At 65.4% G+C, this 51,320-nt stretch carries 38 protein-coding genes, 1 pseudogene and 1 riboswitch; of the genes and pseudogenes, 12 read left to right on the top strand and 27 right to left on the bottom strand.

Annotation, left to right across the window (positions count from 1 at the left end; genetic code table 11):
* Positions 1 to 168 precede the first annotated feature (168 nt).
* Positions 169 to 903 (bottom strand): MerR family transcriptional regulator, encoded by a 735-nt coding sequence (locus AB0J29_RS26685; protein ID WP_364791818.1) that lies wholly within the window; start codon positions 901 to 903, stop codon positions 169 to 171.
* 167 nt (positions 904 to 1,070) lie between these two features.
* Between AB0J29_RS26685 and AB0J29_RS26680 the strand changes: the two genes are divergently transcribed.
* Positions 1,071 to 1,424, top strand: coding sequence for a DUF1707 domain-containing protein (locus tag AB0J29_RS26680; RefSeq protein WP_364791815.1), 354 nt, complete (start codon positions 1,071 to 1,073; stop codon positions 1,422 to 1,424).
* 133 nt (positions 1,425 to 1,557) lie between these two features.
* Here the strand turns inward: AB0J29_RS26680 and AB0J29_RS26675 are convergent, their stop codons facing one another.
* Complete coding sequence (locus tag AB0J29_RS26675) at positions 1,558 to 3,978, bottom strand: tetratricopeptide repeat protein (protein WP_364791812.1); 2,421 nt, start codon at positions 3,976 to 3,978, stop codon at positions 1,558 to 1,560.
* A 131-nt stretch (positions 3,979 to 4,109) separates the two neighbouring features.
* Complete coding sequence (locus AB0J29_RS26670; RefSeq protein ID WP_364791808.1) at positions 4,110 to 5,639, bottom strand: amino acid permease; 1,530 nt, start codon at positions 5,637 to 5,639, stop codon at positions 4,110 to 4,112.
* Between the two features lie 197 nt (positions 5,640 to 5,836).
* Between AB0J29_RS26670 and AB0J29_RS26665 the strand changes: the two genes are divergently transcribed.
* The gene (locus AB0J29_RS26665) at positions 5,837 to 6,907 is read left to right on the top strand and encodes an SPFH domain-containing protein (RefSeq protein WP_364791805.1); all 1,071 of its coding nucleotides are present in this window, start codon (positions 5,837 to 5,839) and stop codon (positions 6,905 to 6,907) included.
* A 42-nt stretch (positions 6,908 to 6,949) separates the two neighbouring features.
* Here AB0J29_RS26665 and AB0J29_RS26660 read toward each other — a convergent pair.
* Positions 6,950 to 7,201: pseudogene (locus AB0J29_RS26660) on the bottom strand (SPFH domain-containing protein); the annotation flags it as partial.
* 16 nt (positions 7,202 to 7,217) lie between these two features.
* Here AB0J29_RS26660 and AB0J29_RS26655 point away from each other — a divergent pair.
* Positions 7,218 to 7,823, top strand: coding sequence for a hypothetical protein (locus AB0J29_RS26655; protein ID WP_364791802.1), 606 nt, complete (start codon positions 7,218 to 7,220; stop codon positions 7,821 to 7,823).
* 291 nt (positions 7,824 to 8,114) lie between these two features.
* On the opposite strand, the gene AB0J29_RS26650 is transcribed toward AB0J29_RS26655, so the two are convergent.
* Both AB0J29_RS26650 and AB0J29_RS26645 read right to left on the bottom strand, forming a co-directional pair.
* Complete coding sequence (locus tag AB0J29_RS26650) at positions 8,115 to 8,324, bottom strand: DUF397 domain-containing protein (protein ID WP_364791799.1); 210 nt, start codon at positions 8,322 to 8,324, stop codon at positions 8,115 to 8,117.
* Positions 8,325 to 8,535: 211 nt separating this feature from the next.
* A complete protein-coding gene (locus AB0J29_RS26645; RefSeq protein WP_364791796.1) occupies positions 8,536 to 8,982 on the bottom strand; it encodes a 6,7-dimethyl-8-ribityllumazine synthase in 447 nt (148 codons plus the stop codon).
* A gap of 76 nt (positions 8,983 to 9,058) precedes the next feature.
* Positions 9,059 to 9,224: riboswitch (FMN riboswitch) on the bottom strand.
* 115 nt (positions 9,225 to 9,339) lie between these two features.
* On the opposite strand from AB0J29_RS26645, the gene AB0J29_RS26640 reads away from it, so the two are divergent.
* Positions 9,340 to 9,594, top strand: coding sequence for a type II toxin-antitoxin system prevent-host-death family antitoxin (locus AB0J29_RS26640; RefSeq protein WP_364791793.1), 255 nt, complete (start codon positions 9,340 to 9,342; stop codon positions 9,592 to 9,594).
* A gap of 64 nt (positions 9,595 to 9,658) precedes the next feature.
* Entirely contained in the window at positions 9,659 to 9,838 is a 180-nt protein-coding gene (locus tag AB0J29_RS26635; RefSeq protein ID WP_364791790.1) for an SDR family oxidoreductase, read from the top strand.
* 155 nt (positions 9,839 to 9,993) lie between these two features.
* On the opposite strand, the gene AB0J29_RS26630 is transcribed toward AB0J29_RS26635, so the two are convergent.
* The 17 genes from AB0J29_RS26630 to AB0J29_RS26550 form a co-directional block, all read right to left on the bottom strand.
* On the bottom strand, positions 9,994 to 14,940 hold the full coding sequence (locus AB0J29_RS26630) for an NAD-glutamate dehydrogenase (RefSeq protein ID WP_364791787.1): 4,947 nt from the start codon (positions 14,938 to 14,940) through the stop codon (positions 9,994 to 9,996).
* Positions 14,941 to 15,048: 108 nt separating this feature from the next.
* Positions 15,049 to 15,765, bottom strand: a complete 717-nt coding sequence (locus tag AB0J29_RS26625; protein WP_364791784.1) for a hypothetical protein — start codon at positions 15,763 to 15,765, stop codon at positions 15,049 to 15,051.
* A gap of 10 nt (positions 15,766 to 15,775) precedes the next feature.
* Positions 15,776 to 16,840: a discoidin domain-containing protein gene (locus AB0J29_RS26620; RefSeq protein WP_364791781.1), complete on the bottom strand. Its 1,065-nt coding sequence runs from the start codon at positions 16,838 to 16,840 to the stop codon at positions 15,776 to 15,778.
* 68 nt (positions 16,841 to 16,908) lie between these two features.
* Positions 16,909 to 17,262 (bottom strand): helix-turn-helix transcriptional regulator, encoded by a 354-nt coding sequence (locus AB0J29_RS26615; RefSeq protein WP_364791778.1) that lies wholly within the window; start codon positions 17,260 to 17,262, stop codon positions 16,909 to 16,911.
* 13 nt (positions 17,263 to 17,275) lie between these two features.
* On the bottom strand, positions 17,276 to 19,000 hold the full coding sequence (eccE, locus tag AB0J29_RS26610; RefSeq protein WP_364791775.1) for a type VII secretion protein EccE: 1,725 nt from the start codon (positions 18,998 to 19,000) through the stop codon (positions 17,276 to 17,278).
* Positions 18,997 to 20,346, bottom strand: coding sequence for a type VII secretion-associated serine protease mycosin (gene mycP, locus AB0J29_RS26605; protein ID WP_364791772.1), 1,350 nt, complete (start codon positions 20,344 to 20,346; stop codon positions 18,997 to 18,999). Before mycP ends, eccE begins: the two co-directional genes overlap by 4 nt.
* Entirely contained in the window at positions 20,346 to 21,878 is a 1,533-nt protein-coding gene (gene eccD, locus AB0J29_RS26600; RefSeq protein WP_364791769.1) for a type VII secretion integral membrane protein EccD, read from the bottom strand. The genes mycP and eccD overlap by 1 nt, the downstream gene beginning before the upstream one ends.
* Entirely contained in the window at positions 21,875 to 23,413 is a 1,539-nt protein-coding gene (locus tag AB0J29_RS26595) for a MinD/ParA family protein (protein WP_364791766.1), read from the bottom strand. The genes eccD and AB0J29_RS26595 overlap by 4 nt, the downstream gene beginning before the upstream one ends.
* Positions 23,414 to 23,446: 33 nt before the next feature.
* Positions 23,447 to 24,277 carry an ESX secretion-associated protein EspG gene (locus AB0J29_RS26590; RefSeq protein WP_364791763.1) on the bottom strand — a complete coding sequence of 277 codons (831 nt, stop codon included), beginning with the start codon at positions 24,275 to 24,277 and terminating at the stop codon, positions 23,447 to 23,449.
* A gap of 80 nt (positions 24,278 to 24,357) precedes the next feature.
* Positions 24,358 to 24,678, bottom strand: coding sequence for a hypothetical protein (locus tag AB0J29_RS26585; RefSeq protein ID WP_364791760.1), 321 nt, complete (start codon positions 24,676 to 24,678; stop codon positions 24,358 to 24,360).
* A gap of 55 nt (positions 24,679 to 24,733) precedes the next feature.
* Positions 24,734 to 25,078 (bottom strand): hypothetical protein, encoded by a 345-nt coding sequence (locus AB0J29_RS26580; RefSeq protein WP_364791757.1) that lies wholly within the window; start codon positions 25,076 to 25,078, stop codon positions 24,734 to 24,736.
* A gap of 44 nt (positions 25,079 to 25,122) precedes the next feature.
* A complete protein-coding gene (locus AB0J29_RS26575; RefSeq protein WP_364791754.1) occupies positions 25,123 to 26,505 on the bottom strand; it encodes a PPE domain-containing protein in 1,383 nt (460 codons plus the stop codon).
* Positions 26,506 to 27,001: 496 nt separating this feature from the next.
* On the bottom strand, positions 27,002 to 31,012 hold the full coding sequence (gene eccCa, locus AB0J29_RS26570; protein WP_364791751.1) for a type VII secretion protein EccCa: 4,011 nt from the start codon (positions 31,010 to 31,012) through the stop codon (positions 27,002 to 27,004).
* A complete protein-coding gene (eccB, locus tag AB0J29_RS26565; RefSeq protein ID WP_364791748.1) occupies positions 31,009 to 32,568 on the bottom strand; it encodes a type VII secretion protein EccB in 1,560 nt (519 codons plus the stop codon). The genes eccCa and eccB overlap by 4 nt, the downstream gene beginning before the upstream one ends.
* Positions 32,569 to 32,573: 5 nt before the next feature.
* Positions 32,574 to 34,334, bottom strand: a complete 1,761-nt coding sequence (gene eccA / locus AB0J29_RS26560; RefSeq protein WP_364791745.1) for a type VII secretion AAA-ATPase EccA — start codon at positions 34,332 to 34,334, stop codon at positions 32,574 to 32,576.
* Between the two features lie 360 nt (positions 34,335 to 34,694).
* Positions 34,695 to 35,738, bottom strand: a complete 1,044-nt coding sequence (locus AB0J29_RS26555; protein ID WP_364791742.1) for a hypothetical protein — start codon at positions 35,736 to 35,738, stop codon at positions 34,695 to 34,697.
* Entirely contained in the window at positions 35,738 to 36,694 is a 957-nt protein-coding gene (locus tag AB0J29_RS26550; RefSeq protein WP_364791739.1) for an NlpC/P60 family protein, read from the bottom strand. The genes AB0J29_RS26555 and AB0J29_RS26550 overlap by 1 nt, the downstream gene beginning before the upstream one ends.
* 542 nt (positions 36,695 to 37,236) lie before the next feature.
* On the opposite strand from AB0J29_RS26550, the gene AB0J29_RS26545 reads away from it, so the two are divergent.
* Entirely contained in the window at positions 37,237 to 38,226 is a 990-nt protein-coding gene (locus AB0J29_RS26545) for a hypothetical protein (protein WP_364791736.1), read from the top strand.
* Positions 38,227 to 38,476: 250 nt separating this feature from the next.
* Here AB0J29_RS26545 and AB0J29_RS26540 read toward each other — a convergent pair whose 3' ends face one another.
* From AB0J29_RS26540 to AB0J29_RS26530, 3 genes are read right to left on the bottom strand one after another with little or no spacing between them, the layout of a single operon-like run.
* Positions 38,477 to 40,579 (bottom strand): hypothetical protein, encoded by a 2,103-nt coding sequence (locus tag AB0J29_RS26540; RefSeq protein WP_364791733.1) that lies wholly within the window; start codon positions 40,577 to 40,579, stop codon positions 38,477 to 38,479.
* Positions 40,579 to 42,561, bottom strand: coding sequence for a type VII secretion target (locus tag AB0J29_RS26535; RefSeq protein WP_364791730.1), 1,983 nt, complete (start codon positions 42,559 to 42,561; stop codon positions 40,579 to 40,581). The genes AB0J29_RS26540 and AB0J29_RS26535 overlap by 1 nt, the downstream gene beginning before the upstream one ends.
* Positions 42,562 to 42,595: 34 nt before the next feature.
* Positions 42,596 to 42,979: a YbaB/EbfC family nucleoid-associated protein gene (locus AB0J29_RS26530; RefSeq protein WP_364791727.1), complete on the bottom strand. Its 384-nt coding sequence runs from the start codon at positions 42,977 to 42,979 to the stop codon at positions 42,596 to 42,598.
* Between the two features lie 222 nt (positions 42,980 to 43,201).
* On the opposite strand from AB0J29_RS26530, the gene AB0J29_RS26525 reads away from it, so the two are divergent.
* Positions 43,202 to 44,335 carry an FAD-binding protein gene (locus AB0J29_RS26525; RefSeq protein ID WP_364791724.1) on the top strand — a complete coding sequence of 378 codons (1,134 nt, stop codon included), beginning with the start codon at positions 43,202 to 43,204 and terminating at the stop codon, positions 44,333 to 44,335.
* A 99-nt stretch (positions 44,336 to 44,434) separates the two neighbouring features.
* Positions 44,435 to 45,451 carry a hypothetical protein gene (locus tag AB0J29_RS26520; protein ID WP_364791721.1) on the top strand — a complete coding sequence of 339 codons (1,017 nt, stop codon included), beginning with the start codon at positions 44,435 to 44,437 and terminating at the stop codon, positions 45,449 to 45,451.
* Between the two features lie 74 nt (positions 45,452 to 45,525).
* Here the strand turns inward: AB0J29_RS26520 and AB0J29_RS26515 are convergent, their stop codons facing one another.
* Positions 45,526 to 47,457, bottom strand: coding sequence for a type VII secretion target (locus tag AB0J29_RS26515; protein ID WP_364791718.1), 1,932 nt, complete (start codon positions 47,455 to 47,457; stop codon positions 45,526 to 45,528).
* A gap of 194 nt (positions 47,458 to 47,651) precedes the next feature.
* On the opposite strand from AB0J29_RS26515, the gene AB0J29_RS26510 reads away from it, so the two are divergent.
* The 4 genes from AB0J29_RS26510 to AB0J29_RS26495 all read left to right on the top strand — a co-directional run.
* Complete coding sequence (locus tag AB0J29_RS26510) at positions 47,652 to 48,083, top strand: YbaB/EbfC family nucleoid-associated protein (protein ID WP_364791715.1); 432 nt, start codon at positions 47,652 to 47,654, stop codon at positions 48,081 to 48,083.
* A gap of 69 nt (positions 48,084 to 48,152) precedes the next feature.
* The gene (locus tag AB0J29_RS26505) at positions 48,153 to 49,841 is read left to right on the top strand and encodes a hypothetical protein (RefSeq protein WP_364791712.1); all 1,689 of its coding nucleotides are present in this window, start codon (positions 48,153 to 48,155) and stop codon (positions 49,839 to 49,841) included.
* Positions 49,838 to 50,119, top strand: a complete 282-nt coding sequence (locus tag AB0J29_RS26500; RefSeq protein WP_364791709.1) for a hypothetical protein — start codon at positions 49,838 to 49,840, stop codon at positions 50,117 to 50,119. Before AB0J29_RS26505 ends, AB0J29_RS26500 begins: the two co-directional genes overlap by 4 nt.
* Positions 50,116 to 51,320 (top strand): hypothetical protein (locus tag AB0J29_RS26495; RefSeq protein ID WP_364791706.1); only part of this gene is annotated, 1,205 nt, incomplete at its 3' end. The genes AB0J29_RS26500 and AB0J29_RS26495, both read left to right, overlap by 4 nt.

Below are 51,320 nucleotides of genomic sequence, written 5' to 3'. Positions count from 1 at the left end.
GCGTCAGGCGTCGGGCAGCACGCAAGAAGAGTGCGGGTGTTGGCGCAAACCGGACGCGTCAGGCGTCGGGCAGCACGCAAGAAGAGTGCGGGTGTTGGCGCAAACCGGACGCGTCAGGCGTCGGGCAGCACGCAAGAAGAGTGCGGGTGTCGGCGCAAACCGGACACGTCAAGCGTCGGGCAGCGCCTCGGTGAGGTCGCTGTCCTGTTCGAGATACTTCGCGACAAAGCGGTTCACCAGCTCGGCGGTCGCCTGCCCCGGACGAATCCGAGTCTCGGCCACCCGGTCGGCGAGTACCGCCTTATCCGCGGGTGTGCGCTCGGAGTTCTGATACGGCTCCCACGCCGAACGATGGAACAGGTCAACGAAGCGGCGAGCGATCCGGTCGCAGTCCGAACGCAGCCGCTCCAATTCGCCGAGCAGCGCATCGACCGGGGCGCCGGCGCCCTGCAACTGATCGAAGATGCGGATCAACTGCGGATCGGCGATGCGGTAGGTCGCGGCGTCCACCGGTTCGTACAGACCGGCCGAGACCACGCGGGCCAAACCGTGGGGCACCTCGCGATAGCGCTGCTCTAGTTCGGTCGCCGCGATCGTGTCGCCAGGCGGCGGCGCGGTCGTCGGCGGCGCACCGGGCTCCACTACGCCGAGGATGTCGCCGAGATCGTCACCGCGATCCCATGCCTCCAGCAGTTCCCTGATTCCGTTGAGCTTGATCCCCCGGTCCAGCAGACGGCTGATCGTCTGCACCCGATTGAGATGATCCGGTCCGTAGAAACCGGTGCGGCCCTTGACCTGCGGCGGGGGCAGGATGCCGCGCTCGGCGTAAACTCGCAGGCTGCGCACGGTCGTACCAGCCTCGCGCGCCAGCTCATCGATCGTGTACTCCACGTCCCCTGCCATATGTCTAGGAAACCACAAAGAAACATTACTCGTAGGTAAGCATACGTCAGCGATGTTGGGCACCTATCGTTCGCGACCTGCGTCAACCCCCGATGACACCCGCAACTATTCCCGCCGTTGGCAATTCGTTCGGCCGAAACACAGACGACGGGGCTTATCCTTCCGATATGACCGAGGCGCAGGCTTCTCGAATTACCGTGACGGAACGGGAGCGCGCGCTGGAACAACTGTCGCACCATCTCGGTACCGGACGATTGAGCCTGACCGAGTTCGATGAACGCAGCGCCGTTGCGGCGGCGGCGACCACCAAAGGACAATTGGCGGAATTATTCGTCGACCTGCCCGGCACCACGCCCCCCGCACCGCCCGCACCCACCGGCAATGCGCTGCAGCGACTGCGGACGATCGCCGCGGTGATCTCGATCGTCGCGGTCGTGCTCGCGGTTGCCACCGGCAACTGGCTGTGGCTGCTGGCGGGCACCGGAACCATCGTCGCCTTCGTGGTGCAGCAGCTGCGCTGAGTTCACCCACCCCGTCGGCTTCGCCGACTGCCATCCCCCTGAGTTCACCCACCCCGTCGGCTTCGCCGACTGCCATCCCCCTGAGTTCACCCACCCCTGACTTCGCCGACTGCCGACCCCGACCGCCGCGGGTCTACCAACGGGTGCGTGGCCGAACGGAATTCGCCAGATCGACCAGCCGATAGCGGTGCCAGCGATCCGGCGCGGTTCTGGCCAGGGCGCGCAGGCTGGTTTCGAGTCCCTGTCGCAGTCCCGCCGAGGTGACCGGGAAGCCGAGGATCATCCGGTTCGGATTCCGCGGCCGCCCGCCGACCCGCAGCCACTCCAAGGCCGCCCCGACCACGATGACCTGCAATTGCAGCGTTCGCGCGTCGTCGGGCAGCGTCTCGAGGCGCTCGGCCGCGGTACAGATATCCGCCTCGGTGATATCGGCGATCGGCCGCGAGACCAGCAGCAGACAGCCCGTCGTATGCGCCACGCTGTGATGGCGGGAGGCGGCGGGTACCTGGTCGAGCACGGTGACGGCCTCGAGCAATTCGCCATCGGCGGCGAGCCGACGGGCCAGGCCGAAGGCCGCGCTCACCACGCCGTGGTTGGTCCGCCAGACCGCGCGGTAGTGATCGGCCGCGGACCGGTGCCAGCGATCCGACTCGGCCGGATCGTCCAGATGTTGCAGCACTAGTTCCGCGGTTGCGGCCAGGGCGAGTTCCGGTCCGATCTCTCCGGGCAGCATCCCGTGCACGGTCTCGAAATGCTGCCAGGCCCGGTCGTAATGGCCGTCGAGGAGCGCGGCGACGCCGACATACCATTCGATGCGCCAGTCCGCGCTGTAGTCGGAGCGCAGATCGGCGAGCAGCTGGCAGGCCGGCACGGTTTCCCCGAGGTCCAGGTAGGCACGGACCGCGGTCAGCGGCCCCTCCAGGTCGAAGGATTCCGGGGCGACGATCGTGCCGGCCCGGATGCGTTCGTGCGCCCGGCGCAGCGCGTCCAGCGCGTGCCGCGGTTCGCCGTGCAGCAGAGAGGACAGCAGTTCGGCACTGGGATCCTCGCTATCGATCAACGGTGTCGGCAGGGCCGCGACGACATCGCGTGCCTCGAGCACAGGCATCCTGGCCATACCGTCGACCATGCCGTCGGTCTGGCCGATGAGCGTATCGATGCCGAAATCGTCTCGCATGGAGCTCAATTCGACCGAAGGCTGCGGATGTTCTTGGCCGGTATCGATCGCGAGCACCATGCGCAGCGCACCGGCGAGCTGACAGTACATCGAATACGCGGACGGGAAGCGGCGCTCCGGCTCCGGATCGGTGGCGCGCAGCAGCAGGCGGTACAGGCACGGATAGCGAGCCAGCAGCGGATCCTCATCCGGTTCGGGTATGCCGCCGAGAAAGTGCCCGTCGCGGTCCCGCGGCAGATCCAGGGCCAGGACCGCGAGGGTCCGGCCGACGGTATAGATATCCGAAACCACGGTCGGCCCGGTTTCGGTGATCTCCGGCGCCTGATAGCCGGGCGTGCCGTAGATGCTGCCGTAGGAGTCCATGGCGGCGACCGCACCCAAATCGATCAGTTTGACCTCGTGCTCGCTGACCATGATGTTGTCGGGTTTCAGATCGTTGTATGCCAATCCGAAGGAATGCAGATAGTCCAGCGCCGGCAGGATTTCCATGATGTAGGCGATGGCCTCGACGACCGGTATGCGCTCCTTGCCCCGCAGATCGAGCATCTTCTTCAGCGATTGTCCGCCGACATATTCCATGACGATGAAGCCGTCCGGAGTATCGCGGGCAGACCGATGTTTGACGAAGTTGTAAATCTTGACCACGCCGGGGTGGGCCACCTCGGAGAGGAATTGCCGTTCGGCGAGCGCGACCACATGCGCCTCGAAGTCCAGCGGGTTCTGCAAACCCTTCAGCGCGACCCAGCGGTCGCTGACATTGCGGTCGATCGCGAGATAAATCCAACCGAGTCCGCCGGGCGCGAGCGAACCCTGCACCTCGTATTGATCGGCGACGAGGTCGCCGCGCTGCAGGGTGGGACGAAAGTTGAACGGCGAGCCACAGCGGCCGCATTCACCGGCCACCGCACCCGGCTCGGTGGCGGTGCGACGGCCGACCGGTTCCAGACATTTCCAGCAGAACCGTTTGAGCTCGGGCACTTCCGGATTGTCGAGAATGGCGGAGCGCGGGTCGACCGGCGCCACCCGCGGTATCGGCACCAGGCCCGCGCCGAGCCGCCGCACGCTCGGCCGGGAGCGACCGCTACGGCCGGAGTCCGGCTCGTCGAGTTCGAGAGTTTCCTCGGCGCCCGTCGCCGGATCGCTCACCGGCATGATGTCGCCGGGCACCGATGGCGGGGAGAACCGTTGCGCCGGAGGCCGTTCCACGGTGCTCGGCCCGGACCATGGATGCTGGCGGCGTTGCGACGGTTCGAGTTTCGACATGCCGCGGGTAGCCCAGGGATGCGGCGTCCGTCGCGGAACCTCGGTTCCGCGCATCCGCCGATTCGCCCACGGGTGCGGCAGCGGATTCTCGGAGGCGCTGGGTTGTTCCGGCATGGGAACCTTTCGAGCCCGGTGAATAGGGCACCTATTCTCATCCGCCCTCCGCCGCCGCGCGCATGCCTTATTCCCCCCTATGGGAATAGCTCCGCCCCGGACATGTTGTCCGGGGCGGAGATCGAATCGATCTAGTTCTCGTCGGGCTTGTCGAGAACGACGACCGCATCACTGTTGCGCTGCGGCCGCTCGGCCAGCACCGGGAACTGACCGGTGATGCCCTCGCGTTCCTGAGCGACCTGCAGCACCCGCTTGCGGGCCAGGAACCAGCCGCCGACGAATGCCGGAGCCACGACCACGAACATGGCGATCACAGCACCGCGCTGCTCGATTTCGTGGCTGGATGCCATCAGCACGATCACCGCGACCAGGAACACCAGCGTGGCGTAGCTGGTGTAGGGCGCACCGGGCAGCCGGAACGAAGGACGCTCCACCAGACCCTTGTTCGACCACCGGAACAGCTGCAGTTGGCAGACCACGATCGCGCCCCAGGCCGCAATGGTGCCCAGAGCCGACATGTTGAGCACGATCTCGAAGGCCTTGTCCGGCACCATCGCATTGAGCCCGACACCGACCAGCGCGATCGCACCGGTGGCGAGGATGCCGACATAAGGCACGCCACCGCTGGACATCCGCGAGGCGATCTTGGGAGCACTGCCGTTCATCGACATCGAGCGCAGAATGCGGCCGGTCGAGTAGAGACCCGCATTGAGGCTGGAGAAGGCCGCGGTCAGCACCACGAGGTTCATGACCGAGCCGGCACCGCCCACACCGAGCTCGGAGAAGAAGGTGACGAACGGGCTCTCACCGGCCTTGAAGGCGACGTAGGGCAGCAGCAGCCCGAGCAGCACCAGCGAACCGACGTAGAACAGCGCGATGCGGGCGATGACCGAATTGATGGCCCGCGGCATGATCTTTTCCGGGTTCTCCGCCTCGCCGGCCGCCGTGCCGATCAATTCCACTGCGGCGTAGGCGAATACGACACCGGTGGTGACGGTGACCAGTGGCAGCAGACCGGTCGGGAACAGGCCGCCGTTGTCGTGGATCACGCTGAAACCGGTTGTCTCACCGTCGATCTTGAACCGGCCGCCAAGGAAGATGGTGCCGATGATCAGGAAGGCGACGAGCGCGACAACCTTGATCAGCGCGGCCCAGAACTCGAGCTCACCAAACCATTTCACCGAGATCAGGTTGATGCTGACCACGATGGCCAGTGCCACCAGCGCGATCAACCACTGCGGTATCGCTTCGGTGGCTCCCCAGAAATGGACATAGGTAGCGATCGCGGTGATATCTACGATGCCGGTCATGCACCAGTGGAAGAAGTACATCCACCCGACCGCGAAAGCCAGTTTCTCGCCGTAGAACTCACGCGCATAGGAGACGAACGAGCCGGAGGACGGACGATGCAGCACCAGCTCGCCCAACGCCCGCAGGATGAAGAATACGAAGATTCCACAGACGGCGTACACCAGGAACAGTCCGGGCCCGGCAGTGTGCAACCGACCACCCGCACCAAGGAACAGTCCGGTACCGATCGCACCGCCGATCGCGATCATCTGCAGCTGGCGCGGGCGCAACGCCTTGTGATAGCCCGCATCCTCGGCGTGCAGCGCATTCGCGGGCGCCGACACCTCCGCGGGGGGTTGAACGGTTGTCATAGTGATGCCTTTCACGTGACGGCGATCATATCGCTGCTTGATGTAACGCTATTCAACGGCACGTTCAATGGTGAGTCAAGAGTTGATTGGCACGGAAACGTCGCGAAGTCGCGCTACCCGCCGTGACCTGGGCGTTAGTTGATCGTACCGCTGAACAGCGGTACGCTGGATACGTTTACTGCTGATGGAGCGCGCACATGGCATGGTTCGAACGGGAGTTCATCGCGGTCCCCGAGGACCGCAAGAATCAACTGATCTACAAGTGGCCGGATGTCAACATCCGTCGTTACAGCCGTGCCATCGTCAATGCCGACGAGATCGCCCTGTTCGTCAAGTCCGGGCAGGTCGTGGCCGCAATGGGGCCCGGTCGGCACCGGATCGATGCCGATGAGCTGCCGGTCCTCGGCGCGCTCGTGGATACGTTGACCGGCAACAACTTCTACCGCGCCGAACTGTATTTCGTCTCCACCCGCGAGTTCCCCGGGATCAAGTTCGGTGGCCGTCTGGCCGATATCGCCGATCCGGTCAGCGAACAGGTCGTAACACTGCGGGTGTTCGGGGAATTCGCGCTGTCGGTGCGGGATCCGGCCGAACTGGTCACCTCGCTGGCCGGCACCACCGACCTGAGTGTCCCGGCGATGGTGGAGTCCTGGAGTTCAGACCTGCTGCTCAAGTCCATGAAAGTCGCTGTCACACAGGGAATTTCCCGTGGCGACTGGCCGGTGCTCGGCCTGTCCGGACAGCTGGAGCCGATCGAGGCGGCCGTGGTGCGCCAGACCAATCTGACGCTCTACGAATACGGCCTGCGCATCGCACGCCTGGGCAACTTCGATATCACCCTGGCACCCGAGGATGCGGACCGCATCAAGCGACTCGCCAAGGATGTCACCTATATTCGACTGGCCGGCGACTTCCAGCGTTACGCGGCAGGCGAAATGGCGCTCGGCGCGGGCCAAGGCTTCGCCAACGGCCATGGCCACGGCGGCGACGGATTCCTCGGCGCCGCACTGGGTTTGAACGCAATCCAACAACAGGCCCCGAGCAATCCGTGGCAACGCCAGGCGATTTCGGCCGCCGCACACCCTGTTCCGGCCACGACACAGCCGGCGTGTGCCGGCTGCGGAACCGACAACCCCGCGAATGCGCGATTCTGCATGAACTGCGGTGATCCACTGGCACCCCGTCCGCGCCACTGCACCGAATGCGGCGCAGACCTGACCGCCACAGCCAAGTTCTGCGGCAACTGCGGCACCGCCGCCGTCAACTGATCAGCCCGCGTCGACTCCCGAAGGTTTCGCAGCCGCAAAGGGTTCGGCGGCCTCGACCGCGCCGTGGGAGTGGATGACGCGGGCGCGGCGTTCGCGTTCCGCCTCGGCCTGCCGGGCGATCGTGCGCTGCATGGCGTCTGAGATCTCGACATCCTTGATCTCGACCAGGGCGACCTGCACACCCCACGGTTCGGTCTGCTCGTCGATGATCTTCCGGAGGTTGTTATTGAGCTGGTCGCGCGCGGGAGGTCCACCGATTGCTTGTGCCGCCCCGCCGAGCAGTGTGGTCAGCATACGGTTAGATGGCACTGTGAACGACTTATTGCGCCGTCTTCCCGAAATCGCGGTCCTTCGCGACCGCTGCCGCACGATGGCGATGCTCGATGCGATCCTCAGTCCGGAGTGGGAATTTCGGTACTTTTCGTTCAACGCCCGCTGGGGTGACGCTGAGGAGATGGCCTCGATGCGTAACGGTTCCGGCGACGACTGGTTCATCGTCTTCACCGACGCCGGCGTCTACGGGCGAGGCTTCGATCACGAAGCCCCGAATGCGCCCCAGGTGCTGCAGGCTGTCCCTGGCGTCTTCGGGTCCTACGTCGCGGAGCCAGCATTCGCCGATCACGATGGCTCACCCCGTGCGACAGTGTGCTTCTGGCGTGAACCCGCGGACGCCGAATGGGGTATAGCGGCAGCTGACCAGGGCGGGCACGGCTTGTTCGAGCTCCTGGTCGAAGGGACACCGGAGGCGTATCAGAACTGGGCCGAAGACTACTACGAAACCGACGTCAGTCTCCCGGCAGTCGAGCACGTGTACGCGCTGCGACCGTTGACACCGGCCGTAGTGACCCAGCTCAACCCCGAAGTCGAACTCGTCGATCTCGACCTCGATATCGACGAAATCGGTTACCCACGTTGAGCAGTCGATACTGGCGACCTCCGTGCATACGCTGATACCGGCCACCGTATCCGGGTTACAAACCATGACCGCGCAGATATCGACAGGTATCGCACGGTAACGCCGAGCGACTCCGACCTCACCTACACCTGTGACGCTGTCGCACATCGACTCTCCGCGAATCACGCCGCTCCAAAAAACCAGAAGCTTTGCGCAAGCCTGGATTTGACAGAGATTGAGATAGCAGACGGCCCCATCGTGACTGTAGGTCGTCTGAACGGGGCCGCTGCGGTACTCGGTATTTGGCCAGGCTCAGGCGTCGCGGTCGAACTCTCCGTCCGTGATGGCCGCAGTGAAGGCATCCCACGCCTTGGGCGTGAAGACCAACGCCGGGCCGGTTGGGTTCTTGGAATCACGAACTCCGACCACGCCCCCGTCGAGATACGCAACCTCCACGCAATCCCCGCCGGTGCTGCTGCGGCTGCTCTTGAACCACCTCGCTGCGGACAGGTCGACACTCAAGCTTCGTACTCCTCTGCAATTGCCACTAACAGCGTCCTGGATTCATCCTCGCCGAGTGCTGCGGTCTCGATACTCGACATCGCCACGCGATACCGAGCGTGCGTTCGCCAACGGTGTGCCAGACTCGAATCAAGGCTCTGTGTCTCACCGTCGTGCCAATAGTCGAAAGAGCCCTGCCCCGGCATCCACGCCGCGGCAGAATTTCGCTGTATCAGGCAGGGATGGTGTCCAGATTCAGCGTTGCCGCAATGGCATTGGCCAGTTCCGCGCCCTTGACCTCGAAGTGACGGCTGAAGTACGTCAGATGCTCACTGTGCTCGTGGAAGTGATGCGGGGTGAGGACTGCCGAGAACACCGGCACATCGGTGTCGAGTTGCACTCGCATGAGCGCGTCCACCACGGTCGCTGCCACGAAGTCATGTCGGTAGATCCCACCGTCGACCACGAGCGCACAGCCAGCGAGGGCAGCGTATCGGCCGGTGGATGCCAAGCGTTTGATGCGCAGGGGGATTTCGAAGGCGCCAGGGACCTCGATCACATCGATGTCGGTGAATCCGCGCTCGGCGAGGCCGGCACGGCAGGCCGACACGGCCCGGTCGACGATATCGGAGTGCCAGCGCGCGGCGACGAGAGCGATGCGGTTCGGCGTGGGTGACATGGGTTCCTCCTGTTCGCTGTGTCACCCAGGGCATAGCAACGCGAACAGGAGTCACCCGCTCGCGAGCGCTCCGATGCCGCGTTCTCTTTCATCCGGACTGTGACCGTCGGCTCCGGGATCGCACCGGGATCTGCTGGACCCACGGCATCCGAGGACACCGTGGCGCTCGCGGGCTAGTGCACCCGGACTGGCCGGATGCCATTACCGCCGGTGGGGAATTCCACCCCGCCCTGAGAACGTGTACAGAGCGGACTGTAACAACGCCGCAGACGTCATCGCAACATCAGGTTCGAGTGATTCGCCGGTTCCGGCTGCGGGGCAAGCGTTTTGGTTCAGAAATCGGCTACTACTACATATATGACCGAGCATGTGACCGTCCGTGAACTTCGCGCCCGACTAGCCAAAGCCCTGGATGCGGCAGAGCACGGTGCGACCACCATCGTCACCCGCGACGGCCGTCCCGTCGCCGCGCTGGTCCCCGTGAGTACGCTCCAAGCCCTGGAAAACTGGGAAGACGAACAGCTCGCCGATATTGCCGAACACCGCTACCAGCGGTACAAGGGCGAGGGAGCGATCAACCTCACCGAGATGTTCGCTGAAATCCTTGGGTGATGCCGGCGGCAGGGCCAGATAGTCGCGTCGTTGCTGCTGAATCTGCAGTCCGAGCTGTTCTACCGTGCGCGTCCTCGCGGCAGCGAGGGAGAGGCCCGTGCGATCGCCTCGATTCCGATCGGTCGCCTCGGCACCCCCGGACGATGTCGCCACCGCCACGTGTTTCCTACTGTCCGACGAGGCTGGATTCATCACGGGCCAAGTGCTGAACGTCGACGGCGGCGGCAGCTTGGGAGGCCGTTGATCCGAACGCCCGTCATCCTGCGAACGTCGGGATCCACTGCGGAGGTATGGATCCCGACGTTCGCTGGGATGACGGGCGAGCTATTCACTGAATCCCTTTGCGAACCCTGCGTTCTCGGCAATGCACCGAGAACGCGGGGTTCGCAGTGGGGCGGTTCAGCTCGAAACAGGTGCTGCCGCGGCGGATTCCCCGCTGCTGACCATGCTGCGCACCTGGCGGGCGGCCACCGAGAGGGTTGCGAGGTCGTGGGTGCCTGCGGCGAAGATCTCGCCGAGTGAGGCGCCGGCACGGGCCAGGCGGGGGCGGTTGACCGACTCCCATTCGGCGATCTTGTCCGCGGTGGACTCATCCGGTTCGGATGCGGTCAGCACATCCAGGGTGAGCGAGCGCAGCGAATCGTAGAGATCGTCTCGGACCGCGAGCCGGGCCAGTGTGCGCCACCGGTCGTCGCGCGCGAGGTTGCTCACCGCGGTCAGCAGCCGCTCGATCTGGAAGTGATCGTCGAGCGCGTAGTAGAGCTCGGCGACCTCCTGCACATCCCGCTCGGCGATATCGGCCACGTCGACGATGTCCAACAGCGGGAACATGTGGATCAGGCGGAATACCTCCTGCGCCAATTCCGCCGGCGCACCCCGCTCGACGGCGGACCGCGCATGCGTGGCCAGATCCTCGGCGTGGGCCGCGGGGAGCCGCGCCGGCTGCATGTGCGCCGCGAGCTTGTGCACGCCGTCTCGGTAGCGGGCGATATCGGCGCCGATGGCAATCGGTTGCGGGCGACTGCTCAGCAACCAGCGGGACACCCGATCGAGGGTGCGCCTGGTCTCCCGCTCGAGTTCGTCACGAGCCGCCGTCGGCATCGGTGTGGTCCGAATGCGCTGCCAGAGCGTGTGCAGATCGAAGATCTCCACCGCGACGGTGTAGGCACGCACCGCATCGTCGGTACTCGCCCCCGCTTCCTCTGCCAGGCGGAACGCGTAGGTGATGCCACCATGGTCCACCATATCGTTGACCACCATGGTGGCCACGATCTGGCGGCGCAACGGATGCTTGCTGATCGCGTCGCTGAACCGTTCGCGCAGCGGCGTCGGGAAGTACGACAGCAGCGCCGACTCGAAGACCGGATTGTCCGGCAGATCTCCGGACAGCAGGTCGTCCTTGAGCGAAAGCTTCACGTGCGCAAGCAGATTAGCCAGTTCCGGCGAGGTCAGCCCGCGTCCGGCCGCGGCCCGCCTGGTCAGCTCGGCATCCGAGGGCAGTGCCTCGAGCCGCCGATCGACCCCGCGCCGGAACTCGAGATCGGCGATCAAACGGCGATGCACACCCGACATCGGCACCGCTTGCGCGCGCGAGAGCCCCATCCGGAAATTCTGCGAAATATTGTCGCGCAGTACGAGTTCGGCGACTTCGTCGGTCATCGCGGCGAGCAGTGCGGTGCGGTCGGCGGCATCGAGTTCGCCGCCGGAGATGACCGCGTCGAGCAGCACCTTGATATTGACCTCGTGGTCGGAGCAGTCGACACCGGCCGAGTTGTCCAGGGCGTCGGTGTTCATCCGGCCGCCGTTCGCGCTGTATTCGACGCGGCCGAGCGCGGTCACACCCAGGTTGCCGCCCTCGCCGATAACCTTGGCGCGCAACTGGTTCGCATCGACACGCACCGTATCGTTGGACTTGTCACCAGCATCGGCATTGGTCTCGGTGGAGGCCTTGATATAGGTGCCGATACCGCCGTTCCACAACAGATCGACCGGTGCGAGCAGAATCGCCCGGATCATCTCCGGCGGGGACAGGGTGGTCACACTCGGATCCAAGTCCAGTGCCGCGCGCACTTGCGGACTGACCGGAACAGCCTTGGCGGACCGATCGTAGACACCGCCGCCCGCGCTGATCAGTGACTTGTCGTAGTCGGCCCAGGACGAGCGCGGCAGTGCGAACATCCGCTGCCGCTCCCGGAACGAGGTCGCCGCATCGGGATTCGGATCCAGGAAGATGTGCCGGTGGTCGAAGGCCGCCACCAGGCGGATGTGCTCGGACAGCAGCATGCCGTTACCGAACACGTCGCCGCTCATATCGCCGACGCCGGCGACGGTGAAATCGGTGGTCTGGGTGTCGATATCCCGCTCGGCGAAATGCCGTTTGACGCTCTCCCAGGCCCCCCGGGCGGTAATGCCCATCGCCTTGTGGTCGTAGCCGACCGAACCACCCGAGGCGAAGGCATCGCCGAGCCAGAAACCGTATTGGCGCGCAACATCATTGGCGATATCGGAGAAGGTGGCGGTGCCCTTGTCGGCGGCGACCACCAGGTAGGTGTCGTCACCGTCGCGGCGGACCACCCGCTGCGGTGGCAGCACCTCGCCGGAGCCGTGATCGACGTTATCGGTCACATCCAGCAGACCGGAGATGAAGGTGCGGTAGCAGGCGATGCCCTCGGTCAGCTGCGCCTGCCGATCCACGGTCGGATCACCGGTGGCCGTCGGCGGCTGCTTCACCACGAAACCGCCCTTGGCGCCAACCGGCACGATCACCGCGTTCTTCACCGCCTGCGCCTTCACCAGACCCAGGACCTCGGTGCGGAAATCCTCCAACCGGTCCGACCAGCGCAACCCGCCACGCGCCACCGGACCGAAGCGCAGATGCACGCCCTCGACCCGTGGCGAATATACGAAGATCTCGAATTGTGGCCGTGGCCTTGGCAATTCGGCGATGGCATGCGGATCGAACTTGAACGACAGGTACTCCGGCCCGTTGCCGTCGCTGTCGCGGCGATAGTAGTTGGTGCGCAACGTCGCGGTGATCAGGCCGAGAACCGCGCGCAGGATGCGGTCGGCGTCCAGGCTCACGACCGCGTCGATCTCGGCTTGCAGGCGTTCGGCGATGCCCGCGGCCCGCGCCGATGCCACCGCCCCGACCCCGTCGGGATCGAAGTAGGCGTCGAACAATTCGGTGAACAACCGGGCCATGGTCGGCTGGGCCAACAGCACCCGGGCGATATTGCCCAGGGTGTAGGCGAATCCGGCCTGCTGCAGATACTTTCCGTAGGCGCGCAGTATCGAGATCTGGCGCCAGTGCAGTCCGGCACGCAACACCAGTTCGTTCAGCGCGTCGACCTCGGCGCTGCCGTTCCACATGGCCGCGAAAGCGTCCGGGAAGTGCTGCCGCACACCGCCCGCGACCGGCGACTCGTCGGCCGAACGGGTGAGATCGGCCTCGAGGTCGGCATCGAGCGCGGTCCGCAGCAGTGCCGCCGGGACGCGCAGCCCGAAATCGTAGATCCACTTGTGGGTGTCGTCCGGCAGCGTGATGCGGTGCGGCCGTTCGTCGACCACTTCCACCCCGAGACTTTGCAGCACCGGGAGCACCCGGCTCAGCGAAACGCCCTCGCCCGCGACATAGAGCGTGAAACGCCACTCCCCCGACGGAGCTTCGGCGTTCCGATACAGATTCGTATCGATGGCGCCGTCGGCGAGACGATCCAGCCGCTGCAGATCGACCAGCGCCCGCTCCGGCTCGTACTCCTGCTGGTATCCGACCGGGAAGGCGCTCGCGTAGGTGTTGGCGACCTTCGACGATACCGCGGGCACACCGGTCGCGGCGGCGACCAAACGGTCCGCCCAACTCCGGGTTGTCGCGAAGAGCAGTTCCTGGATGCGCTCGCGATTGGTTTCGGAGATATCGGCCGGTTCCGCGTCCGGGCGGCGATGCACCGTGAAATACATTACGGCCAGCTCGGATTCGCTCGCCCTCGCCGAGTACGCGACCTGCTCACCGTCGAATTCGGTGCGCAGGATCTCCTCCATGCGCATCTTGACCTCGGTCGAGTACCGATCGCGGGGCAGGTAGACCAGGCAGTAGACCGCACCGCTGCGTCCGTCGCGGCGGATGAACAGCCGTACCTGCCTGCGCAGCCCCAAATTCATGACCGCGGAGACGGTTTCGAACAGCCGCCGGGCATCGGTGGAGAACAACTCCACCCGTGGGAAGGACTGCATCATCTCCAGCATCGCCTGCCCGGAGAACGAATTCAGTTCGAAGCCGGCCCATTCGATGACCTGGTGCACGCGGCGGGAGATGACCGGGATATCCAGGATGTTCTCGTGCAGGCCGGTGACGGTGAAGGTGCCGACGAAGACGTGCTCGCCCTGCACCACGCCGACGCCGGCGGCGCCACTGCCGTAATCGGCGACGCTGACGAAGTACAACTCACCCGACCCCGGGATCAGCGAATCCACCGATCCGTTGGCCAGCCGCAGGACCGGTCGGGAGGCGCCGAGCACCGGGACATCGAGGTCGACGTTCGAGCCGTTCCAGAGCACGCCGAGGCCGGTGCCCGGCACCTGCTGCGGTTCGGTTCCGGCATCGGTGCGGCCACTGCGGTAGTACCCGTAGCCGAGCACCGTGAAGTGCCCATTGGCCAACCAGCGCAACAACTTCGCGCATTCGGGCACTTCCGGATCGTCGGACCGCTGCGCGATATGGTCGAGCCGACCCGCGAGCGCCACCATCGCGTTCGCCATGCCGAGCGTATCGTCGACGACCTTACGCAGCACCTGCAGCAACGCGGGCAGTTCCCGATCGATCCGATCCAGCAGTGCCGCACCGACACCCGGCGCCAGCTGTACATGGATCCACGATTCGGCGACGGTGTGACTGCCCTTCGCCGGTACGGTGTCGGGCTCCTTGGGAGCGATGGCCCGCAGCCGCCCGCGTCGGTCCCGCGAGATATCGAAGACCGGATGGACGACCTCGGTCACCACGGCGCCGAGGCGGCGCAGCGCGGTGGTCACCGAATCGACCAGCAGCGGCATATCGTCATTGACGATCTGGATGGCCGCACCGAGCCCGCTGCCGTCATCGGGGCGGTAGACCCGGGTCATCGCCGCACCCGGCAACCGGATTGCCGCCAGTTCCAAGTGGTGTCGGAAGATCTGTTCGGCCCGATCGGTGATCGTCGGCGCGGTGGCGCCCGGCTGGATCCACCGGAAGTAGGCCGCCTCCAAGTCGGTCGGATCATCGCGGAACCGTTTGAATGAAATCGTCTGCTGGGTGGTTGCCACCATCGACTCGTGCCTTCCCGAGATCTGTGCCCGTAACCGTAGGATTCCCATACATTACATGGTTTGATGTGCCGTTGTATAGCGGCACGTTGAATGCGTAATACCTTGTGCAGGAAATCAGTACTGGTCAAGCACGCTGACCGGCCGGAGTCCGGTCGGTCACGGAGTCAGACCGGCTCGCGCCATGAAGGTCTGGGCCGCCGCACGCCCGGTGAAGGCACCCGTCTCGAACCGAAGTCCGACAAGGGTATTCGCGTACCGCAGGGTTGCCGTCGGACTGATCGCGACGAAGACGACACCATCGGCCAGGATGGTTCCGCCCGCTGTCCGCCAGTTGCGCACGGCATCGGCTCGGCGCTCGGGCGAATCCAATGCCACCGAGAGCGTCAGATCTTTACCACCGGTGATCCCGCCCGAGAGCAGCGGGTCGGCCGCCGGGATGACACAGTTCTCAGTCGTGGAATCGACCCGCTGACAGGAGACCGCCGCGCGCAACTGGCCGGGCAATGCCTGCTCGCCCCCCCGATCGGGCATCGAGGTCAGCGACGTCGAACACGAACGGACGACCGTGACGCCGAGGACGAGGACCATGATCGCGATGCCCGCGATCGAGGCCACCCACTGCCAGCGCGGATACTGTCCGGCGACAAGCTTTTCCACACCTGCCACCGCATGCTCCGCACCCGCCACCACACTCTCGGTGGCCGAAGCGGCCCGCTCGACTCCCGCGACGACGCGCTCCGCCGGCCCCGCATGCCCGGCCGGACCCGAAGGTCGATGGACCGCGGGCAGCGGCGCACCGCAGTGCCCGCATTGTGCCGGGTTACCGCTATTGCGGTGTGAGCAGTACTGGCAGACCAACTCGACTACTGACATGACAGCAGCCTCAATGCCCGGTGATCACGATGGAGGAAATCGCGGTCGTATTGATCGTCGGATCGCCTTTCGATTCCTGAATTGTCAGTACGATCTTGGAGGCCTGCACGGGAACCTCGAACTTGGTAACGACCAGGGTGCGCTGATCCAGGGTCGGTTGGGTGTAGCCCGTACCGTTCGGATCGTTGAACGAGTACTTGACCCGGCTGGCGGTCCGGTATTTCGTCCAATGGTCCACGCCATCGCTGCCGATGCTGTCCCAACCGGGGACGATGCCGATCGAATCGATCTGATAGGTCTTGCCGAGATCGATGGTCAGTACCTGCCCGTCGACTTTGTACGCGCGCACGCATGACCAAGCCTTGCCCTGCTGGCCACCGAAGGCATCCATGCCCGGTGTACTGCCCGGCGGGCAGTTGGCAGTGGCAGATTTCGGGGTGATCGTTCCGGAGACCGATTCCGGTTTCGATGACGTCGGGGCCGCCGCGGTCGCCGATGGCGTGATAACCGCGATGCGATCCGGCGCTTGCGAATCGTCCTTCCCGCCGGTGGAAACCAGCGCGATGATGAGCAGCACGGCCAAGACACCACAGACCGCCAACGCGACCTTGGGATTCTTGAGCTTCTTCGCCAGCTGGGCGAACTGCTCTGCGGTATCGGGCCCACGCGTCTTCGGCGCCCCGGACGCGGACCGCGTGGATTCCTCCAGCGGCGGCTGCTTTGCCGAGACATCGGAGTAGTCCGCTGAAAAGTCCATTGCCGGTGCGGCATCCGACTGCTGCCCGTTCAGCAGCGCGATGATCCGCTCACTGGCCTTGGGCCCATCGGAGGTTCGCCGCGGCGGCAGATCCGTTTCGGGCAGAGCACCCTGGGCCGAATCGGCCGACATCGCGGCACCAGAGAACGGATCGCTGCCGAAATCCGGTTCCCCGAGTTCCGGATCGCCGACCAGGGGTCCGCTCAGCACAGACCCGGTGGCCGGATCGTTTTCTCCGAATGAGGGATCCGAGAGCAGCGCCTCCAGGACCGCGCCTCGATGGCGGAGAAATACATCTCCCGGGTCCTCGGCAGCCATGGTCGGGATCGTATCCAGACCGGACCGCACCGCGGCCAGGCATATTCCCACTGACGGGAATAACGCAATCAGCGTTTCTTCTGCTCGGTGACGAAATGTTCCGGCGGCACGTCGAATACCCGCGCCAAGGCAATGATCAGATCGAGCCGGGGTACCGCATCCCCATGAATGAGCCGGTACAGACCCGATTGCGAGACCGGGACATCCGGGTACGCCTGCTCCAGATGCTGCGCAAGCGAATAGAGCGTCAGCGACCGCGTCGACCCGTCCTCGGTAGATACCACCGACTCCGCGATCAATTCCGACAGCCGACTCGAGAAGATCGCTACCGCGGCCTGCCTCGGTGTCAGTGCCTCCCCACCATCCTCCTGCACAAATTCGCCGTCATTCGGCTGGGAGTCCACAACCACGCTGATAGACATTACCTGTCTCCGATCAGCTCATGCCCCGAACGTCCGGCCCTGGCGTGGCGCCATTGGCACCCGCGGTGATCGCGGGTTGTTCGGCGGCGGAATCGAAATAGCGGGTTTCACCGCGCGGCTCGATCAAATCGACACGCACGGTCCGCATCGGAATACTGACATCCACTGCGGTCGCGCTGACCTGGTTGATCGCCAGATCAACCGACCGTCGCCGTGGCCCACCGGGCTCGCTGATGGTGACCGTGGTGTGCGCGGTCGATACCTGCGGCGGCAGATTGTCGAACACCGTGATCGTCGCCGAGGACGGTGGCGGACCCGAACCGGCTTGCCCCGCAGCGGCATTCGCGGCACCCTCCTCCGGAGCCAGGCGCAACGACTCCGGATCACCGACCGCGGCGACCAGCTGCCACCAACGGTGCGGGCGCACCGAATGGACCTCGACATTGGCGCCGACCACCATGGCACGCAACACGATCTGCTGTGCCACCGGCAGGTCGGCGTGCACATCGATGGTGCGCCGACGCGGGTTGTAGCGAGCCGGGTCGAACAGCGGCAGCGCCAGGGTATGACGCGGCTGACCGCTGATGGAACCGAGAATCTGGCCATTGGGGCCGATCGCGATCGTGAGTTCCGGCAGTAGCTCATCGGAGGCGATGTCGCGGCCCGACTCATCGACGGGCACGGCACGGATCGACGTCCCGGTCGGCATCGTGGCCAGCAATGCGATGGCCTGCATGCCGGTCAACCGACGCAGATAGTCCGGCGGCTCGGTCGTGACCGGCGGGCCGATATACCGCGCGAGCGCGCGCGGCCCGGCCGTGGCATCGGTGAGGCTGACCACCAGCGTGGTCCGGCCGCGGTTCCACGCCCAGCAATCATCCAAGCCAGCGCCGTCGAGCCGCGTCCAGTCGATCAGGAAACTGGTCACGCAGCGACCCGGCGCCGAAGACTCCATACAGGTCCAGGTCTCACGCAGATCGCCGAGTTCGACGCCGGCGTGCAACACCCTGGTGGCCTCCAGCATTGCCGCCGCGGGCAATGCGTGCGCGGCGATACCGCGTTCTCGCAATCGGCCCGCGATGCGGTGCGCCGCGGTGGCCAACGCTCTCGGCGCGACCATCGCGACCAGTCCACGCCGCTGCAGCAGATCCAGGTTCCGCTCCATATCCAGCCGGACGACCAACCAGGTGAGGCGATGGCCGACGACCGGATGGGAGCCGATCAGCTGGTCGTAGAGCATGCTGTAGTTACCGGTCGGACGAACCCGCTGACCGGTGGTCACGATATCGATATCGACCGCTAGACCGAACTGATCGAGCAGATCGAGCAGATCATCGACGGGGACGGTGTCCTCGGTGTAGACGGATTTTTCCGCGATGACCGTCGGCAGGTCGAGGTTGGGGGCGAGCTGAATCATCGCCGTGAGCACGGTGCCCTCGGCACGAATGCCGCAGACCCCCGCGGCAACCCCGATATCGGTGACATCCGCCGGACCGGCGAGCGCTTCGGCTCTGGCGGCCCGGCCGAATCGGTAATCGGCCCAGTCGAGCAGCCATCTGCTGGTCGTGCGTCCGTTCACCTTGACCGCCACGGTCACCAGCAGCACGGTGACCACCGCCGCGCTCGCCCAGATCGGGGTGCGCGCCCACAGCCCGGTAACCACCAGGCTGCCGCCGATCACGGCGAAGGCGAACGGACCACGTTCGACACCGCCCACCCGAACACTCGGAAGGCTCACCGCCGCCTCCGGATCGCGGAGCTCGCAAAGGTGGCACCGAGCCCGAGCAGCACCGCGGCGACGATGACGACAGCGGCCGCGAACGGCGGACGACCATCCTTGGCGCGCGGCGGTTCCGGCAGCACCAGTTCCGACCACCGGTACAGTCCGATCGGCGGCTTGGGCGCCGTGCGATAGCTGAGCGCGGTGAGTGGGTCGATGACACCCGCGCCGATAACGTTATCGATGCCACGCGCAGGCGCGTGCGCGCTGGCGGTCAGGCGGGCCATGATCTCGGCCGGGGTTTCGTTGGGGAATCGGGAGCGCAGCAGGGCGGCCACCCCGCTGACATACGCGGCCGCGAACGACGCGCCGCCGACCGGCACCAGTTTGTTGGGTTCACCGACACCATTGATCAGGCCACTGCCACCGGGACCGAGCGATTCGATCGCGGTACCCGGTGCGCCGATCGAAACCCACGGACCCGTCAGCGAATCGGACATGGTGGCGCCGCTGGCGGTCGTGAAACCCACCGTCAGCACGTCCGCCCCGAACCAGCCCGGCGCGGACACGGTCTTGACATCACGCCAGTTCCTCGGGTCGCTCGGCCGGGTCGGATCGATATCCGGATTCTGATCACAGCCGGTGTTGGCATTGCCGGCACCCGCGACGATCAGCGCGCCCCGCACGTGCACCGCGTAGCCGATCGCCGCCGACAGTATCGACTGATCCACCGCGAGTCCCACCGGAACACAGACCGGCAGCGCCACCGTGATCACGCCGGCACCCAGATTCGCCGCATGCACGATCGCCCGCGACAGTGTCCGGATATCCACCGAGAGGTTTTGCGCCGCGTCGTTATTCGGCCGTTCGGCGCTGAAGGCGCCGGATCGATAGCGAATGGATATGATCTTGGCGTCCGGAGCGACCCCGGTGAATCCGTCCGTGGGATCGGATGCGGCGCCGATGATTCCGGCGATCAGGGTGCCATGCGCATCGCAATCGGACAGACCGTCGCCACCTGTCGTGACATAGTCACCGCCGCCGACCAGACCGGGCAGGCGGTCATTGGGCGTGACACCGGTGTCGAGCACCGCGACGGTCACCCCGGCACCCCGGCTCAGCGCACGGGCCTTCGGTAGATCCAGCGCCAACTCCGGCGGCGGCGTGCGCGCCAGATCGCTGTCCTTCAGTACGCCGGTTGCCAAGCAGCCCTTGTCCTGTTTCGTCGGCAACTCGGGGCCGGGCGGATCATCCGCGGGCGCGCCGACGATGACCTGCGGCGGATCCACCGCCAATGCCGGTGCGGCGGAGGCGATCAGCGCGAATCCGGCAAGCACCGCGATCGCGGTTGTGCCGATTCGCATCAGATCGCCCTCATCGCGGTATAGATGCCCATGATCCAGCAGGCGATGATCGGGATCACCAGAATCAGCGCGTACTCCACCAGATCGATGATCCGCCGGGTGACCGGCGAGAGCCGCCGACCCGGCAACTTCACCGACGCAACACATGCCGCGATGGCCGCCACACCGACAACGAGGACGACGACCAGCCGCGCCGGCGCCGTTTCGTACGCAGTGACCAGCACGAAGCCGACGCCGACCACGGTGACCGCCGACGCGATGACGAGCGCGATGGCCTGTACCCGGTCCGGGAACCAGCGCGCGCGCAGGGCCAACAAACCCGCCACGGCCGCGGCCAGCACGATTTCCCGGATACCACCCGGGCTCACCGCGGCCGACAGCACGGCGGCGCCCGCCAAAAGTGCCGCGGTGGCGGCGATAAGCCCGCGCAGACTGGTCACCGCCAGTCGGGCCCGGCCCTCGATGCCGGCCCCGGCCTGCTCGCGCTGTCGTTCGATGTCCTCGGTGGACTCGAGTTCGGCGTCATCGCGCGCGGATTCGGCATCGAAGATGTCGGTCAGCGTGGCCGGGTTGACATCGTTGCCTGGGTCCGGCAGATCCGGTGGCCGAATCCGGGCGACCACGACGGCAAGGCGCGGTGCGGCAGTCAGCAGCACGAGTCCGACAAGTGCTGCGCCACCGGATATCTGGCGCACCGACAGATCCAGATAGGTCATCGGAATCGCCGCGGCCGCCACAGTCACACCGAGCACGGTGACCGCCATCAATGTCGCGATTCCGAGCTTGGTCACGCGCATCATGGCCGCGGCCGCGACGGCCGCGACAACCGATCCAGCGGCCAGATTGGCGGCGGCGAACGGACCCGGCTCACCGTAGGCCGGCGGCACCAGCATCGCGCCGCCCGCGAACAACAGCGGAATCGACGACAATGCCAACCCGAGGCAGATCCGCGGCGCGAAGTTGCGCTGTCGCACCTGCACCGCGCCGCCCCAGCACACCGCGCCGAGCAGCAGCGCCGGCAGCGCGTACCACCAGATCGACCCGGATTCGGTCCACGACACCGACAACATCGCCGCGATGGCGACCGCGCCGACACCCAGTGTGCTCAGGCCGACGACCGCGGTGGTCTGCGGGTCGAATTCGGCGAATTCGCGCTCGTTGATCAGCGCGAGCGCGTCGGTGATGTCCTCCACGACCGGTGTGAAGACCTCCGCGGATTCGACCGCGGCCAACATCAGCACGGTGCCGTCGACGACATCGTGGTCGGCGAGGCTACGCCAGCGCGGCATCGGCGCTTCGCCCGGCCGAGCCAAGCTCCACTGTCCGGTCGGCGGAGTGAAATCGACGGTCTCGTCGTCGATGGCCTTGGCCAGGACGACAAGCAGGTCATCGATGAAGGTCTCGATGGTGAACTTGGTCGGCACCACGACGTCGACCTGGTAGCTGGACACCAGGACCGCCATGCGGGCGCGCGCCACCTCGGCGGATGCCGCGGGCGCCGCGCCCGGTGGCGAAGCAACGGCAGTACTCATCGCCACCCTCCGGTGGCCCGGCCGCCGCCGGCGCCACCCAGATAGTTCGGAAATCCATCGGCAAGCCCGGCCGCGAGTTCTTCGAAGGCGAGCAGGGTTTCTTTGTCCACCAGGCGCAGATCGATCTCGCCGCCCTCGGCCAGATGATTGTCGAAGGGCAGAATGCAGGTCGGGCGCTGCCCGGTGGCGAACAGCTTCTCGATCGCCTCGACGTCGACGACCGGCTTGGACGGTTGCTGATGCACGATCGAGACGACCGATTTGGCGATCAGATGCTGCATACCATGCGAACTCAGCCAATTCAATGTGGCCACCGCACCTTTCACCCCGCCGACAGTGGGCGGGGTGACCACCACGACGGCATCGCTGGTCTGCAGCACGCTCAGCGTCACCGAATCCAGCACGCCCGTACCGCAGTCGACGAGCAGAAGATTGAAGTGGCGGCGCAAAACCTCGACAGCCGTGGTGTATTCGCGGCCTGAAAGCGCCTCGCTGGCCTCGATGGTCCACGGCGAGGCGATGGTGGCGAGATCGGCCGAATTGATCGACATGAACGACTGCACCGTCGAGAAGGCCTCGAGATTCGACGCCTGCGCCAGATCGCGCAGGGTCAGGCCGTACGGGTGCGGAGCGGTACGGGTGGGCAGATCGCCGAAGTCCGGATTCGCGTCCACGGCGACGACCCGGTCCGGGCGCAACGCCGCGAAGGTCGAGCCGAGCGTCGCGGCGATGGTGGTGCGGCCGACACCGCCCTTCACGCTGATCACCGCGATCTGGTAGGGCGTGTTGAGCTGTCGGCGAACTCGGGCGCGCCGATCCTCGGCGCGCTGCTCGGCGGGTGAGAGGCCGAGGCGGAATCCGACCTTGTTCAGCGCGCCGCGCACACCGGTGCTGGACTGCAGCTTGGCCCGATTGGCCGCCGAGATATCGGCCAACAGGTCCATCGAGGTCAATGCCGCGGGCAGCACCTCGACCTGCGGCGCCGCCGTACGGTCGACGCGATCGAGCACCCAGTTCGTCGCCTGGGCGGGTTGCCATGGCGTATCGGTGGATTCGGCGCCTGGTCTTTCGACGCTGGCTCTTTCGGCGGTGGGCCCGGCATCGCTACTCGATGTGTTCGCCGATGCCGTGTGTGTGATCCGAGCGGTAGCGGGATCGGCCCCCGCATGGGCCGTCCACATCTCGGGCGACGAAGACATAGCCGCCGCATAGCTCTCGCGTGCCGAGTCCGCGGTTGGCGCAGCCACATTCGGTGTGGCTGGGTGCGGTGCGGCGGGGCGTGCCGCACCGGCTTCCGGCGCGGCCACGCTCTGCGCTGGCACCGGACCCGCGGCACCCGCCGCGGGCTGCGCTATCGACTGATCACGTGTACCGATCACCGGTTCGCTGTAGCCGGATTGTGGGCGTGCGGGGACGCTGCCGGTCGCCGGGCCGCTCTCCGGCTCCGGCGCCGCCTCCATGAAAAAGGCGTCGTAACCGCCCTTGTGTCGGACGGACTCGGCCGGATGACCATTGGTACTCGGCGCTCGGCTCATATCTGTCGTCCTCTCCAAAAACCCATTGGGACGTCAACCAATCCGGCTGGTATCGAACCAACTTCGGCCCGGCAACAACTCGACGAGTCCCACGATCGCGGCGTGCAGTGCCGCGTCGTCACCGGGTGCGTAGGTCGATCGGACTTCCCCGTCCATCGCCACACTCGGTGTCACAACGATGCGCCCCGACAGCGTATCCAGCACGCTCACACCGTACTTCGGCTTCAGCTCGACTCCGTCCTGGTGTTGTACCACCGTCACTGCCGCTCGCCGGACGACCTCATCGAATGCCCGGCTGAGCACACCCGCGGTATGCGGCTGTGCCCCCAACTCCAGCAGTACCTGCCGTCGTCCGTCCTGGTCGTCGGGCATCTCGTCGAGCTCGGCCTGCGCCGCGGTCATCGGCGCGAAACTCAGTGCCGCAGCGGACCCCAGCGCCGCACCGACCGCGGCCGATACCGAATCCAATTGCTGTTCCTGCTGGTACACCGCCTGGATGACGATCTCGTCGTCACAGCGCACCGCCAAAACATGGGAATCGCCGCGACGCACCAACGACATGCGCAGCATGTCCTTTTGTTCGCCATCCAGTCCGGTGGCCAACACGAGCGCCATCATTTCCACATCCGGGCGGTCCAGGCACTGCAACCAGTGCTCGACCGTCGGGTGCACGCGGTCGCCTTCGATGATGCCCACCTCGGTGAGCTGTTCCGCGACGACAGCGCGCACCCGCTCCAGGTCGTCGATGTCGAAGATATTCGGCATCAACGCCAGGATCGGCGGGTAGGAATCGATGCCGGCCATGTCTCGCAACAGCAGCGCGGCATCGACATTCAGATCGATCGCGATCGGATCAGTTTCCACACCTTCACCAATTGACCAGTCGCCCGCAGCCTCGTTTCGCCGTGGCCGGGCCGACGAAGCGGACGGGGGCTGTGAGATTACTAGACGCCACCGATCGCCATGAACCTGGCGCCCTGCTGGTGGTCGGTCTCCCGCATGAAGCCCTCGGAGCCGGTGGTCTGGGAGATCGCCCGCTTCACCTGCATGAGCTGCCCCTGGTAGCCGGTTCCCTCTGCGGCATTGCCAAGCGCCGCCTTGAACTTGTCCATCAGCGGTTTGGCGACATCCGCGGCCAAACCCGAGAAGCAACCTTCGAGTTCCTTGATCAGTGAGTGCAAGTGCAGAGCGTTCGAGTCCATACCCTTCAGAACGCCATCCACGGTGAGACTCGCCGAATCGACACCTGCGTAGTTGTTATACATTGCCTGCCAGCCTTATCTTTGGGTTCTTACGATTCGTAATGCGTCACACGCGGCTTTACTGCCACGAGCCGGTGTCGACCGTACTGTTCGTACCGAGTTCGACCGCCCGCGCCATCGTGGCAGCGTTCTGAAGGTCTGCCGCGTCGATTCGGACGCCGGTGTCCTTCAGCGTGTCGATGATTTCCTGCAGCGTCTGGGCCAGTTTCACACCGGCGGTGTGCGCATGGTCCATCGTGTTCTGGATTTGCGTACCGGTTTGCGAGCCGTGGACAGCGCTGGCGAATTCGTCACGCAAGCTCATCCAGCTGCGCAGGTAGCCTTCGAGTTCGCCCTGGCAAGCCATGGCATTGACCGCAGTTTGGTTCAATACCTTCGGATCACCGGTGTAAGTGGTGGCCACTGTAGTTTCCTCTCTGGAGTGGATCTAAATTCCGCCGCGGTATTTCACCGGGCAGGCTCTGGCTCGGCTACCGCCGCCGCGTCATCGGAGCGCTCGTCGTCATCGGAGCGCTCGAGGATGCCCACGAGCGAATCACCGTCGGCGACAACATCTTCCGGACGTTCGTCGGCATATTCGATGACGCCGATCACCGGCGGCTTCTCCAATACCGGAACTTCAACCTGCTCACCCGGCACGAATACCTTGCCCGGTTTCCGTTCCTCGTCCCGACGGCGCCGCATTTGTGCCTTCGGTGCGATGGCGCCCCGACGCGGTGCCGCTCGACCGGCCGGTGCGGTGCCTGCCGGATTCGACGACGCGCCGTACGCCGTGCCCGGACCGCGCAGCCAATTGGAAGGCATCCGGAATCCGGTGGACGCACCCGGCATCGAGCCGAGTCCGCCCCGGGCCAAATTCAACGCGACCAGACTTCCCGCGCCCCCGCTCAAACCCGCCAATGTCGGCGAATTGGGCGAGGTTCCAGGGAATCCCGACTGTTCGGCGAACCCGTCGGTGCCCGCGTACGATCCCGAATCGCTGAACGGCGAAGTGATTTCACTCGGATCCGCTGTCGAGGGCTGCGTCGGCGACTGAGTGGTGTCGGTCGGCGTCTTGCCGGGGTTGGTATCACCGGTATTTGTATCGCCGGTGTTGTTACTGCCGTTGTTCGTATTTGTGTTGGTTTTGGAATTGGTACCGGTATTGGTGCTGTTATTGGTGGTCGTATTGTTGTGGTTGGCGGTAGTCGATCTATTGAATTGCTGAGGTATACCCGACTTCGGCTTGTACACCGGCACTTGGAATTGCGGCGGTGGCGGCGGCACACCCGGGTCCGTGACGATGGGCTCTGGCAGAGCCGGCGGCGGCAGCGTCGACAAAGTCGGCATCACCACACCCGCATAGGCATCCAAGACCCCACTTGCGGCACCCCAAATTGCGAAATACACCAGCTGATTGATGAGCAACGGAAAAAGGTTCTGACCCCCCTGATTGGTCGCGAGAAGGATTTTCCGCTCCAGCTTGTTCTCGATGAGCATCCCACGAACAATCTTCATTGCAGACTGGGCGGTTTTGAATTCTCCGGCGACCGAATGCAGAACTGCCGACGCCTGCTCGGCGGCCTGGGACTGCTGGATGAGCCAATTCGTATGGTTCCGAAAGGCCGACTGCGCCAATTCGGCCGATTCTCCGCGCCAAGACTCTCCCATGTTGCCCATCGCAGCCTCGGTTCTCGCCGCCGCGTCCAGCAACGCCATGCCCGACTCCGCGTAAGACTTGGCGGCAGATTCGATGGTCCCGACACCAGGCGGCCGGGGGATCCCGAGGGGAGGGTAGCCGACCAGACTACCGACATTTATCTCCGGCGGGAATGCGTTCCAAATCGGCATGGATCAAGCCTTCGTTCCGGCTATCTGGGTTCCGGCTATCTGGGCATTTCGCTGAGCGTCGCACCAGTGCACGCGACACTGGCGTGATTGATGGCGTCGGCACCGGAATAGGCGACGGCCGTGGGAGGTAGCGCCGCCGTTCCGACTTCGCGATGCACGAAGCCATCGGCAGTGCAGCTGTAGAACGATTCGCCGTAAGCAGCAGTTACTGCGGGAAGGACCAACGCGCTGCAGAAATCCCACGCCGGCGGGGCCACGACGCAGGTGGTTGCGGTCTGGATTAGCGATCCGATCGCCTGGCCAGCGATTGCGTTGAGTTGGGAACTGACAACCGGGAGATGCGCCGGGTCGACTGTGAGAGAAGACATATGAGTTCTCCTAACGATGAGCGCCGACTCAGTAGTGAGCGGTACAGCACAAACGCTAAGGCATTCTCAGTATTGGGAAGATTCGTCGAGTCGATCTCGAATACGCCCCGCACCACTGCCGACCAGCGTTAGTCCTCCGGCGGCGTCCAGGCCGACTGCACAAGATCCCGGCGCGAGTGCAGCGGTTCGACGAAGATGCCCCGTCCCACCGGTTGCTTCGTCGGCTTCACATCGCCGATCAGAATTCCGTCCAGTTTCGAGCCGTCCATAATGAATCCCGACGAATTCAGATTCTTGATCTGGCCGAGCACACTGTCGTACAGCGCGGTATCGGCCTGGGCGATATTGCGGGCCGCGATTACGTGCAGACCGGTGTCGCGGCCGTCGACAATGATGTCCTTGAGCGGCTCCAGCGGATTGGGCATACCGCGCTGGGCGACCATGTGGTAATCGTCGATCACCACGAAGATTTCCGGCCCGGACCACCACGAACGATCCTTGAGCTGTTGCGAGGTCACACCGTCCGGAGGGCGGCGGCTGCGCATCTTCTCCGCGAACGGCGGCAACCCTTCACGCAGATCGCGCTCGCTGGTCAGATAGCCGATCGACTGGTCGTCCGGGATGGCGTCCATATGTTGGCGGCGGTAGTCGACCAACAGCACCCTGGCCTGATCCTTGTTGAACTGCAGCCGGATCGACTCCAGCAGCGCGGCCAGCACCGTCGACTTGCCCGAGCCGGACGAGCCGAGCACGACCAGATGCGTCGAAACACCGAAATCGACCGTGGCAGGGTACAAATCGGATTCGCGAATACCGAAGGGCACCACGAGGCGCTGCGCCAGATTCGTCGGTTCCGGTCGGCCCGCGCGGACCTCGGCCAAGGTGACCTGGGCGGGCAGCAGTCTGACCTCCGGAGCCCGGCGGCCCTGGTACTTCTGGTTCAGTTGGTCGACCGCGGCCGCCAGACCCGCACCCGCAGATTCGGCCTCGCCCACCCCATCGATGCGCGGCAGCGCGGTCAGCATGTGCAATGCGTCGCTGGAGATGCAGCGACCAGGCCGATCGGGTGGAATCGCGGCAACCACATTGCGCTGTCCGAGGAAGATCGTGTCGGTGAGATCACCGAGCCGCATCTCCACTCGGGTCTGCAACAGATCCTTGATGGCGGGACGGATCGCCGCCCAGCGCGAACTGGTGACCACCAAGTGGATGCCGTAGTTCAGGCCCTGCACCGCGATCGACTCCATGACCGGGAGGTACTCGTCGAAATACGGTCCGGTGACCGCGAATCCGATATCCCAGCCGTCGACGACGATGAAGACATCGCCGTGTTCGTCGCCGTGGGCGGTGAGTTCCGCCGATTCTCGTGGCGAGGAGCGCCTGCGCCGGAATTCGCGCATGGTGTCGATGCCGAGGTCGCCGAACAGCACCTGCCGATTCGCCATGAGATTGGTGATGAGCGCGAAGGTGCGCCGGACCCGATCGCTATCGCGGCCCGAGGCGACCGTCCCGACATGCGGCACATTCCGCAGACCGGACAGACCGCCGGAGAAGTCGAGACAGTAGAACTGGACCTGTTCGGGCGTATGTGTCAACGCAGCGGACATGATCAGCGTTTGCAGTGCGGTCGACTTACCCGACTGCGGGCCGCCGACGACGGCCACGTGGCCACCCGAACCGGACAGGTCGATCGACCATATGTCCTGGCGCTGCTGGCGCGGCTTATCCACGATCGCCCAGGGCAATTGCAGCGAACCCGGAGTCACAGCGGACATGAACTTGTCCAGGGTCGGCGGCACGGTCAGCGGGGGCAGCCACATCTTGTGCGCCGGTGTGCCGAATCCGCCCAGTTGTTGCAGCACCGTCTCCATCACGGTCACCGGCTCACCCTCCGGCGTCTCCGATCGCTGCACAACAGGTTCGGGCTCGACCGCCGCGGGCCGCACTTCGATAATGTGCCCCGTGGTGAATTGCTGTGGCGGCCGGTAGCCACCGCCGGGTCGCCTGGCCCGTTGAGCACTGGACGCCGACGCCTGCGCGGGCGCGATATACGGCGAGCCGACATAGGCGGCCTGGAATCGCTGCAGATCACCCGAACCGACTCGCAGATAACCCGCACCCGGCTTCTTCGGCAGATGATACGCGTCGGCGGTACCGATGGCGTCGCGGGAATCAGCGGTCTGGTTGGTGCGCAGCGCGATTCGATAGGACAGGTGTGCTTCCAGCTCACCCATCCGGTTGGCGGGCACCTTCTGTGAGGCCAGCAGCAGGTGGATGCGCAACGAACGACCCAATCGGCCGATCGCGACGAACAGTTTGGAGAAGTTCGGATGCTGTTCGAGCAGTTCGGCGAACTCGTCGAGAATGATCAACAGCGTGGGCAGCGGCGCGAGCTGCGCACCCTGTTCGCGGGCCCGCTCGTAGTCGGCGACGCTGGCGAAGTTGCCAGCATCGCGCAAAACCCTTTGCCGACGGCCCATTTCGCCGTTGATCACGTCTTCCATACGGGTGACGAGATCGGCCTCTTCCTCCATATTGGTGACCACTGCCGTCACATGATGCAGCCGGTCGAACCCGAGGAAGGTCGCGCCGCCCTTGAAGTCGACCAGCAGCAGGTTCAGCGCATCCGGGGTATGCGTCGCCACCGCTGAAAGCACAAGGGTGCGAAGAAATTCCGACTTTCCGGAACCGGTGGCGCCGATGCACATGCCGTGCGGGCCCATACCCTCCTCGGCCGATTCCTTGATATCGAGATGGACCACGCCACCGGCCGGGTCGTAACCGAAAGGAACGTTCAGCCGGGATCGGTCCGCGTCACGGCGGGGCGGCCACTGCTGCTCGACCCGGATGGCCCCCGGATCGATAATGTTGACCAGTTCCTCCCACGACGTGCCACCGCTGGCATGGTCCGCGACCACGGCCTCGACCACAGTGGACAGCCGGTACGGGGAGATACTGCGGGCCAACGCCTTCGCCGTCGCCACCGACATCCCGTCGGCGACTCCGACCCGCCGCAGCCCGCGCGGGGTCACCTCGTGCAGCGCCCGATCGGGCCCCACCGTGAACTTCAGCGCCCTCGGCAAGGTCTGCTCGGCCCGGCCCAGCCGCAGCCAGGTGCAGCCATCGATACCGGAGATATCCCGATCGGTGGCCGGACTGCTGTCATCGACGATCAGCAGATAGTGCTTGCGATCCAGCGTCGGTTCGGAATTCGCGGAGAACGGGCCACGATTGAGTCCGGCCAACGCCTTGGCACGCAACTCCGAAACGCTGCGATATACCATCCGGCTCGACCCGATCGCGTCGGTATCACTCGGATGTTGGGTGTGCGGCAACCATTTCAGCCACGACCACTCCGGTGCGTCCGGATTCGACAGCACCGCCGCGACCGCGATCTGATCCGGGCCGTGCAGCACGACGACCTCGGCAATCATCGCCCGCACCAGCGCGGCCACTGTATCGGGATCACCGTCGACACCGATCTGTGGCGCCGAAAGCAGATTGATCGCGACCGGCATACCGCCGACAGTCGAATACGCCTTCGCGAATCGGGTCACCTCGACCACGCCGACCGGATCGAGATCCGACGTCGGCGCGGCCTCGGGCACGATGACCCGCACCTGGTTGGCGATCCGGCCCCGCCCGACCCGTACCCGCAGGAACTGCGGACTGGCGACCTGGACCTCCCACATGCGCTTGCCACCGATCAACGCGGCGATTTCGGCCGGACCGGGATGGGTATAGCGCAGGTAGTTATGCAGTTCGGATTCCGCGGCATGCACGGTCTTGCGGTTATCGGTAATGCTGCGCAGATAGTCCTTGCGTTCCTCGTTCAGACTCGCCGCGCCTCCGTTACCGCTGCCGGAGAACGCACCGCCCATCATCCCGCCCATGGAAACCAGCATCATGACCGGGAACATCAGCATCATCGGCGACATCTGCCCGCCGCCGCGGAACATCATCACCATCATCCCGGCCATGGCCGACACCATGACCACCGGCATGATCATCTTCAGCCGCGACGGCGGCACCGGCTTGGGCAATTCGGTCGGCGGCTGCAGCCGCAATTCGGTTACCGCAGGAGCTTTGGGTCCACGCACCATCCGCGCGGGCCGCACGAATCGGCGGGTAGCTGTCACGGGGTACCACCCGGGAGGCCGATCACGGCCTTGTTCGTCGGGATGCCGTCGTGCTGGATCCGGGCATCCTTCTTCGACAGGGTGGGGCCGACCGCGAACAACGACACCATGGACCACGGTGCGGGCACCGGGGTGCGCAGTCCGAGCGATGTCAAGGTCGAATCCGGATTGGAGTTGGACTCGACCACGGCATTGATGCCGTAGCGAACGCCGCTGTCGGAGATCCAGAACAGCGACTCCCGCCGCGGCGATCCGGGGTCCGCGCCGGTCACCTGAACGAAGCGTCCGGTGGTGCGCGGCAGATACGCGGCATCGGCGGTGGTCCCGCGGGAACCGGTGGCCGTCACCAGGCCGACGGTTCGACTCTGTTCGTCCACCTGCAACGGCAGCTGCCGGCCCACGAGCAGCTCGGTCGAGGCATTCTGATCGGTGCCCGCACGCCACCAGTGATAGCAGGTCACCCCCAAACGCATCGGGTCGACGACGTGTACGGGTCGCGTCGGGTAGGCGGCCGTCCCGGGCCAAGCACCCGGACGCAGATTCGCCGCGATGACATCCGGTCCGACCGTCCGCGTCGAAATCGAACCGTGCGAATCGGCATTGCGGATGATCGACGCGAGCACCGAATTGATCTGTACCACACCGGATTCCGATACCAAATAGTAGAATGCGCCACGATCCGGCGCCGATACCGTGAGCACCGAACCGACCGGCACGCTCAGACCCGAGGAGAATGTCACGGTATTCCCCGCACCGGGTACCTCGGGCACGCGCAGCGGCGGCATCTCTGGGATGGCGGAGATGAAACCCTTGGACGCCGAGACCACGGTCGAGGTCGGATCGATGCCAAGGGCCAGGATCACCGCCGAATTACTCAGATCTATCGACGCGCGAACAATGCCCTGCTGCGGATCGGAGTACACCAGCCAGGTGGTGGTGTCATCGCGCAGCAGCCGCGCCTCATCAGCGGCAAGCCCGCGGATCGCATCGCCGTCGACGGTCAGTGGACCGCCGATTGCGGTGGTCAGCACCGGCGACAAAGCGACCGTCGGCAATCCGGTCTGCGGATTGACCGGTGCCGCCGCACCGACCTTCGCGGTATCACACACCGTCCAGGACGAGTTCCGGTCGCCGTTGTCCGCGATCACGCCGGGCGCGCCCGGAATACCGACCCACGGCCCGCGCGGGTACTTGGCCAACTCGTCAGGCGAGACCGGTACCGGATTGTCGGGCGAACCGGCGATCAGCCGCGCCGAGGTCAGATTCAACGCCGGATGCAACCGACCGCCGACACGCACGTACAGCGCGCCGGTGTCCTTTTCCGCGATGATCTTCGAATCCCCCACCTTCTTGGCGGGCTTGAAGAACGCCATCAGAGCCGCACCGGCGATCACCATGCAGGCCAATGCGATACCGATCGACAGCGCGGTGGAACGACCACGCTGCGGATCATCGACCATCGAGGCGTCCCGACGGACCAGCGCATGCTCGATCCGGCGCAGCAGAAACCGCCAGCCCGATATCTGGTGCTTGGTCACCACCCGGAAGCGCGCCATGCGGATCAGCCCGTCGCGGCCGGCGCCAAGCCCGCGAGCGCGGCAGTGATGTCCGAGGAGTCGATGGTCATCAACTCCTCATTGGTCATCGAGAGCACATCCGCGTTGTCCCTGGTGAAGCGGTAGTCGCGTTCGGCTTCGGCGGCCTCGACCACATTGCGGACGAAACGACCGTTGCCCGCCAGATCGATCAGCCGCCGACCATTCTTGGTCTGCCCCGACAGCTGCTCGCACCGCACCCGCAGCACGTCTTTGGCCTCGCCGGACAGGATCGAATCCTTTTTGTTCGCAATATGATCGGCGATCCGCACCAGTTCGTCGGCATCATAGCTGGAGAAGCGGATGCGCTTGGTGAAGCGCGATGCGAGACCGTCGTTGGAGGCCAGGAATCGGTCGATCTGGTCCTCGTAACCCGCGATGATCACGACCAATTTGTCGCGGTCGTTCTCCATGCGGGCCAGCAGGGTGTCGACGGCTTCCTTGCCGAAGGCGTCACCACCGGAGAGCCCCTCCTGGATCAGGGTGTACGCCTCATCGATGAACAGCACACCACCGAGCGCGGAATCGATCAGCGCGTTCGTCTTCGGCGCGGTGTGGCCGAGGTGGGTGCCGACCATATCGTTGCGCGACACCTCGATGACGTCGGCATTCTCGACGACGCCGAGCCCGGCGAAGATTTTGGCGATAACGCGGGCGATGGTCGTCTTGCCGGTACCCGGTGGGCCGGAGAAGATCAGATGCTGCGATCGGGAATCCACGGCCAGGCCGCGTTTGGCCCGTACCTGATCCATCAGCACACCCGACTTGAGCCGGTCGACCTGCTCCTTGACCGAGTCCATGCCGATCTGCGCCCGCAGTAGCTCGGAGGCTTCCTCCAGTTGCGACTCGCGTGCGAGCTTCGCGGCGGATGCGGCTACCTCGGTCGGGTCGTCACCGGACTTCGGATCCCACTGATTGGTGCGCGAAGCGATGACCTCGGCGTTGGTGATCTCGAGTCGATAGCTCTTGTCCCGCACCGCACGTTGCCATTCGGGGCGGTCCGGCCACAGTGCGGAACCCTGCAGCCCCTTGAGGATCTTGTCGGCGGCATCGTGCTCGCCGTCGTGGCGCAGCAGCATGCCGAGCAGGAAGTGCGCGTCCGCCCAGATGTAGGACAGATTGCCGGACTGACTGTCCTCGACGATGCGCTGCGCGCGCGGCAGGGCCTCGCCGAGCCGGCCCAGATGCGCCAGCGCCTGTGCCGTCATCAGCTCGGCCGCGATATCCAGCAGCCCATCCTCGAGCGCGGGCTTGGCATTGCGAGTGGCGAGCACATCGAGCCACTGTTTGGTGCGGAAGAACAGCGACATCCGCACGAAGTCGGCCACATCGTCGCGCGGCACTTCGGCGAGAATCGCTGCGGCTTCCCCCCATTCGCCGCCATCGGCATAAGAGCATGCCTGTGCGATGGCGATCTGATCCCGATCCGCCATGGCCACGCGCAGCCCGAAGACGCCGATCTCGACCTGACACCACAGCGCACGATCGACCAGCCCCGCCCGTTGCTGATCCCGGTACAGGTTGTGCACCGATCGGTACGCACCGTAGATCACCTCGGAGGTGACTTCACCGGCCATGGCGCGGCCCAACCAGGCATCGCACATATCCGGATCCAGGTCCGTGGCGGCGCGAAAGGCAGCCGCGGCCTGATGTTCATTTCGCACGCCGCCGGCGACGAGCGCCAGACTTTGCACACCTGTGTAGAACGCGTCCTCGGCCGCAGACAACTCGGACTTCCCTTCCGACGATCCTCGTGGACCGAAGATAACCATTTCGGCGCATGGTCACGACCGCCGAACTATTCCCAAGACTGGGAAGACAGCACCGTTACCCGACGACCGGGTCTATGTATGCACTTCTTATCGGCCCAATGTTGAATGTACCGTTATTTAGCGGTATATTGGACATGGGTCGACGGTCCCTCATCCCGAAGACCCAGCCCCTCCAGTTGTGGTTGGTGGCCGTGATCCGGCAGCCGCCCATCGGCTGGCAAAAGGCAGATCGTCACCCCCAAACCCCGACGATCTGTCACGCGGCGGCCGTCGGTATCCCACACCGTCGGCCGCCGCCCTCGTTCGGCGGCCCGTTCACCGACCGCCGTCTGTGCGCCGCCGGATCGTAGGTACGGTGGCGGCTCCAGCCAATTCGCTCGATGGTGTCTCCGATTGCCGAGCGAGCTTCGACCACGGCGTTTCCCGCGGCTTGCGTGCCGTTGTCGCGAGCCGATCCAAGGATTGGAAGGCCTTGGCGGGCATTGTTTTCGGGATCGCCGCGCGCTGCGCCGATGCCCGAACCGCATGCGCCCACGGTGTTACGAAGCCACGCGAACGGCTCGGGCCGAGCGACGCTTGCGTGCGTGGGCCGACTCGACCGCCTTGGGCAACATCCGAGACGGCCGGCACGTCTTCGTCAAAGGCCGCGCCAGACAACTGCGGCTCGGCAGGCGCCGCACCGGTGTGGTGCGGCTCAACAGGAACCACGCCAGACAACCGCGGCTCAACAGGAGCCACACCGGACTGCTGCGGTTGAGCAGGGGGCACGTCGAGGATCCGCGGTTCGGCAAGGGCCGCCAAGGGCATTCGCGGTTCGTCGACCCGTTCGGCGGGCGAGGTCCTTACCGACGCCGCGCCGGTGAACAATTTGCCGACGTTGCGTCCGAGCGGTTCGACGGCCCGGCCGATCACCTCGATGACGAGGTAGCCGATCAGCGCCCGCTCCATCTGTGCGCACAGTCGCTGTGCCGCGGCGGTGACGAGCGGTCCGGCGACCCGGGCCGCGGGTGTGGCCGTCATGGCCGCGTAAGTCGTTGCGAGCGCGGCCAGTTCGGTCAGGACCACCGCCTTCGTCACGGTAATGACGTAGGCCACCGCATCCAGTGCATTCGCGATGATGGCGCATACCCGATCGAGTTCGGCCTGATGGTCGCCATCGGCTCCGGCCCATGTCGCCGCCAGGCGCTCGTACGCGGCGAGCGCATTCCCGCTGTCATCGACACCGGGCCCGCGAGTATTCGCGGCAAACGTGCGCACCTTCACTGCCAGCCCGCGCAAATCGCCTTCGTCGATATCCGGGTATCGAACCCCACAGCAGTCGAGGAATTCCGCGAGCTCCGGCGGAATCTCCACCGCCACTACAGCACCCGCACCACAACGGCGTCGCTGGACATGCGCGACCACTTCACGGTCGAACCGGAATACGGCGCCTCGATGACCATGCCGTTGCCCGCGGCCAACTGGACGTGCTCCGGTCCCCGCGCGCTGAACGAACTCGCGGGGAACACCAGGTCACCGGGCCGCACATCCGCCGGGGAGACCCGCACTCCGCTGTAGATCTGCTCGTAGGTCGTCCGTGGCAGCACCACATGGCCGTCGGAGGCCTGAGCGATCGCGTACTGGGTGAGACCGGAGCAGTCGAAGCCACCGCCGCTCGGTCCACCGGCGCCGCCCCCGCCCCAGATGTACGGTGCGCCGAGCCATTCGCTGGCCGCGCCGACGGCCTTGCTGCCCGCGGTTCCATCCAAGGGCACCCGAGGTCGGCCGCGCCGGCCGTTCGACAGCACCGCGGATCGCGAACGAGCGCGCCGACGACGACGTGGTGTCGAACTGCCGGCCTTTCGCCGGGACAGTTCGGGCATGCCTGGCGGCATGATCTGCGCCGCCCGCTGACGCGCCGCCGCGACATCGGTATCGACCTGTTTGGCCGCTTTGGCGATGGTCGTATGCGCCGCTTCGAGCAGGGCGGGCCCGCTGAACCGGGTATCGCCGACCGAGGCGATCGCCTGAATTCGCGATTGCAGATCGGCGATCTGATTGGTCAAGTGATTGCGCCCGACGACCGTACCGTCCCCGGCGTCGCCGACGGTCTTGTGCACAACACCGTCTTTGCCGGCATGCGATTCCGCGATCGTGGATTGGATGCCGCGCGCATCGGTGTAGTTGACCACGCCTCTTCCGGCGTGGGCACTCATATCGTTGGTGACCGATTGAACGGTGCTCGCTGTGGCGGCCGCGTCGGGTTGTCCGTTTCCGTACAGCCCGAGCAGGGCGCGCAAGACCTCCTGGAGGTCGCCCGTCAATTCCGGTGGCATTCGACCGACTCGCTCTCGCTCATCACCGACCGCCTCTCCGGACCTGCTCGCCAAATGTTTCGCCGGTTGGCACCGGTCGCCCCGAATCTCGGGATGACAACGACTATGAGGCAATCGCGCGAATGATTCATCTTCCCAGCGGCGGGAAGACACGACAATGGGAGCAACTTCTGGGAGGCGGTGGCGACAATATGGCGGCAGAACTGGTGGGTACCGCAGCCGAGACCTGGCAGACACTCTTCGGCTCCCCGACCGCTAGCAGTCCCGCAGCGCCCGGCGCTATTTTCGGCCCACCGCCTGGCGCTCCATCCAGCCCATCCCCCAGCACTCCATCTGGCCCACCGCCCGGGCCACCGCCCGGTGCTCCGACCACCCCAACCCACAGCACTCCATCCGGGCCACCGCCCGGCGCTCCGACCACCCCAACCCCCAGCACTCCAGCCAGGGGAATAGCGGTCGGGGAGCCGAGCCCATCCCCTAGCACTCCAGCCACCCCATCCCCCAGCACTCCGAGCAAGCCCAAGACCGGCCACTACTGGACGGTGAAACTGATACCGCCACCAGGCGCGTCGGCAGGTTTGAAGGCATTCATCGCCATGGCCGAAGAGGCCATCCAAACCGCCGTCGATCTGCTGGGCCGGGGTACCCCCGAGCTGCCACCCAAGGTCGATGATCTGCTGCGACCGGTGATCTACGAGAGCATCGGCGACAGCCTGATGAAGAAGCAGTACGAGCAGGCTCTGGCGAAGGTCCAGTCCCGGCAGACCGCACTGCTGACCTACGACACCAAGGTCATGAAGACCTCCATCGTGGTCGCCGAGGGCAGCGATGAGACGCTGCGCGCGATCAAAGGGATCGTCGCCGAACTCCAGACGAAGCTGAAGGCCGCCGGAAGCGGGAAGCTCAAACCCGCGCAAGAGGTGGCCCTCATGAAATTGGTCGCCGAGGCGGTCGACCTTGCCTACGAAAAGGTCGAGGCGGTCTACCAGCTCAACCAGGATATGGCCGGAAGCGGTAACAACGATTCCGGCAGCAACGGATCCGGCAGCGGTGGCCAGTCCGGATCCGGCGGTTCCGGCGGCGGCGGTGGCGACGGTGGGCTCGGGCAAATGATGTCGATGCTCGCAATGCTGCCCATGATGGCAATGCCGTTGGTGTCGCAGTTGCCGCAATTGCTGAAGCCGCACGACAAAGACAAAGACAAGGACAAAGACGCGGCCGAGGCCGGCGCGAAGACCGGCGAGGGCCAGCCACCAGCGGCGGCACCCGGGGTCGCGCCCGGCGGTCCCGCCCCTGCACCGGCGGCGCCCGGTACCGGCCAACCCGTGGCGGCGGCACCGGCGGCAAGCGCGAGTGCGCCCGCCGCATCGGCCACGCCGGTCGCGAATATGTCCCCGGTGTCGGCTCGCACAAGTGTCCGACGTGCGGTGAATCGGACCGGATCGACTCCGACCGATGCCGATACCAAAGAAGCGCACGAGGACGATCCCGACGACGACGTCACCGTGGATTCGCCTGTGGTGCAGGCGTAACCGCTGATTCCTTCGTCCCGCCGTCGGCAGGCGATATCGTCTGCCGAGTAGCCACCACGGCCGAATTGGTCTGGCGCGACCACGGCCGAATTGGTCTGGCGCGACTATGGCCGAATTGATCTGGCACGAACCGAATTCCGGTTGTCGACTCACACGTCGGCAACGCACGATGCCGGTGCGGCGATGAGCGCGCGGCACCGATCGGCCCACTGCGGTCCCCCTCGAATTTCAGGGGGACCGCAGTGCCATGTCAGATCGACATCGGCGGTGGAACCGCAGGCGGGGCTGTCGGCGCCGCCGGCGCCGTGGTGACCCTTGGGGTGCTCGGCGTCGATGCCTGTTCCGGCTGCGGCGCGGAGGTGTCCAGATCTGCGCCGCTCGGGTGGAAGAACCCCTGGAAGTCGCCATAAGCGCCGGTGCCGCCATCGGGTGGGTTGTTCGGGTCCAGCGGCACGAGCTGGCCGTTGATGATGACCTCCAGTCCCGAGGGTTCCACTACGACAATCGCGCTCCGATTCGCCCACTGCACCACGTCACCGGTCTGCAGGTGCGCGCTGTCGACCGAAACCCACGGACTGCCCGCTGTGGGCTGTCCGGTCGTGCCCGCGTAAGCCGACCTGGCATCGCTGCCGTTCGGATTGTTGAGCTCCTTGTTCACGGCCTGCGAGACCGCCGAGGACACCTTCTGTGTCGTGCCGTCGGGCAGCTTCATATCGACCATCGACCGCCCACCGGCGCCCACCGGCGGCGGTGTCGCGCTGACGTCCGCCTGGACCACATTGGTCGGCGTGTTCGTCGCAACGGCTGGCTGTGCTTGCGCTTGCGCCTGTGCCTGCGCCGCGGCCTGCTGCTCTTGCTCCCTGCGCCGCCGCCGCCGCTCGTCGCGCTCTTCCTCGCGCTGCCTCTGCTGGTCCGGGCCGTTCCCCATCATCTGCGACATCATCTGCGACATCATCTGCATGAGCATCATCGGCATCATCATCGAGCCCATATCCGTACCACCGGACCCCGAAGAACCGCCGCCGCCGGTGTTGTATCCGGCCTGAGTCGCGTTGGTTCTCGCGTTGGATTTCCCGCTGGTTCCCGACTTGAGGTTCTCGATCGCACTGATCGCCGAATTAACCGCGGACATCATGGTGCTGTTCGAGCCGCTGGTACCGGCGCCGTCGGCCGTACCGTCGGCCGTGCCGTCGGCCGTACCGTCGGCAGTCTTCGCATCCGAACCGTCGCCGAAGAGATCCTTGTAGGTTTTGCTGTAGTCGTCGTCAGTGGGGGTAGGAGTCGGGGCGGGGGTAGGAGTCGGTGTGGGGGTAGGAGTCGGGGCGGGGGTGGGGGTAGGAGTCGGTGTGGGGGTAGGAGTCGGGGCCGGGGCCGGGGAGCCATCGACCTTCCATGCGTCGTTCTGGTACTTCTTGGTCGCTTCCGCGTACTTCTTTTCCCAATTCTCGGCAGCCGTGTCGATCTTCGAGACGTAGTATCTTTGTTCCGCCTCGGCGGTCAGCAGGTATTTGCCGTATCCGTAGGTATTCTCCTTGGTGTTCTTCTCGTAGACGGGTACCGGCTTTCTAGCGGCTGGGTCTGGGTCGTTGGAGTGTGGCGGGTTTTCCGTGAGCGTGTTGTCGGTACGCGTGAGATTATCGGGCTCAATCCTGAGTTGTTTGTTGAGTTCATCCTTGATACCTATCAGGTCTTTGTAAAGTTGCTCTCCCGTTAGCTTGGAGTCTTTTGTGGTGCTGTCGACTTCTTTGTGCTTATTGGTGTACTCCTTCTGTCGACCTTCCAGCCGGCTCTTCAGACCTTCGTGTTCATCCCTGACACTTGACCAGCCGTCCGCGGTCTTGACCTGGTTGCCGTCGAGAATTGTACTAAAGTTGGGCGCATCCTTCGGATTATGGATGCCGAGTGTGTCGAGTTGCCACTTGAAAGTGAACTCGGTGTCTTTGATCAGGCTTATCAGAGCTTCGCTTGCCCCCTTCGGTATCCATAGCATCCCCTCGCCGCCATAAAGCTCGAACTTCGGTTTATCGGCAGCCTGCTCTCCGGTCTTCTTTTTTTCGAGGTAATCTGTCGCGTTGCCAGATTTAAGCGAATCGACAATATCCTTGTATTTAGGGTCATTCTTGACTTTGTCGGGGGCGTCGTGCACGAGCTGTTCGAATAGGCTGTATTCGTACGAGTCGGAGTGCTTGACGTCCTTGAGTCGGTCGAACGCTTCCCTGTACTCGCTCGAATTCAACTCGGCCAATTTTTTCAACGAGTTTTCTGCCTGGTCGTCCTGGAAGCCGACGGTATCCCAGGTCCCGGGCTCGTAGTCCTTTTTGATCTTGCCAACGACGTCGTCTACTTTGCTCATCAGTCTTTCCTCTGTTCGCTGGCGCCCTCGATCACCGGCGGACGGTTCAACAACTCGTCGATGGACAGGGGAGTCCCGCCAAGGCGGCTGGAACCGACACTGACAGAACTGACGGCGTGGGGATCGGACCTGACACTGCGGGCAACCCTGACGTCCGGAACCGCCGTGGCCACTCCGGTAGTGCCCGTCGCTGCCGCCGCCGGTAGCAGCGGATGCTCAGTTATCTGGCCGTATGCATAGAGGACATCGCGCAGAGTCTGGCGGCCGGGTTCGCCCGCTCCGAGCAACATCAACAGTTCGTCGGCGCGGCGCTCGAAGACCATCCCGCGGATCGCTTCCGCGGACGCATCCGTCCGGACGCCGCCAACGGGAATATGCGATACATCCACCCGCCGTGACCACAAAGCCGCCGCCATCATGTCATCCGCGGCGCGGATCTGGTCCCACCAGGACGCTGGGACGGCCTGACCGGCGTGGAGTGCATCGAGGATCTGTTGCCGGCGAGCGCGGCGGGCCACGGTCTCCGCGTCGATGCCGGAGACGGCGCCGCGGACCCGCGCATCCGCAGCTCGCGTGAGTTCAAGGCACTTGGCCAGAATTTCCGCTTCGGGCACTGTTGCCGCCGCGCGCAGCAATTCATCCGAACCAGCAAGCGCAAGCCGGTCGACCAGTCCGACACCGGGCATGGCGAAGTCGACAGCGGATTCGGCCCCGGACACCCACTCCTCGATGGCGACATCGTAGCCGACGGCCGCGCGCACAACATCGGGGATTGCCGCGGACGACACCAGAGCGCTGATCCGGACACTCTTGCGACGGCCCACCATCGAGCCGAACTCGGCAAGCATTCGGGCCGGGTCGGTGGTCCCTTCCAACGCCGCGAAATCCTCCCGATCCGCAGGACGGAGGATAGAGTCCCACCGCCACGGGAGGCTGACCTCAGATGGCAGAAACAGCCCGGGAGGCAACCAGCCGCGCCCCTCGGTAGAGGTCAGCGAAATGATGGGCCCGTCGGGGGTCCGCGCTACCGCCACCGCCCATTCCGTACCACGCGCCGAATCAGCTACGACGGCGAGGATCGAGGCGAGAAGGGTACGGGCAAGCGCTAAATCGTCTTCAGCCCGCTCACCTACCACGAGCGACGGCAGCGCTTGCCTGCGCTCAGGCGAGTGGACCGCAGCCGCAAACGGGCCTGGTGCCAGTGGTGCGGGGATCTGGGCACCCGCGCCCGGACCAGCGTCCACCGTCGAGTACGTATCCGTCGCCAGTGGTGTGGATATTCCGCCGACCAGGCTCGAGCCGCTGGACGTGCTCACGGGACTGCTCGAGTCGGCCGCCGCGACTCCCGGCGTGTCGGCGCCGTACTCCGATACACCGACCGAGGACGGCGTATCGGAGTACGACACGCCGACCGACGGCGTGGTTCCTATCGGCGCTGCAACTCCGGTGGGCAGCGTGTCGTGGGACTGTGGTGCCGATGCGGCGGGCGACAGGGGTGCCTGATCGGAGCGGGGCGTCCCGTCGGGCATGCCCAGGGTGTCGGGGGCGGTTATGGGAGGCTGCCCCGGTGGAGTGCCGTTCGCCATCGGCGTGTCCGGCCCGTTGTGCACCGGCCGGACGGGATCTGTGGGTGCGCCGTGTCTCCACCCACCCGGAGGGGCTCCGTGGTCGTTACCGCCCGCTTGGCGGACTTGATGTCCGCTGGCCTGATCGCCTTCTTCGAGTTCCCTTGCCGCCGTGAGCAATTGATCCCGAGTCTGCTCATGGTGGACGGCGAGGCGTTCGGCACGGTCGTGGCGCCTGTCGTAGTAGTCCTTTAGAGCGCCGCGCATCGGGTCGGCGATCGAACCGTATGCATCTTGGAATTCGGCGAGCCAAGCACGCGGGATTTCACCCCACTTCCGGAGGTTTGCCGCAGCAAGATCGTGCTGCTTGGCGATTTGGCGCAGCTCGTCCGGCTCGACAACCAGTTTTTCGGGCATGCTCGGTTGATTCCTCCCGCCAGCTAACTCAAATTCATTGTTCCGGCTTCCCAAAATTGGGGGGCTCGCGGTCCGGTCCGGCCCGCCATTCCCGCATGACCTCCGAGAGCGGCCTCGGCAGATTTGCGGGGTCGTTCATGGCGATCTGGTATTGCCGCCGCGCGTCCGCGGTGCTCTCGGTGATGGCGGCCACGATTTCCGCAGCCAGTTCCTGACTGTCGAACCGGGCGCAAGTTCCCGGCGCCAGATAGAGGTCCCGCAGCCGCCCCCTCGCGTCGACCTCGGGAATGACCAAGCCGCTGGGGGACGGGCGACGCGCCACGATCGCGTCAGCACGTTCACGCATATCGGCGATGCGGTGCCGCAGTTCTCTCGCCAGGCTGAGTCCGGCGCGCACGTCCGGGTGGAGTTCTCTCATAGATCTTCCAGGATGCGCCACTACCGCCACGCAAAGTTCCCAACACTGGGAAGGAACCATACTCGGGTCGAGCCGGTCTCCACGGCGAGACCATGAATTTCCCGTGAGGTCCCCATCGACGAGTTCGCTACCGACTTCGGCGGTCTGCGGCGCGCCGTCCCCCAGGCCGTACACCGAATGCCCTCCGCGTTTCCTTCCGCAGTCCTCGGCTCCGGTCGACCTTTGACGCTACGCGGTGCGGGTCATTCTTGTGACGGGCAAACCGTCACTGACCGTGAGCTGCTGGTCACCTATGCGCCGGACACAGCCGCCCAGCAAGTGCGGGACCTCGGCGACGACCTGGTCGAGGTGCCCGCCGGGATGAACTGGTACGGCCTGGAGCGATATCTGAACCGCCACGGCAGGGCCTTCCCTGTGCTCACCGATTACATGTATACGTCGGTGGGCGGCACCCTTTCGGTCGGCGGTGCCGGGGTCAACTCCGTGCGGCACGGTTGGCAGGTCGACCATGTGGAGCGGATTCAACTGATCGACGGAACGGGAACCAGCCGCTGGTGCTCGCGTGCCGACCATCCGGAGTTGTTCCGGTTCGCGCTCGGCGGGCTCGGCACGGTCGGGCTGATCGAACGGGTAGTGCTGCGCACGGTGCCGTACTGCCGCGACACACATGTGCACCGCGCACACCATGCCACACTGACCGAACTCGTTGAGCACACCGAACGGATGGCACAACGTGACGATGTCGACATCTTCTGCGCGTCCGTGCGCCGCGGCACGTTCATCTCCACCACAGGCTGGAACAGTAACGGTCCGAGGCAATGCGACGACGAGTGCTGCACGATCGTGCCCGATCTGCCGTTCACAAGTCACCCGAACAGTGCACGGCCGGTCGCCCCGTCCGCTGATCACGTGCGTCTGTGGACCGATTACGTCGTGCCTGCCGGGCAGCTCGCACCGATGCTCGCGGCCGTCGAGGCACTACGAGACCGCGCTCCGCTGAACGGTGCTCTCGAGATGCTGTACATCCTGATCGTGCGCCGCTCTCTCGACGCGACCTCGTTCGCCTTCGCCCCGGTCGGCAGTGCCCCCGTCTCGATCGGACTGGGTGTCTACACCTCGGTCCACCGCGACCCAGCCGCCAGCACCGCGATCCGCCAGGTGTTTCGCGACCTTTTGGAACGCTGTTGCGAACTGGGCGGGCGTCCGTATCTGTACGGCGTCAACGACCTCGACGACTCGCTGGCTGAGCGACTCTACGGATCCGACCTGAATCAGCTGGCGCGGCTGCGCACCGCGCACCAATTGGAACACGTCAACGCCCACCTCCCGATCGCGAAGGCCGCCATGCCTGCCTGATCCCGGCCAAATCCAGGACAGACCGGCATCCCCGTCCGCCTTGCCCACGGATGGGGGGTGGACGACTGGGTGTCGGTCGGAATGCGAGAGATTGTCGATATGGAAGCAGCCGGAGATTACCTGGTCGACTTGGCCGAGCGACTGACGCTGCGTTGTGATCCAGCGCCCATCCGCGCCATGATGGCACGCGCCTGTGGCGGGACACTGGACGCGCGAGGCCCGGATGGGCTCCGCGCCAGCAGGCTGACCATCTCCGGTATCCCGTTCGAAGCCAGCGTGAGCGGTGGCCGAGGCGAAATCACACCCGCCATCCGCTATACCACCGAGACGGCGACACAGGAGACGGAGTTCGGCTCCCGCCTCGCCGCTCAACTCACCGCAATCCGGGATCTCGTCGCATGGCTGCCCGTTGGAGACGAAACGGTCGCCGACATGCTGCACTCCTTCGTCTCGACGCTGTATCCCGATCCCGCGAAGGTTCCGGCGCGACGCCGTTTCGCCACGTGGATAGGTGTCGTCCACCACGCCGCAGCACCGCACCATGCAGCCCGCCTCAAGGTGTACGGCGGTCCGACGATCGGGCCGCAAGAGCTGCAACGACTGCAGAGCGCATGGCCCGGATTCACCGGTTTGACGTCCATACCCAACCACGAGAAGCTCATCAAGCCTGTCGGCACCGCGATCGAGGTGGACGCGCACGGCGACGTGAACCACAAGATCTATCTGAGGGCCCGCTACGACGACGTCGCCGTGCCGATGAAACTGGTTCGCTACTTCGGCGATCCGGCATGGCAAGTGCTGTCCGAGTTCATTCAGTGTGGTGTAGGCGCGGCCAAGATCCACCAATACGACCACTTCGTCTGCCGTACCCGCGGAGCGGGCGAACCTGTCTTCGGGCTCACCCTGTGCGCGCGGCAGGACGACGACCTGACCGGGCTCGTGCGCGAACTCGCCTCCCGGCATCACGGCACCACCGATGCCGTCGACGCCCTTGCCCAGGCAGCGGAATCGTGTGGGGCAACCTGGCGTTACTCGGCAGTCGGACTGGGCTTCTCCGCCGAGCACGGCATCGACAAACTCAATGTCTATGGCACCCCCACCTGGAGTGCCTCGTAGCACGCGACGGCTGATCGCCTACGACACCCGACTGCCGCTGTCGAACCTTCAGCGGCTGTCACTGTCCCACGATCTCAGTGCCGCTCCGGCGCCACGACAGGCGGCGGCGAGGTCGGAGCGACCACGGCCCCGGTCGGCGGTCCGGCCGCGACCGGAGCGCTGACCGCGGGAGCACTGACCGCAGGGGCGCTGACCGCAGCACCCGCCGGGCGGGAAACCCGCTCGTCCTCGGCGACCGAGACCGCGGCCGGAACCTCCACGAATTGCGGATGGTCCATGATCTGCTCATGCGCGTAGATCGCGTCGCGCAGGTTCTGCCGCTCCGCCTCTTCGGCCAGCAACAACACCAACTCGTTGCAGCGGCGCTCGAAGATCATGTCGCGCAAACCGGAAGATTCGGTGTCGCTTCGCAAGTCGCCCAGTCCGACCCGGCCCACATCGACCCGGCGCGACAGCATCGAGGCGGCCAGCAGATCGTCGGCATCGCGCAGTTCATCCCACTTCTGCCGGGATACTGTCTGCCCCGCCGCCAAGCTCGCGAGGATCCGCTCGCGCAGTTGCCGTGCCCCTGCGGCATCCGCGCTGGCGGCCACCGACCGACCGACTCGGGTGTGCGCATCCGTCGCCAATTGGACACAGCGCTCGCGCACCTGCTCATCCGACACGGTCGCAACGGATTGCAGCGCGGGCGGGGAACCGACCAGACCGAGCCGGTCCGCCGTATCCGGGGTGAACTCGCGCAGGTCGACGTCGTAGGTCGGGCCGACGAGTCCCTCCATGGCCACATCGCTCAGCTGCGTCCGCAGACCGGGATCGATCGGGCCGGAGGAGACCAGCGCCGACAGGCCCGCGTTCGCCTTCGGCCCCCAGGCCATGCCGAATTCAACCAGCACCCGGGCCGGATCCGACACACTTTCCCAGGATGAGGTGTCGGTATCGGGGCCGAGCACTTCATCCCACAACCACGGCGTCGAGACCTCTCGTGGTAGGTAGAGCCTGGCCGGCAGCCAGCCGCGACCCTCGTTCGAGGTGATGAAGACACCGACACCGCCCGGACCACGCATCACTGCAACCGCCCAGGCCATGCCCACCGGCGAATCGACAGCCGCGAGCACACTGCTGAGCAGGGTCCTGGCCAGTACCAGATCGTCGTTCACAGTGTTGCCCACCACATAGGCCGGTTCGGCCTCTTTGTCCTTCGCGGCGGCGACGGCGGACGCGAACGGTGTGCCCACCGGCACCGGCATCGGGGTGGCATCGCCGGCCGCGGTGGGTCCGGCCGGCGGCTGACCCGAACCGCGATCGTCCGTCGAACCGGTGTACACCGGTCCCACGCCCGGACCGGAGCCGAGCGGACCGGCCGACACCGATGATGGTGTGGTTCCGGCTGTCACGCCGGATGTCCCGGTCGTTTGGTCCGGGTGCGAAACCGCACCCGGGATACCGGATGTGGCCGGCATACCGGATGTGCCCGGCGCACCGGATGGGCCGCCGGGACCGCCCGGTGCGCTGCTCGTCGGTGTCGAACCATTCGATGCCGCGGGCGCCATCGGGGTATCGGTCGACGAAGGCCCACCGCCGGGTCCACCGCCCGGTCCACCGGGCCCACCAACGGGGCCACCCGGCGGCGGGGTGTGCTGAGTATTCGGGTTCACGCCGCTGGGCGCCTGCCCGCTGTGCGAGCCCCCTGAATCGTGACCGACGTTTCGAATGTGCGACGCCATCTCGTGGTCGGTGCGTTCATAGGAATCCGCCGAGTCCCGCAGCGACTTCGCAGTGTTGAAATGCTCCTGTGCAAGCGCCTTGCCGGCGCGCTCACGGGCGTTGTAGTACTTCTCCAGCGCCTGGCGGACAGGATCCGCAATGGTGCCGTAGGTCGACTCGAAGCTGGCCAGCCACGCGCGCGGCGGCTCCGACCATGCAAGAGTATCGCGCCCGACCTGCTCATGCTGATGCGCCAACTGGCGCAGCACCGCGGGGTCGATATTCATGCTGGTTTCCGGCATTGTTCGATCAGACCCTTTCGCACCGCCGACTTCAACATTGTCGATCCTTCCCACTGGTGGGGAATCCGGAGGCCTCCCTCCTGCGGGAAGTCGGATGCGGCCGATCCATAATCGGCGGACTGTGGCGCCGACGGATCCCGCCGAATGGGTGCCGGAAGCGCCGACGACAGCGATGAACGAAGCGGGAGCCGGCAATGGATCAATGGGAGCTCGAAGGCCTGCGGTCGGCGAACAGCGGTATGCGAAATCAGATCGACTACATCATGAACGTCTACGAGAAACAGCAAGCCCAGATCGCCGAGATCCAGCAGCAACTGGACGCGCTGCGGGTACGGGCCAGTTCATCCGATCGATTGGTCGAGGTGACCGTGGACGGCGCCGGGGTGGTCACCGACGTCCAATTGACCGCGCAGGGGATGCGCGCGAAGCCCGAAAAAGTAGGACGGGCGATAGTCGAGGCCGCGCAGGCGGCGGCCCGCTCGGCGCGCTCGCAGCATGACGCGTTGATCGCACCGATCGTCGATACCGCCCAGCTCATGCCCGACCTGCCCGATCTGGTGCCCGACTCGCCGAGTTGGCGCGATACCCGCGAATCCATAGAGAACCGCGGTCCGCGCGCCGACTGAGTATTCCCATCCCCGGGAAGGGCGGTGGAGCACGTAAGAATTGGGCGCAGGGACGTATGAGGAGACGGTGTGGCGGAGTCGTTGCAGGTCGACGAGGAGCGCCTTCGAGCACTGGTACCGGAATTCGAGGATATCGGCGCCGAAGCGCAGCGGGCGCTCGATCAGTTGAAGGCCGCGCTCGAGCGCGAAGGCCAGCCGTGGGGCAAGGACGATCCGGGCCGGGAATTCGCGGACACCTATGTGCCGGATATGGAGAAAGGGATCGCGAGCCTGGCGAAGACGGTCGCGAGCCTGCGCGAAGAAGGCAAGATCGTCAGCGACCTCGTCGACAGCTTCGACCGCCAGGATCGCGAATCCGCGCGCTTGGTCAGCCATGCCGGAGGACAGTCGCAGCCGCACAGCCAGAACCCGAGCTCGACGCCACCGACCGATCAGTACTCACAGGGTCAACCGACTCCGATTGCGACAGACACCACGCCCTACGCCACGCAATCATCGAACCGATCGCAACCCGATACCGGCTATCAGCCTCCGCCGACTTCGACCGCGCCACTGGATACGTCGGGTAGCGCACAGCCTGCCCCCTTTGCCGCTACACCGACCACCCCGAGCGGCCCCAATGGGAACAGCATGCCCGGCCAGGGCAGTCGGCCGGGCGACAGCACGGGCTTGCCGAATGCACGCAACACCCCCGATTCCTACCCGAAATCGGCGGCCACCACCGGTGATTCAGCGCCACCGGCCGCCGTCCGACCAGCCGTCGACAATCCGGCCACCGACCGTAAGCAGCCGAATACACCGTGGTCGAGAGTTGTGTCCGGCACCGGTTCGGCGGCCGATACCTCCGCGTCGAAGGCAGCGGCCGCCGCATCTGCGCAGACATCGGCACCGAGTAACAACGCGCCGCGCGTATCGGCACCGTCGAGTATGCCGCCGCGGATGTCCGCGCCGCACCTGCCCGACCAGCACCAGCAGCTCGCCCGTCCGGCGCCGAAGGCGGCGGGCAAGGCTTTCGGCGCCGAGTCGAAATCCGCCGCCCGCCATCCGTGGGCGGCCGATGGTGCTGCCGGCGGTGAAAACGCACTGCTGGCACGGAAATTGGCCGAGCGACATGATCTAGAACTCGTCGGCTTCGACGATCCGAGCGTCGACGGGTACACGATCCGGGAAATCGCGGCCGCACTCGATGACGTGCTGACCCAGTACCCCTATATCGATCTGCGGCAGATAGCGATCGCCGAATCCACCGACGCCGCCACCCGCCTGGAATGGGACTGGGTCGCGGGGGCCACCGGCCCGGAGCCGTTCACCCGTCGCATCGTGCTCGACACGGTGGTCGCCCGCAATCCCGGGGTATTCGCCGAATACATCCGAACCGCAACGCATTCCGGGAAACTCGCGCGCGGGTCGGATCGGCGCCCGGTGTATTCGACCATGGTCCGCGAACTCGGACACGCGCTCGATGTAGCAGGTAGCTTTCGCGCCAGGCAGGCGGCTCAGGACGCGCTGATTGCCGAGTTCACGCGTGCCAGAGGCACGACGCCGCGCGAGAATGCGGTCACTGAGTCGAGTTCGGAATACGAGCAATGGCGCGCCCAGTTGAGCGGTTACGGTTTCCACAATGGTCGGTTCGATCCCGGGATGGCGGTGGCGGATGCGTTCACCGAGGTACAGATCAACGGTGCCGAGTCCGCGGTACCGGCGAAGGTGTTGCACCGCTTGCTGATCGAGACCGCACGGAAACCGGCGACGCCGTGAGCTCCGGCGGTGGACACACCGCCGGAGCGCGGCACGGCACTTTCGAGACCGAATTGTCGGCGGCTGTTGGCGGGCGGCCGATGCGGATGCATGTGGGGTTGGGGCCGGATACCGACTCGGCGTTGATCATCATTGCGCTGGCGCATCCGAATATCACCGATGACATGGTCGCGACGGCACGTCGGGCATTCGTCACCGAATCGGTTGTCGCCGATACCGTTACCGAAGTTCCGGAACCGCCCGCGGAACAGACCGCCATTCCCGGTACGTCGCTGTGACCCTGACGTTGCCCGCGATATTTCCGAAGTGGCTCGTCGACGCTGTCGCGGGCTACTGGCCGGATTGTGACGAGGATGCGGTGCGCCGCGAGGGTGACGCGTGGAAAGCGAACGCGGAACGCTGCCGCCAGTTGGCCGGGCGGCACGATACCGCGTCCGCGGCGGAAAAGGCCGCCCTCCACGGCTACAGCGCCGACACCAAGTCGACCAGGAATGCGCAGCTCGGCAGCGACCTGAACAACCAGGCCGAGTACGGCGATTCCATGGCCGAGCAGTGCTACAAGAAGGCCAACGAGGCCGAATTCACCAAGCTACAGGTGATCGGAACCGGAATCGCGCTGCTGACGCAGCTGGTGGCGGACGCGATGCTGGCTGCACCAGGCGCGGTGAAAGCGGCCGAGGACAGGGCGGCCGCCGAAGCGTCGTGGACCGCGGCCGCTAGACGGCGCTACGCCGTAGTCAAGAAGGTCGGGCAAGAGTGTGCCACCAAGCGCAAGGGGCTGCCGCTGGCCAAGGCCACGGCCATCGGGGCTGTTATCGGCGCCGGTACCGGCGTCGGTGTGAACCTCGGCGCCCAGATCTACCAGAAGGAGGTACTGCACCACCGCGACGAGATCGAATGGGACCTGGTGCGCGACGCCGGGATCATCGCCGGTGTCGCCGGTGGCGTCGGAGCGCGAGTCGCCTCGCGTGTCGCTCCCCGTATCAATAAGTTCCTCGGCAAGGTCGCCGGGAAATCGGAATCCAATATCGTCCGCTACGGCGCGCACGTCACCGCTGGTGTCCTGATCGGCGGGGTCGGCGGCGCCGCGGGTGGGGTCGCCGGTGCGGGCGCGCAGATTCTTGTCACCGGGCATATCCCGGACGGCGCCGAACTGCGAGACGCGCTGCTGCACGGTTTCGTCGGCGGCTTCGTCGGTTCGGCCACCGTCTTCGCCCACCCCCTCCCGCCAAAGGCCGCGCCGGCCAAAACCGAATCCACCACATCAACGAAATCCTCAGAATCGCAACCGGATACCACGCCATCCAACGGCACGCCGCCAACGACCGGAACACCACAGACCACACCACCAACCGGAACACCACAGACCACATCACCAACCGGTACACCACAGACCACATCACCAACCGGTACACCACAGACCACATCACCAACCGGTACACCACAGACCACACCACCAACCGGTACACCACAGACCAC

The organism is Nocardia sp. NPDC049707 (genome assembly GCF_040674855.1).
GTDB lineage: Bacteria > Actinomycetota > Actinomycetes > Mycobacteriales > Mycobacteriaceae > Nocardia.
Note: the sequence above shows the minus strand (reverse complement) of the source record. Positions and strands in the feature narration are given on the sequence as shown.

Bases quoted from the DNA above. Each gene is read 5' to 3' on its own strand.
- AB0J29_RS26575 (WP_364791754.1), bottom strand. From the start codon at position 26,505: ATGCCGATTTGGAACGCATTCCCGCCGGAGATAAATGTCGGTAGTCTG.
- AB0J29_RS26630 (WP_364791787.1), bottom strand. From the start codon at position 14,940: ATGGGAATCCTACGGTTACGGGCACAGATCTCGGGAAGGCACGAGTCG.
- AB0J29_RS26535 (WP_364791730.1), bottom strand. From the start codon at position 42,561: ATGCCCGAAAAACTGGTTGTCGAGCCGGACGAGCTGCGCCAAATCGCC.
- AB0J29_RS26625 (WP_364791784.1), bottom strand. From the start codon at position 15,765: ATGTCAGTAGTCGAGTTGGTCTGCCAGTACTGCTCACACCGCAATAGC.
- AB0J29_RS26595 (WP_364791766.1), bottom strand. From the start codon at position 23,413: ATGAGCCGAGCGCCGAGTACCAATGGTCATCCGGCCGAGTCCGTCCGA.
- AB0J29_RS26515 (WP_364791718.1), bottom strand. From the start codon at position 47,457: ATGCCGGAAACCAGCATGAATATCGACCCCGCGGTGCTGCGCCAGTTG.
- AB0J29_RS26620 (WP_364791781.1), bottom strand. From the start codon at position 16,840: ATGGCTGCCGAGGACCCGGGAGATGTATTTCTCCGCCATCGAGGCGCG.
- AB0J29_RS26585 (WP_364791760.1), bottom strand. From the start codon at position 24,678: ATGTATAACAACTACGCAGGTGTCGATTCGGCGAGTCTCACCGTGGAT.
- AB0J29_RS26670 (WP_364791808.1), bottom strand. From the start codon at position 5,639: ATGACAACCGTTCAACCCCCCGCGGAGGTGTCGGCGCCCGCGAATGCG.
- eccD (WP_364791769.1), bottom strand. From the start codon at position 21,878: ATGAGTACTGCCGTTGCTTCGCCACCGGGCGCGGCGCCCGCGGCATCC.
- mycP (WP_364791772.1), bottom strand. From the start codon at position 20,346: ATGCGAATCGGCACAACCGCGATCGCGGTGCTTGCCGGATTCGCGCTG.
- AB0J29_RS26665 (WP_364791805.1), top strand. From the start codon at position 5,837: ATGGCATGGTTCGAACGGGAGTTCATCGCGGTCCCCGAGGACCGCAAG.
- AB0J29_RS26510 (WP_364791715.1), top strand. From the start codon at position 47,652: ATGGATCAATGGGAGCTCGAAGGCCTGCGGTCGGCGAACAGCGGTATG.
- AB0J29_RS26520 (WP_364791721.1), top strand. From the start codon at position 44,435: ATGGAAGCAGCCGGAGATTACCTGGTCGACTTGGCCGAGCGACTGACG.
- AB0J29_RS26645 (WP_364791796.1), bottom strand. From the start codon at position 8,982: ATGTCACCCACGCCGAACCGCATCGCTCTCGTCGCCGCGCGCTGGCAC.
- AB0J29_RS26550 (WP_364791739.1), bottom strand. From the start codon at position 36,694: ATGCCACCGGAATTGACGGGCGACCTCCAGGAGGTCTTGCGCGCCCTG.
- AB0J29_RS26640 (WP_364791793.1), top strand. From the start codon at position 9,340: ATGACCGAGCATGTGACCGTCCGTGAACTTCGCGCCCGACTAGCCAAA.
- AB0J29_RS26530 (WP_364791727.1), bottom strand. From the start codon at position 42,979: ATGAGAGAACTCCACCCGGACGTGCGCGCCGGACTCAGCCTGGCGAGA.
- AB0J29_RS26540 (WP_364791733.1), bottom strand. From the start codon at position 40,579: ATGAGCAAAGTAGACGACGTCGTTGGCAAGATCAAAAAGGACTACGAG.
- AB0J29_RS26680 (WP_364791815.1), top strand. From the start codon at position 1,071: ATGACCGAGGCGCAGGCTTCTCGAATTACCGTGACGGAACGGGAGCGC.
- AB0J29_RS26685 (WP_364791818.1), bottom strand. From the start codon at position 903: ATGGCAGGGGACGTGGAGTACACGATCGATGAGCTGGCGCGCGAGGCT.
- AB0J29_RS26615 (WP_364791778.1), bottom strand. From the start codon at position 17,262: ATGTCTATCAGCGTGGTTGTGGACTCCCAGCCGAATGACGGCGAATTT.
- AB0J29_RS26675 (WP_364791812.1), bottom strand. From the start codon at position 3,978: ATGCCGGAACAACCCAGCGCCTCCGAGAATCCGCTGCCGCACCCGTGG.
- eccB (WP_364791748.1), bottom strand. From the start codon at position 32,568: ATGGCGCGCTTCCGGGTGGTGACCAAGCACCAGATATCGGGCTGGCGG.